General features: G+C 64.5%; 50 protein-coding genes (1 of these 50 only partly in view). 15 read left to right on the forward strand and 35 right to left on the reverse strand.

Features of this window, described 5'->3' with window-relative positions:
* Positions 1-210 precede the first annotated feature (210 nt).
* Both queD and PSEWESI4_RS18590 read right to left on the reverse strand, forming a co-directional pair.
* Positions 211-567: a 6-carboxytetrahydropterin synthase QueD gene (queD, locus tag PSEWESI4_RS18585; protein ID WP_187672717.1), complete on the reverse strand. Its 357-nt coding sequence runs from the start codon at positions 565-567 to the stop codon at positions 211-213.
* 70 nt (positions 568-637) lie between these two features.
* On the reverse strand, positions 638-1,717 hold the full coding sequence (locus PSEWESI4_RS18590) for a patatin-like phospholipase family protein (RefSeq protein WP_187672718.1): 1,080 nt from the start codon (positions 1,715-1,717) through the stop codon (positions 638-640).
* Between the two features lie 124 nt (positions 1,718-1,841).
* Between PSEWESI4_RS18590 and PSEWESI4_RS18595 the strand changes: the two genes are divergently transcribed.
* The 4 genes from PSEWESI4_RS18595 to PSEWESI4_RS18610 are packed head-to-tail and all read left to right on the forward strand — an operon-like array spanning position 1,842 to position 4,470.
* Positions 1,842-2,147: a PepSY domain-containing protein gene (locus PSEWESI4_RS18595; protein WP_187672719.1), complete on the forward strand. Its 306-nt coding sequence runs from the start codon at positions 1,842-1,844 to the stop codon at positions 2,145-2,147.
* A complete protein-coding gene (locus PSEWESI4_RS18600) occupies positions 2,147-2,464 on the forward strand; it encodes a PepSY domain-containing protein (RefSeq protein ID WP_187672720.1) in 318 nt (105 codons plus the stop codon). Before PSEWESI4_RS18595 ends, PSEWESI4_RS18600 begins: the two co-directional genes overlap by 1 nt.
* Positions 2,465-3,133, forward strand: coding sequence for a response regulator transcription factor (locus PSEWESI4_RS18605; RefSeq protein ID WP_187672721.1), 669 nt, complete (start codon positions 2,465-2,467; stop codon positions 3,131-3,133).
* The gene (locus tag PSEWESI4_RS18610) at positions 3,130-4,470 is read left to right on the forward strand and encodes a sensor histidine kinase (RefSeq protein WP_187672722.1); all 1,341 of its coding nucleotides are present in this window, start codon (positions 3,130-3,132) and stop codon (positions 4,468-4,470) included. The genes PSEWESI4_RS18605 and PSEWESI4_RS18610 overlap by 4 nt, the downstream gene beginning before the upstream one ends.
* A 55-nt stretch (positions 4,471-4,525) precedes the next feature.
* Here PSEWESI4_RS18610 and PSEWESI4_RS18615 read toward each other — a convergent pair whose 3' ends face one another.
* Together PSEWESI4_RS18615 and PSEWESI4_RS25585 are read right to left on the reverse strand one after the other, a co-directional pair.
* Positions 4,526-5,122 (reverse strand): NADPH-dependent FMN reductase, encoded by a 597-nt coding sequence (locus tag PSEWESI4_RS18615; RefSeq protein ID WP_187672723.1) that lies wholly within the window; start codon positions 5,120-5,122, stop codon positions 4,526-4,528.
* Positions 5,123-5,287: 165 nt separating this feature from the next.
* Complete coding sequence (locus PSEWESI4_RS25585; RefSeq protein ID WP_187672724.1) at positions 5,288-7,432, reverse strand: methyl-accepting chemotaxis protein; 2,145 nt, start codon at positions 7,430-7,432, stop codon at positions 5,288-5,290.
* A 275-nt stretch (positions 7,433-7,707) separates the two neighbouring features.
* On the opposite strand from PSEWESI4_RS25585, the gene PSEWESI4_RS18625 reads away from it, so the two are divergent.
* Positions 7,708-9,024 carry a Na+/H+ antiporter family protein gene (locus PSEWESI4_RS18625; protein WP_187672725.1) on the forward strand — a complete coding sequence of 439 codons (1,317 nt, stop codon included), beginning with the start codon at positions 7,708-7,710 and terminating at the stop codon, positions 9,022-9,024.
* A 114-nt stretch (positions 9,025-9,138) separates the two neighbouring features.
* Here the strand turns inward: PSEWESI4_RS18625 and nuoN are convergent, their stop codons facing one another.
* The 13 genes from nuoN to PSEWESI4_RS18690 all read right to left on the reverse strand — a co-directional run bounded on the left by nuoN (position 9,139) and on the right by PSEWESI4_RS18690 (position 24,010).
* The gene (nuoN, locus tag PSEWESI4_RS18630; RefSeq protein ID WP_187672726.1) at positions 9,139-10,614 is read right to left on the reverse strand and encodes an NADH-quinone oxidoreductase subunit NuoN; all 1,476 of its coding nucleotides are present in this window, start codon (positions 10,612-10,614) and stop codon (positions 9,139-9,141) included.
* Positions 10,615-10,622: 8 nt separating this feature from the next.
* Entirely contained in the window at positions 10,623-12,152 is a 1,530-nt protein-coding gene (nuoM, locus tag PSEWESI4_RS18635; RefSeq protein WP_187672727.1) for an NADH-quinone oxidoreductase subunit M, read from the reverse strand.
* A gap of 20 nt (positions 12,153-12,172) precedes the next feature.
* A complete protein-coding gene (gene nuoL / locus PSEWESI4_RS18640) occupies positions 12,173-14,020 on the reverse strand; it encodes an NADH-quinone oxidoreductase subunit L (protein WP_187672728.1) in 1,848 nt (615 codons plus the stop codon).
* Positions 14,017-14,325, reverse strand: coding sequence for an NADH-quinone oxidoreductase subunit NuoK (nuoK, locus tag PSEWESI4_RS18645; protein ID WP_187672729.1), 309 nt, complete (start codon positions 14,323-14,325; stop codon positions 14,017-14,019). Before nuoK ends, nuoL begins: the two co-directional genes overlap by 4 nt.
* Positions 14,325-14,831, reverse strand: a complete 507-nt coding sequence (gene nuoJ, locus PSEWESI4_RS18650; protein ID WP_187672730.1) for an NADH-quinone oxidoreductase subunit J — start codon at positions 14,829-14,831, stop codon at positions 14,325-14,327. The genes nuoK and nuoJ overlap by 1 nt, the downstream gene beginning before the upstream one ends.
* A gap of 9 nt (positions 14,832-14,840) precedes the next feature.
* The gene (gene nuoI / locus PSEWESI4_RS18655) at positions 14,841-15,389 is read right to left on the reverse strand and encodes an NADH-quinone oxidoreductase subunit NuoI (protein WP_187672731.1); all 549 of its coding nucleotides are present in this window, start codon (positions 15,387-15,389) and stop codon (positions 14,841-14,843) included.
* Positions 15,390-15,400: 11 nt separating this feature from the next.
* Complete coding sequence (nuoH, locus tag PSEWESI4_RS18660; RefSeq protein WP_187672732.1) at positions 15,401-16,393, reverse strand: NADH-quinone oxidoreductase subunit NuoH; 993 nt, start codon at positions 16,391-16,393, stop codon at positions 15,401-15,403.
* Entirely contained in the window at positions 16,390-19,101 is a 2,712-nt protein-coding gene (gene nuoG, locus PSEWESI4_RS18665; protein WP_187672733.1) for an NADH-quinone oxidoreductase subunit NuoG, read from the reverse strand. Before nuoG ends, nuoH begins: the two co-directional genes overlap by 4 nt.
* 110 nt (positions 19,102-19,211) lie before the next feature.
* Complete coding sequence (gene nuoF / locus PSEWESI4_RS18670) at positions 19,212-20,564, reverse strand: NADH-quinone oxidoreductase subunit NuoF (RefSeq protein WP_187672734.1); 1,353 nt, start codon at positions 20,562-20,564, stop codon at positions 19,212-19,214.
* Positions 20,561-21,061, reverse strand: a complete 501-nt coding sequence (gene nuoE / locus PSEWESI4_RS18675; protein WP_187672735.1) for an NADH-quinone oxidoreductase subunit NuoE — start codon at positions 21,059-21,061, stop codon at positions 20,561-20,563. Before nuoE ends, nuoF begins: the two co-directional genes overlap by 4 nt.
* Before the next feature lie 2 nt (positions 21,062-21,063).
* Complete coding sequence (gene nuoC, locus PSEWESI4_RS18680) at positions 21,064-22,845, reverse strand: NADH-quinone oxidoreductase subunit C/D (protein WP_187672736.1); 1,782 nt, start codon at positions 22,843-22,845, stop codon at positions 21,064-21,066.
* A gap of 63 nt (positions 22,846-22,908) precedes the next feature.
* A complete protein-coding gene (locus PSEWESI4_RS18685) occupies positions 22,909-23,583 on the reverse strand; it encodes a NuoB/complex I 20 kDa subunit family protein (protein ID WP_187672737.1) in 675 nt (224 codons plus the stop codon).
* A 10-nt stretch (positions 23,584-23,593) separates the two neighbouring features.
* A complete protein-coding gene (locus PSEWESI4_RS18690) occupies positions 23,594-24,010 on the reverse strand; it encodes an NADH-quinone oxidoreductase subunit A (RefSeq protein WP_187672738.1) in 417 nt (138 codons plus the stop codon).
* A 542-nt stretch (positions 24,011-24,552) separates the two neighbouring features.
* Here PSEWESI4_RS18690 and PSEWESI4_RS18695 point away from each other — a divergent pair.
* Positions 24,553-25,947 carry a pectin acetylesterase-family hydrolase gene (locus PSEWESI4_RS18695; RefSeq protein ID WP_187672739.1) on the forward strand — a complete coding sequence of 465 codons (1,395 nt, stop codon included), beginning with the start codon at positions 24,553-24,555 and terminating at the stop codon, positions 25,945-25,947.
* Between the two features lie 31 nt (positions 25,948-25,978).
* On the opposite strand, the gene PSEWESI4_RS18700 is transcribed toward PSEWESI4_RS18695, so the two are convergent.
* The 11 genes from PSEWESI4_RS18700 to PSEWESI4_RS18750 all read right to left on the reverse strand — a co-directional run bounded on the left by PSEWESI4_RS18700 (position 25,979) and on the right by PSEWESI4_RS18750 (position 37,873).
* Positions 25,979-26,617, reverse strand: a complete 639-nt coding sequence (locus tag PSEWESI4_RS18700) for a hypothetical protein (RefSeq protein WP_187672740.1) — start codon at positions 26,615-26,617, stop codon at positions 25,979-25,981.
* Between the two features lie 127 nt (positions 26,618-26,744).
* Positions 26,745-28,742: a PhoX family protein gene (locus tag PSEWESI4_RS18705; protein WP_235978967.1), complete on the reverse strand. Its 1,998-nt coding sequence runs from the start codon at positions 28,740-28,742 to the stop codon at positions 26,745-26,747.
* 180 nt (positions 28,743-28,922) lie between these two features.
* The gene (locus tag PSEWESI4_RS18710) at positions 28,923-30,518 is read right to left on the reverse strand and encodes an isocitrate lyase (protein WP_187672742.1); all 1,596 of its coding nucleotides are present in this window, start codon (positions 30,516-30,518) and stop codon (positions 28,923-28,925) included.
* Positions 30,519-31,011: 493 nt separating this feature from the next.
* Positions 31,012-31,821: a secretin N-terminal domain-containing protein gene (locus tag PSEWESI4_RS18715; RefSeq protein ID WP_187672743.1), complete on the reverse strand. Its 810-nt coding sequence runs from the start codon at positions 31,819-31,821 to the stop codon at positions 31,012-31,014.
* Positions 31,818-32,450: a DUF7931 domain-containing protein gene (locus PSEWESI4_RS18720; RefSeq protein ID WP_187672744.1), complete on the reverse strand. Its 633-nt coding sequence runs from the start codon at positions 32,448-32,450 to the stop codon at positions 31,818-31,820. Before PSEWESI4_RS18720 ends, PSEWESI4_RS18715 begins: the two co-directional genes overlap by 4 nt.
* A 13-nt stretch (positions 32,451-32,463) precedes the next feature.
* On the reverse strand, positions 32,464-32,889 hold the full coding sequence (locus tag PSEWESI4_RS18725) for a GNAT family N-acetyltransferase (protein WP_187672745.1): 426 nt from the start codon (positions 32,887-32,889) through the stop codon (positions 32,464-32,466).
* Entirely contained in the window at positions 32,882-34,048 is a 1,167-nt protein-coding gene (locus PSEWESI4_RS18730; RefSeq protein WP_187672746.1) for a ribosomal protein uL16 3-hydroxylase, read from the reverse strand. The genes PSEWESI4_RS18725 and PSEWESI4_RS18730 overlap by 8 nt, the downstream gene beginning before the upstream one ends.
* Before the next feature lie 79 nt (positions 34,049-34,127).
* Complete coding sequence (purB, locus tag PSEWESI4_RS18735; protein ID WP_187672747.1) at positions 34,128-35,498, reverse strand: adenylosuccinate lyase; 1,371 nt, start codon at positions 35,496-35,498, stop codon at positions 34,128-34,130.
* Positions 35,499-35,612: 114 nt separating this feature from the next.
* A complete protein-coding gene (hflD, locus tag PSEWESI4_RS18740) occupies positions 35,613-36,236 on the reverse strand; it encodes a high frequency lysogenization protein HflD (protein WP_187672748.1) in 624 nt (207 codons plus the stop codon).
* On the reverse strand, positions 36,233-37,363 hold the full coding sequence (mnmA, locus tag PSEWESI4_RS18745; RefSeq protein WP_187672749.1) for a tRNA 2-thiouridine(34) synthase MnmA: 1,131 nt from the start codon (positions 37,361-37,363) through the stop codon (positions 36,233-36,235). The genes hflD and mnmA overlap by 4 nt, the downstream gene beginning before the upstream one ends.
* A 63-nt stretch (positions 37,364-37,426) precedes the next feature.
* Positions 37,427-37,873, reverse strand: a complete 447-nt coding sequence (locus tag PSEWESI4_RS18750; protein ID WP_187672750.1) for an NUDIX hydrolase — start codon at positions 37,871-37,873, stop codon at positions 37,427-37,429.
* Positions 37,874-38,186: 313 nt separating this feature from the next.
* Here PSEWESI4_RS18750 and icd point away from each other — a divergent pair, with 313 nt between their 5' ends.
* Positions 38,187-39,443 carry an NADP-dependent isocitrate dehydrogenase gene (icd, locus tag PSEWESI4_RS18755; protein ID WP_187672751.1) on the forward strand — a complete coding sequence of 419 codons (1,257 nt, stop codon included), beginning with the start codon at positions 38,187-38,189 and terminating at the stop codon, positions 39,441-39,443.
* A gap of 71 nt (positions 39,444-39,514) precedes the next feature.
* On the opposite strand, the gene cspD is transcribed toward icd, so the two are convergent.
* On the reverse strand, positions 39,515-39,778 hold the full coding sequence (gene cspD, locus PSEWESI4_RS18760) for a cold shock domain-containing protein CspD (RefSeq protein ID WP_187672752.1): 264 nt from the start codon (positions 39,776-39,778) through the stop codon (positions 39,515-39,517).
* Positions 39,779-40,002: 224 nt separating this feature from the next.
* On the opposite strand from cspD, the gene clpS reads away from it, so the two are divergent.
* Positions 40,003-40,365, forward strand: coding sequence for an ATP-dependent Clp protease adapter ClpS (clpS, locus tag PSEWESI4_RS18765; RefSeq protein WP_187672779.1), 363 nt, complete (start codon positions 40,003-40,005; stop codon positions 40,363-40,365).
* Positions 40,366-40,394: 29 nt separating this feature from the next.
* The gene (gene clpA, locus PSEWESI4_RS18770) at positions 40,395-42,665 is read left to right on the forward strand and encodes an ATP-dependent Clp protease ATP-binding subunit ClpA (RefSeq protein ID WP_187672753.1); all 2,271 of its coding nucleotides are present in this window, start codon (positions 40,395-40,397) and stop codon (positions 42,663-42,665) included.
* A 57-nt stretch (positions 42,666-42,722) separates the two neighbouring features.
* Here clpA and infA read toward each other — a convergent pair whose 3' ends face one another.
* From infA to trxB, 4 genes are all read right to left on the reverse strand, one after another.
* A complete protein-coding gene (gene infA / locus PSEWESI4_RS18775) occupies positions 42,723-42,941 on the reverse strand; it encodes a translation initiation factor IF-1 (RefSeq protein ID WP_016492441.1) in 219 nt (72 codons plus the stop codon).
* Between the two features lie 102 nt (positions 42,942-43,043).
* A complete protein-coding gene (locus PSEWESI4_RS18780) occupies positions 43,044-43,751 on the reverse strand; it encodes an arginyltransferase (protein ID WP_187672754.1) in 708 nt (235 codons plus the stop codon).
* 55 nt (positions 43,752-43,806) lie between these two features.
* The gene (gene aat / locus PSEWESI4_RS18785) at positions 43,807-44,487 is read right to left on the reverse strand and encodes a leucyl/phenylalanyl-tRNA--protein transferase (RefSeq protein ID WP_187672755.1); all 681 of its coding nucleotides are present in this window, start codon (positions 44,485-44,487) and stop codon (positions 43,807-43,809) included.
* A gap of 58 nt (positions 44,488-44,545) precedes the next feature.
* Entirely contained in the window at positions 44,546-45,493 is a 948-nt protein-coding gene (gene trxB / locus PSEWESI4_RS18790) for a thioredoxin-disulfide reductase (RefSeq protein ID WP_187672756.1), read from the reverse strand.
* Positions 45,494-45,705: 212 nt separating this feature from the next.
* On the opposite strand from trxB, the gene ftsK reads away from it, so the two are divergent.
* The 6 genes from ftsK (at position 45,706) to cysG (ending at position 53,300) form a co-directional block, all read left to right on the forward strand.
* Complete coding sequence (gene ftsK, locus PSEWESI4_RS18795) at positions 45,706-48,114, forward strand: DNA translocase FtsK (protein WP_187672757.1); 2,409 nt, start codon at positions 45,706-45,708, stop codon at positions 48,112-48,114.
* 87 nt (positions 48,115-48,201) lie between these two features.
* Complete coding sequence (gene lolA / locus PSEWESI4_RS18800; RefSeq protein WP_187672758.1) at positions 48,202-48,825, forward strand: outer membrane lipoprotein chaperone LolA; 624 nt, start codon at positions 48,202-48,204, stop codon at positions 48,823-48,825.
* 7 nt (positions 48,826-48,832) lie between these two features.
* A complete protein-coding gene (locus PSEWESI4_RS18805) occupies positions 48,833-50,158 on the forward strand; it encodes a replication-associated recombination protein A (protein WP_187672759.1) in 1,326 nt (441 codons plus the stop codon).
* The gene (gene crcB, locus PSEWESI4_RS18810; protein ID WP_187672760.1) at positions 50,155-50,529 is read left to right on the forward strand and encodes a fluoride efflux transporter CrcB; all 375 of its coding nucleotides are present in this window, start codon (positions 50,155-50,157) and stop codon (positions 50,527-50,529) included. The genes PSEWESI4_RS18805 and crcB overlap by 4 nt, the downstream gene beginning before the upstream one ends.
* Before the next feature lie 15 nt (positions 50,530-50,544).
* Positions 50,545-51,822 carry a serine--tRNA ligase gene (gene serS, locus PSEWESI4_RS18815; RefSeq protein WP_187672761.1) on the forward strand — a complete coding sequence of 426 codons (1,278 nt, stop codon included), beginning with the start codon at positions 50,545-50,547 and terminating at the stop codon, positions 51,820-51,822.
* Between the two features lie 83 nt (positions 51,823-51,905).
* A complete protein-coding gene (gene cysG / locus PSEWESI4_RS18820; protein ID WP_187672762.1) occupies positions 51,906-53,300 on the forward strand; it encodes a siroheme synthase CysG in 1,395 nt (464 codons plus the stop codon).
* Here the strand turns inward: cysG and PSEWESI4_RS18825 are convergent.
* Together PSEWESI4_RS18825 and PSEWESI4_RS18830 are read right to left on the reverse strand one after the other, a co-directional pair.
* On the reverse strand, positions 53,290-54,288 hold the full coding sequence (locus PSEWESI4_RS18825) for a glutathione S-transferase family protein (protein ID WP_187672763.1): 999 nt from the start codon (positions 54,286-54,288) through the stop codon (positions 53,290-53,292). The genes cysG and PSEWESI4_RS18825 overlap by 11 nt on opposite strands.
* Before the next feature lie 72 nt (positions 54,289-54,360).
* Positions 54,361-55,149: the 3' portion of a glycosyl transferase family protein gene (locus tag PSEWESI4_RS18830; protein WP_187672764.1), read on the reverse strand. Its footprint extends 228 nt past the window's final position; the window shows 789 of its 1,017 coding nt (coding positions 229-1,017); its start codon lies off the right edge, out of view; the stop codon is at positions 54,361-54,363.

Consider the following 55,149-nt stretch of genomic DNA (forward strand, 5'->3'; position numbering starts at 1 on the left):
ATGGTAGTGTGGGGTCTCCCCATGTGAGAGTAGGTCATCGTCAAGCTCCTATGCCGAAACCCCCGTCCTGGCAACAGGTCGGGGGTTTCTCTTTGCGCGATGGAAAACCGGGATCCGTCCTCTTGCGTGCTGGAAAGCGGCAAAGGCGAGGCCTTACCAACAAAAAGGCCACCTGAAACGGTGGCCTTTTTGTTGGCTTGATTGGAGGGCTCAGTCGCCTTTGTATTCGCAGCCACTGGTGCAGGTTTCGTGGATGCGTACTCGGGAAAGCTCGGGGAGCAGGGGTTTGAGCTGTTGCCAGATCCACTTGGCGAGCACTTCGCTGGTCGGGTTTTCCAGGCCGGGAATGTCGTTCAGGTAGTTGTGATCGAGCTGTTCGTACAGCGGCTTGAAGATTGCCTTGATCTCCGCGAAGTCGCGTATCCAGCCGGTATGGGGATTGACTTCACCCTCGATATAGATAGCGGCGCGAAAGGAATGCCCATGCAGGCGGCCGCACTTGTGTCCGGCAGGGACATGGGGGAGGCGGTGTGCCGCTTCGAAGGTGAATTCTTTGAACAGTTCCACGGTGTTGCGCTCGTTCGTCTAGGGGCCGCAAGACGGCCTGGAAGAAACCCGCAGTCTACCAGACTTGCATTCAGAGAGCCTGGAGGCGCTGGCCCAGGCTGCCGCTTTCGACCAGTTCGAGGAATTCGTCACCAAGCCTGCGGCTTTCATCCATGGCCTTGCGCCAATAGCGCTCCCGCCCCGCGTCGTCGCCCAGGTAGCGTTTGAAGTCCTTGCGGTCCGGCAGCTTGCCGTGTGGCAGCTTCGCCAGGTATTCGCGCGACGGAGCGATCAGCACCACATCCTGCAAGCGCCCGCTGTCGCCACGGCGCCAGGGAATGCCCTTGTCGAACCAGCCGGGGATGACCTTGTCGGTGAAGTGTGGGTAAAGCACCACGTCGCTGCCGCTGTAGGGGAGATCGAGGTGATAGTCGAGCAGCCCACCGTCCCGATAGGTGCCTGCACCTGCTCCCGGGATGTCGCGAACGCCCTCCATCACCATTGGAATGGAGCCGGAGGCGAGCAGGGCATGGCGCAGGTTGCCGGTGTCGAGCGGCAGGCAGCGGGACGGGAAGTCGTTGAGTTCGCCCAGCGGTGGGTTCCGGCGGGCATCGTGCAGGATCACCCGCTCGAAGTGCCTGGACAACCGGGGGCGTCCGATCAGGTTGTCGGCGATCACCGAGGAAAGTCCGAGACCAAGGCGGTCGCGGCGATCATCGGCCAGCAGGCCATGGCTCTTGACCACGACGATGTTCAGGCGGTAGTGCGGATTGGCCAGGATCCTGGCGTCCTGGCCGGCGAGCAGGTCGTCCAGCATACGGCTGCAGCTACGTGAAACCTCGGAGATGCTGGCTCGTTTGCCGAAGCGTTGCTGGGTATAGAGTTCGCCGAGGAGTCGGATGCCGGCTGCAGCATCCGGCAGGCATGCGCTGGCGAAGCGCCAGGAACCGATGGAGGCGCCGATCAACGAGCGCTCGCGTGGCGCTCGTGGCAGCCAGTCGCCGAACAGGGCCAGGTCCAGCCCCTGGATGCCCAAGGCCTTGGGGCCGCCGGCGGCGCCGGGCAGGATGCCGACATCGCCGGGATTCAGGCCCTGTTCCCGGATGCGTCGCAGGGCGCGAGGACCAGCCTTGAGGGTGAGGGCGGGGGACTTGATGTGAATGGCGCTCATGCCGACCTCCGTGAGACGAGGTTGCGATTATAGAGGTACTTGTGGGCGATTCAGCTTGAATTAAGTCCTGAAAGCTAAGGTAGCTCCCGTAGACAACAGACAGGTTCTGCAGGAGATTACCCCCATGAAAAAATTGAGCACCCTGTTCGCCGTGGCCGCCATCACCATTGCCGCCAACGTGCAAGCGCACGATCTGGGGCCGGACGAAGCCTTGCGCCTGCGCGATGCGGGTACCATCCAATCCTTTGAAAAACTCAATGCGGCGGCGATCGCCAGGCATCCGGGCGCGACCGTGACCGAAAGCGAGCTGGAGCAGGAGTACGGCCGCTACATCTACCAGGTGGAGTTGCGTGATCCTCAAGGCGTGCATTGGGATCTTGAGCTGGATGCCACCAATGGCCAGGTCCTGAAGGACCATCAGGACGACTGATGAAACTGATTGCCCGCTACAGCGGCATTTTGGCCCTGATATGCGTGCTCCTGGTGCTGAGCTTCTCCGTCGAGGCCCGTGACCTGGACCAGGACGAAGCGCTCAAGCTGCGTGAGGCGGGTATCATCCAGTCCTTCGACCAACTGCTTTCCGCTGCCATGGCCCGCTACCCCGGAGCACGCCTCCTGGAAGTCGAGCTGGAAGAGGAAGATGGCATCTATGTTTATGAGGTGGAGCTGCTCACGACCTCTGGCGTTGTTCGTGAGCTGGAGTTGGATGCCCGCGACGGGCGCATCCTGAAGGATGAGGAAGACTAGATGCGTTTGCTGCTGGTGGAGGACCACGTACCCCTGGCCGACGAATTGCTGGCCGGCCTGGGGCGTCAGGGCTATGCGGTGGACTGGCTGGCCGATGGCCGTGATGCTGCCTACCAGGGCGCGACCGAGCCTTATGACCTGATCATTCTCGATCTCGGCCTGCCCGGAAAACCAGGGCTCGAAGTGCTGCGCGAATGGCGTGGCGGCGGCCTCTCCACGCCGGTGCTGATCCTCACCGCGCGTGGCTCCTGGGCGGAGCGTATCGATGGATTGAAGGCCGGCGCCGACGATTACCTGACCAAGCCTTTCCATCCCGAGGAGCTGCAGTTGCGTATCCAGGCGCTGCTGCGTCGCTCCCACGGGGTGGCCAACCAGCCCCGCCTCGAAGCGTCCGGCCTGCAGCTCGACGAAAGCCGCCAATGCGTCAGCCTCAACGGAAACGAGATTGACCTCACCGCGGCGGAGTTTCGCCTGCTGCGCTATTTCATGCTGCACCCGGGGCAGATCCTCTCCAAGTCGCACTTGGCCGAACATCTCTACGATGGCGAAAGCGAGCGCGACTCCAATGTCATCGAAGTGCATGTCAACCACCTGCGCCGCAAGTTGGGGCGCGAGGTGATCGAGACGCGCCGTGGACAGGGGTATCGTTTCGATGGGGTAGCTGGGTGAGGTCGATCCAGCGTCGCCTGAGCCTGGGGCTCGTCGGCGTGCTCGTGGTGGTGGGCCTGGCCCTGGCGCAGACCAGCCTGTGGCTGGCGGACATCGGCCTGCGCCGCTACCTGGAAGACTCCTTGCGCTATGAGGCCGAAAGCCTGCTGGCGGCCATGGTGCGCGGGCCGCAGGGTATCCAACTGGATGACCAGCGGCTGGTCGCCAGCTACCAGCGCCCGTTTTCCGGCCACTATTTCCGGGTCGATTTCGACGCACAGAGTTGGCGCTCGCGCTCGCTCTGGGATCGCGAGTTGCTGACGCCGCCCACCGTCGGTTTGCAGGAGACCCTGGCCGACGGGCCCCATGGCCAGTTGCTGCTGGTCTACCGTGCCGATTTCCGAAGGTTTGGCGAGCAGATGAAGATCAGCGTCGCCAGGGACTACAGCCCGGTGCTGCGCAATATCCGCCAATTCCGCTGGATCGTCCTGGGAGTCGGGGGGAGTGCGCTGTTGCTGATCCTGTTCCTGCAACGCCTGATCGTGCGCCGGGCGCTCCAGCCGCTGGAGCGGACGCGCCAGCAGATCGAGCAGTTGCAACAGGGGCAGCGCTCGGTCCTGGACACCGAGGTTCCAGTGGAGCTGGAGCCCCTGGTCCGCCAGATCAACCATCTGCTGGCCCATACCGAGGAAACGCTGAAGCGCTCACGCAATGCCCTGGGCAATCTCGGCCATGCCTTGAAGACACCCCTGGCGGTCCTGGTTAGCCTGGCCGATCGCGACGAACTGAAGGATCACCCCGAGTTGCGCGAGAGCCTGCAGCAGCAACTCGTCTCGATCGAGCAGCGCCTGGGCCGGGAGTTGGGACGCGCCCGCCTGGCCGGCGAGGCATTGCCCGGGGCGCATTTCAATTGCGACGAGGAACTTCCCGGGCTGTTCTCCACCCTGGCGATGATCCACGGTCGTGGTCTCGAACTGGACTGGCAGGCAACACCGGGACTGCGCCTGCCATGGGATCGCGAGGATTTGCTGGAACTGCTCGGAAACCTGCTGGACAACGCCTGCAAGTGGGCGCGCCACAAGGTCCGTTTGAGCATCGAAGCAGGCGAATCAGAGGTCCTGCTACTGGTCGACGACGATGGGCCAGGCGTCGGTGCTGAGCAGCGCGAGGATATTCTCAGCCGGGGCGCGCGCCTGGATGAGCAGGTCGCCGGGCATGGCCTGGGGCTGGGGATCGTGCGCGATATCGTGGAAAGCTGGCAGGGCCGCCTGCAGTTGCAGGACAGCCCGTGGGACGGCTTGCGGGTGAGTGTCGAGTTGCCGCTGGGTGTTTCTGGGCCCCCGCGAACGCGGGGGTGACAGGAAAAATACCGGGCTTCCCGTCACTCCCGTGAATGCGGGAGTCCAGTGACACCTACATGCCGTTGGCGAACGCCGGGTTGCTCATGTCGATGGACGCACGCACCGGTTTCAGGGCCTGGGCGTACTTGGCCAGGATATCCAGGTCGTAGTCGATGCGCGCGCGCAGACGGGCGTCGTCTTCGCTGGCGGCCTCGACCTCGTTCAGCACCTTTTCCGCATGACGGACGATCAGGTGCTCGGGGATGTAGCACAGGCGGCAGTTCTTGTAGCCGGAGGCGCGCAGTTCGCTGATCGGGTAGGCGCCGCCGACGCCAGAGGACACGCCGACCAGCAGGCCCGGCTTGTGCGCCAGCTCGGTCTTGCTCGCATAGAGGAAGAAGTTCTTGATCGCCGGGCAGGCCATACCGTGCCATTCCGGGGCGATGACGATCACCGCATCGGCGGTTTGCAGCACTTCGGCGAACTGGCTCCAGGGACCGCCGTGCTCGGCGGGCCAGAGGGGCAGCGGGTTCTGTCCGAGATCGATGACCTGGCTGAGGTCTTCCCGGGTATGGCCCTGTTCGATCAGGCGTTGGCGCAGGTAGCGGGCGATCTTGGACGATTGGCTGTTGGCGCGGCTGGAGCCGGCGACGATGGCGAAATTCAGCATGCTCGAGGTTCCCTTCATACAGAGACGCGCAGGCTATAGCTGCGCAAGAAAGTCGACAATTCGTGGTGCGTCAGGCCGGTGGTCGAATGACGCCAGCGCTGTTGGGAAGGGCCGGCGGAGCCGGCTGGCGGCCGGGCGGGAAATGCCCGGCCGCGAAGGCTGCCACTATACGCGGAATTGATCCATCAGGCCCTGCTGGTGGTTGGCCAGGCTGTTCAGCGACTGGCTGACCCGCGCCGACTCGTCGGCCTGTCCGGACAGCGATTCGGTGACGTCGCGGATGGTGGCGACGTTGCGGTTGATCTCCTCGGCCACCGCGCTCTGTTCTTCGGCGGCGCTGGCGATCTGCAGGTTCATGTCGGTGATCACCGACACCGCTTCGCCGATACGCCGCAGCGCCGCTACCGCCTGCTCGACCTGGGCCACGCTGCTCTGCGCCTGCTGGTGGCTGTTGTTCATCGAGCCGACCACCTCGCGGGTGCCGTTCTGCAGGCCCTCGATCACCTGGCGGATCTCTTCCACCGAATCCTGGGTGCGCCTGGCCAGATTGCGCACCTCGTCCGCAACCACCGCGAAACCGCGCCCGGCCTCGCCGGCCCGGGCTGCTTCGATGGCCGCGTTGAGGGCCAGCAGGTTGGTCTGTTCGGCGATACCACGGATCACCTCGAGCACCGAGCCGATCTGCTCGCTGCTGGCGGCCAGGCCCTCGACCTGGCTCATGGCGCTGGTCATGTCGCGGGCCAGGTTGTCGATGGCGGTGGTGGTCTGGTCGATCACGCCGAGCCCTTCGCGGGTGGCCTGGTCGGCACCGCGAGCGGCTTCTGCGGCCTGGGCGGCGCTGCGTGCGACGTCCTGTGCGGTGGCGCTCATTTCGTTGGAGGCGGTGGCCACCTGCTCGACTTCGCGGAACTGCTGCTGCATGCCGGAGCTGGTCTGGCTGGCGATGATGGCGGACTGGTCGGCGGTGCCACGGGCGTCCTGCACGCTGCGTTTGACGTCGGCGATGATCGGCTGGAGCTTGTCGAGGAAGCGGTTGAACCAGCCGGCCAACTCGCCCAGTTCATCTTGCCGCGCGTAGTCGAGGCGGCGGGTCAGGTCGCCTTCTCCGCTGGCGATGTTGCGCAGCATTGCGGCCACGTTGAGGATCGGCCGGGTCACCCCACGGGCGGTCAGCCACATCAGCAGCAGGCCGCCCAGCACCGCGATCAGGCCAAGCCCCAGGGAGACCAGGCTGTCGGAGAGTCGACGTTCGTCCAACTGGTCCTCCAGTCGCTGCGCCGGCTCGTGCAACAACTGCTGGGGGACTTCGAGCAAGACGCTCCACGGCTTGGCCTCGGGGATCGGCTGCAGCGGTTCGAGCACGCGCAACATTTGGTCGTCGCCGAATACCCGGGCGTGTCCCTGGCTGGTCAGGCGGATCAGTTCGCCGTCCTGTCCGGCGAAGGCGCTGCCGGCCGCCTTGCCGAGCAAGGTGGCGTCGCGGCTGTGGCCGGCGAGGAAGCCTGCCGGGCTGAGGATGCTGACGTGTCCCTGGCCCTGGTAGAGCTCCTGGTTGGCCTTCAGGCTGATCTGCTGGAGGCTGGCCAGGCTGATATCGACCCCCATCACGCCGATGACCTTGCCATCCTTCTCCAGCGGGAAGGCGATGCTGGTCATCAGGATGGACTGACCGTTGACGTCGTCGAGGTAAGGATCGATCAGGCATGTCGTGCCGCTGTCCCGCGGGCAGGTGTACCAACTGTTGTAGGCCATGCCGTTGGTCCCGGTGCTGGTGTCGTTGAGCATCTCCTCGGGCATGGCTTCGCTCTCCAGTTGCCCAGGGATGCCTTGCGACCAGTACAGCGCGAAACGGCCTTTGTCGTTGCTGCCCAGTTCGCCCTGGTCGGCGAACAGTTCGTCCTTGCCGTCCAGGGCGTTGGGTTCGAATACGACGTAGAGGCCGAGCAGCGACGGGTTGGCTTCCAGGGCGGTGCGCACCTGGCGGGTCAGGTCTTCGCGCAGGTCATAGGCATCGAGGAAGCGCTTTTCCGCCTGCTCGCGGAGGAACAGCACCTGACGGGAAAAGCCCTTGCCGTACTGATAGGCGTCCATGAAATAGCGCTGGATGCGCAGGGCCTGGGTTTCTCCACGGGCTTGCATGCGTTGCCGGGCGGCCTCCTCGAGCATCTGCGAGCTCGAAGCCTTGACCAGTTCGGCGCTGCGTTTGGACTGGTAGAGCGATGCGGCTACCAGCAGGGTGACGATGGCCAGCAGGCAGAGTCCGGCCAACAGGCTGATTTTCCACTGGATGGAGAGACGGTTGGAAAGCATCAGGAACACCTTCAGTTCGACAACTACAAGCCTCTATCGGCACGCTCCGGTCTTTCTTGACCACGTCTTGCTCCGTGGCCGATCGGGTTGCCGACACTCAGTGACGAACGAAGGCAAGAAGCATGCTTGGCTGTAGGTCGATGACACGAGGTCGTAGCCAGGCGTCGTGTCATCGAAGGTCGTCGGGCGGACTTTGACAGGGTCCGGGGCGTTGGGCAGAGTACGCGGTTTTTTGCGCCGCTCGGCCGGCGCTCCGAAGGGCAGGAGGTGGGGAAATGAACGCAGTCGTGATGGCGATTGGCATCATGTTGGTGCTCAGCCTGTGCCGTGTGCATGTGGTGATCGCCTTGATCGTCGGTGCACTGGCCGGTGGTCTGCTGGGTGGATTGGGGCTGGAGGATACCTTGCAGGCCTTCAACAACGGCCTGGGCGGTGGCGCCACGGTGGCGCTGTCCTATGCGCTGCTCGGCGCCTTCGCCGTCGCCATCGCCAAGTCCGGACTGGCGCATGCGCTGGCGGACAAGGCGCTGGTTCTGGTGGGCAAAGGAAACGGGCAGGGCTCCGGCATGCTGAAGGCACTGCTGATCCTGCTGGTCCTGGCGGTGGCCATCTCGTCGCAGAACATCCTGCCGATCCACATCGCCTTCATTCCTCTGCTGATCCCGCCGCTGCTGTATGTGTTCGCCCGCCTGCGCATCGATCGCCGGCTGATAGCCTGCGTCATCACCTTCGGCCTGATCACGCCCTACATGTTCCTGCCGGTAGGCTTCGGCAACATCTTCCTCAACGAGATCCTGCTGGCCAACGTGGTGCGCAGCGGAGTGGACGTCAGCGGTGTGAACGTCACCGAGGCGATGGCCATTCCGGCGCTCGGCATGCTCTGTGGCCTGGTGCTGGCGTTGCTCAGCTATCGCCGGAAGCGCGACTACGATCTCGAGCGGATCGAGCAGGTGGAGCAGGTCAGCGTCAGCTATCGACCACGCACCCTGCTGGTGGCCGGGGCGGCAGTCGTCACCGCGTTCGGCGTGCAGTTGTGGCTGGACTCGATGATCGTCGGCGCGCTGGCCGGCTTCGTGCTGTTTTCCCTGTCGGGAGTGGTGCGTTGGCGCGAGGCCGACGACCTGTTCACCGAGGGCATGAAGATGATGGCGATGATCGGCTTCATCATGATTGCGGCGGCCGGCTTCGCCGAGGTGATGAAGGCGACCGGTCAGGTGAAGACCCTGGTGGACACTTCCGCAGCCTGGATCGGCAACAGCAGGGCGCTCGGTGCGCTGTTGATGCTATTGGTGGGCCTGCTGGTGACCATGGGCATCGGTTCGTCGTTTTCCACCGTGCCGATCATCGCGGCTATCTTCGTGCCGCTGGGGGTGGAGCTGGGCTTCAGCCCGCTGGCCATCGTCAGCATCGTGGGCACTGCCGGGGCGCTGGGCGATGCTGGCTCGCCGGCTTCCGACTCGACGCTCGGGCCGACCGCCGGGTTGAACGTCGACGGCCAGCACAACCACATCTGGGATACCGTGGTACCGACCTTCCTGCACTACAACCTGCCATTGCTGGCTTTTGGCTGGGTGGCTGCGATGGTGTTGTAGGAGCTCTGCTCGCGAAGCGCTTGCGCTGCTGGAGTTCGCGGGCAGAGCTCGCTTCTACGGTGAACAGACACAAAAAACCCGGCATTGCAGCCGGGTTTTTCATTGCCTTGTGGATCAGCCGGCGAGGGCCAGTCCGGCATGCTGGACCAGGTCCAGCAACGGCTGCGGGTAGACGCCGAGGGCGAAGGCCAGGATCGCAACGAACAGCAGCATGATGCCGCCGGTACGCTGGGCCCAGTGCAGCGGCGCGTCGTGGCGATGCAGGTTGGGTTCGACCAGGAACATCGCGACCATCACCCGCAGGTAGTAGTACACGCCGATGGCGCTGCCGATCACCAGGGAGGCGAGCAGCCACCATTGCTGCGACTCGACGCCGGCGGCGATCACGTAGAACTTGCCGATGAAGCCGGCGGTCAGCGGGATACCGGCCAGCGACAGCATCATCACGGTCAGCACGGCGGTCAGATACGGGCGGCGCCAGAATAGGCCGCGATACTCGTACAGGGCGTCGCAGTCACGGCCGCTGTAGGGCGTGGACATCAGGGTGATCACCCCGAAGGCGCCCAGGCTGGTGAGCGTGTAGGTGGCCAGGTAGACACCGATGGCCTCGACGGCCAGGCCCTTGCTGGCGATCACCGCGATCAGCAGGTAGCCGAAGTGGGCGATGGAGGAGTAACCGAGCAGGCGCTTGAGGTTGCTCTGGACCAGCGCCAGCAGGTTGCCGATCAGGATCGAGGCCACCGCGATCACCGACAGCACGACGTTCAGCAGTCCCTCGTTGGCCGCCGGGGATATCTGGAACAGGCGCAGCAGCACGGCGAACACCGCCACCTTGCTGGCGGTGGCGAGGAAGGCGGCGACCGGGGCCGGTGCACCCTCGTAGACGTCCGGGGTCCACAGGTGGAAGGGGACCAGCGACAGCTTGAAAGCCAGGCCGACCAGCATCATACCCAGGCCGAGCTGGGCCAGGGCGCTGGGCAGGCCGGTGGCGGCCAGCTTGGCGCCGATGCCGGTGAAGTTCAGGGTACCGGCGTCGGCATACAGCAGCGCCATGCCGAACAGCAGGAAGGCCGAGCCAGCGGCCGACAGCACCATGTACTTGATGCCGGCTTCCAGCGAGCGCTTGTTGAAGAAGGCGTAGGCGACCATGCCGTAGACCGGCACCGAGAGCAGTTCCAGGCCGATGAACAGGCCGGCGAGGTTCTGCGCGCTGACCAGCACGATACCGCCGGCCGCGGCCAGCAGGATCAGCAGGTACAGCTCTTCGCGGTTGCCCGGGTAGCCCTTGCCGTCCTGGTGCTCGCCCAGGTAGGCGTGGGCGAGGGTGACGCAGGCCAGGGTGGCGGCCAGGATCAGGGCGCTGTAGAAGCAGGCGAAGTTGTCCACCTGGAGCAGCTCGGTGACTGCCAGCGGCGTGACTCCGAGGGTCGGGATGATGGACAGCAGGGCGAGGTTGAGACCAGCCACCGACAGGACGAAGGTCAGGGTATGGCTGCGACGCCAGGCGATGCCCAGCATCACCACCACGATGGTGGTGCAGGTGACCAGCAGTGGCAGCAGGGCGATGAGGTGTTGAGTCGTGAATTCCATAGCGCTACTTACCGAGCCGAAGCGAGTTGAGTGAGGGCGGTCCCGAACCACTGCTGCACGCCGTGCATGCTGGCGGCGGAGGTATCGAGCACCGGCTGCGGGTAGACGCCGAGGAGGATCAGCAGCACCGCGAGGCCGAGGATCATGCTCATCTCACGCGGCTGCAGGCCGGCGAGCAGGCTGTCGTCCTTGCTCGGGCCGAAGTAGGCGCGGTGGATCATGATCAGCGCATAGACCGAACCGAATACCAGGCCGGTGGCGGCCAGCACGGTGATCCACGGGGCGACCGGGAAGTTGCCGACCAGGATCAGGAACTCGCCGACGAAGTTGCCGGTGCCCGGCAGGCCAAGGGCCGCCGCGGCGAAGAACAGGCTCAGCGCCGGCAGGTAGGGTAGGCGTGCCCAGAGGCCGCCCATCTGGCGCATGTCGCGGGTGTGGATGCGCTCGTAGAGCTGGCCGCAGAGGATGAACAGCGCCGCGGCGGAGAGGCCGTGGGCGACCATCTGCACCACCGCGCCTTGCAGGGCGATCTGGCTGCCGGAGTAGATGGCGATCAGCACGAAGCCCATGTGCGAGACGCTGGAGTAGGCCACCAGGCGCTTGATGTCGGTCTGCGCGAACGACAGCAGGGCGCCGTAGACGATGGCGAACACGCCCAGCCACATGGCGATCGGCGCGAACTCCGCCGACGCGTTGGGGAACAGCGGCAGGGCGAAGCGCATCAGGCCGTAGGCGGCAGTCTTCAGCAGGATGCCGGCGAGGTCGACGGAGCCGGCGGTCGGCGCCTGGGCGTGGGCGTCCGGCAGCCAGGAGTGCAGCGGCACCACCGGGAACTTCACCGCGAAGGCGATGAAGAAGCCGAGCATCAGCAGGTACTCGGTGCGCGGCGCCAGTTCGGTCTTCAGCAGGTCGGCGTAGTTGAAGGTCAGCACGCCGGTCTGGCCGTAGTGGACCAACACCAGGCCGAGGATCGCCACCAGCATGATCAGGCCGCTGGCCTGGGTGTAGATGAAGAACTTGGTAGCGGCGTTGATGCGGGTCTTGCCTTCGCTGCCGCTATGACCCCAGAGCGCGATGAGGAAGTACATCGGCACCAGCATCATTTCCCAGAAGAAGAAGAACAGGAACAGGTCTACGGCGAGGAACACGCCGACCACGCCGCCGAGGATCCACATCAGGTTGAGGTGGAAGAAGCCGACGCGGTTCTGGATCTCGTTCCACGAGCAGAGCACCGAGAGCACGCCGAGCAGGCCGGTGAGGCTGATCATCAGTACCGACAGGCCGTCGAGGGCGAGGTGGATGCTGATGCCGAAGCGCTCGATCCACTGGACCTGGAACTCGGCCGCCCACTGCGGCGCGGCGCCAGGGGCCGGGGCCAGGCTGAAGTCGCCGGCGGCCCACGACCAGAGGCCGAGACCGAACAGCAGGACCATGCTCAGCAGGGCGATCCAGCGGGGCAGGGTGTTGCCGAAGCGCTCACCGTACCAGCACAGCAGGCCGCCGATGAATGGAATCAGGATTAGCCAGGGCAGAATCATGACGGGCTGTATTCCTTAATTCAGAAAATCATGAGGGTGGCGAGCAGCAGCACGGTGCCGCCGACAATCGAGGCTGCATACCAGCGCAGGTTGCCGGTTTCCGTGCGGCTCATGGCATGGTGCCCGCCACGCGCAAGGCGCGGGATCACACCGATGCTGCGGTCGATCGGGTCGCGACCGAGCAGGCGGCAGATCAGCAGATAGGGTTTGACGAACAGCCGGTCATAGAGCCAGTCGAAGCCCCAGGCGGCGAACCACCAGGCCGACAGGAAGCGGCCGGGGGCGCTGCTGGCGATTGCGCCGACCAGGTTGCGCTTGCCGAGGAACAGCAGGGCGGCGAGCAGGATGCCGGCGATGGCGATGGCGCCCGAGGCGATCTCCAGGCTGTGCTTGGCTTCACCACCGGCATGGCCGACGCTTTCCGGCAGCACGCCGGCCAGCGGCGGGGTGATCAGCGCTCCGACGAAGGTGGAGAGCACCAGCAGCGTCACCAGCGGCAGGCCATGGGCCAGGCCGTGGCCGGCGTGGGCCTCGGTCTTGGCTTCGCCGTGGAAGGCGATGAAGATCAGCCGGAAGGTGTAGATCGACGTCAGGAAGGCCCCGGCAAGACCTGCGTAGAGCAGCGCCTGGTGACCGCTGGCGAAGGCTTCCCAGAGGATCTCGTCCTTGGAGTAGAAGCCGGCGGTGACCAGCGGCAGGGCGGCCAGGGCGGCGCCGCCGACGATGAAGCTGGCGTAGGCCAGCGGCAGCTTCTTCCACAGGCCGCCCATCTTGAAGATGTTCTGCTCGTGGTGGCAGGCGTTGATCACCGAGCCGGAGGCGAGGAACAGCAGGGCCTTGAAGAAGGCGTGGGTCATCAGGTGGAAGATCGCCGCGCTCCAGGCGCCGACGCCGAGCGCCAGGAACATGTAGCCGATCTGGCTCATGGTCGAGTAGGCGAGGATGCGCTTGATGTCGGTCTGCACCAGGGCGGCGAAGCCGGCCAGCACCAGGGTCGCGGCGCCGACGATGCCGACCAGTTCGAGGATTTCCGGGGTCAGCAGGAACAGTCCGTGGGTCCGGGCGATCAGGTAGACGCCGGCGGTCACCATGGTCGCCGCGTGGATCAGCGCGGAGACCGGGGTCGGACCGGCCATGGCGTCGGCCAGCCAGGTCTGCAGCGGCAACTGGGCGGATTTGCCCACCGCGCCGCCGAGCAGCATCAGGGTTGCCACCCACAGCCAGGTGTCGCCGGCCACGTACTTCTGCGGCGCCAGCACCAGCAGTTCCTGGATGTTCAGGGTGCCGAGGTGCATGAACAGGATGAACAGGCCGATGGCCATGAACACGTCGCCGATACGGGTAACGATGAAGGCCTTGAGCGCTGCGTTGCCGTTCGGTACGTGCTTGAAGTAGAAGCCGATCAGCAGGTAGGAGCACAGCCCCACGCCTTCCCAGCCGAAGTACAGGAACAGCAGGTTGTCGCCGAGCACCAGGAACAGCATGCTGGCGATGAACAGGTTGGTGTAGGCGAAGAAGCGCGAGTAACCCTCTTCACCGCGCATGTACCAGGATGCGAACAGGTGGATCAGGAAGCCGACGCCGGTGACCACACCGAGCATGGTCAGCGACAGGCCGTCCAGGTACAGGGTGAAGCTGGGCGCGAAGCCATCCACGCTCATCCACTGCCAGAGCACCTGGGTGAACACGCCGCCTTCCGGCGGATTGACGTTGAACTGCCAGATGATCCAGGCGGCGACCAGGGCGGACAGGCCGACCGAGCCGACGCCGATGACGGCAGAGGTGTTTTCCGAGAAACGCCCGCGGGAGAAGGCCAGGACGAGCCAGCCGAGCAGCGGGAAGAGGCAGGTCAGGAATAGTAGGTTCATCCGCGCATCTCGCTGGCAGCGTCGATATCGAGGGTGTGGAAGCGGCGGTAGAGCTGCAGGAGGATCGCCAGGCCGATGCTGGCCTCCGCGGCTGCCAGGGTGATGATCAGGATGAACATCACCTGGCCGTCGGGCTGCGCCCAGCGGCTACCGGCGACCACGAAGGCCAGCGCGGCGGCGTTCATCATGATTTCCAGGCTCATCAGCACGAACAGGATGTTGCGCCGCACCATCAGGCCGACCAGGCCGAGGCAGAACAGCACGCCGGCGACCGCCAGGCCGTGCTCCAGGGGGATCGAGTTCATCATGGTTCCTTGGCCTCGTGTCGTCCGAGGTGGAAGGCCGCGACCAGGGCCGCGAGCAGCAGCAGGGAAGCGAGTTCGACGACCAGCAGGTAGGGACCGAACAGGCTGATGCCGACCGCCTTGGCGTCGACATCGGTCAGGCCCAGGGGCGCTCCGCTATCGGACAGGCCGAACAGCACATAGAGCAGCTCGGCCAGCAGCGCCGCCGACAGCAGCGCGGGGCCGGTCCAGATGCCCGGTGATAGCCACTTGCGTTCCTGCTCGACGATGGCTGGCCCGAGGTTGAGCATCATCACCACGAACACGAACAGCACCATGATGGCGCCGGCGTAGACGATGATCTCCAGGGCTCCGGCGAAGGGCGCGCCCAGGCTGAAGAAGCACATGGCCACCGCCAGCAGGGAGATGATCAGGTAGAGCAGGGCATGTACCGGGTTGCTGTTGGTGATCACCCGCAGCGTGGACACCACGGCAATGCCAGCAGAGAAATAGAAAGCGAATTCCATCTTTCGTCCTTAAGGCAGCAGGCTCTTCACGTTGATCGGCTCGGCCTCGTTCTGCGCGGCGCCTTTCGGCTTGCCGGCGATGGCCATGCCGGCGACGCGGTAGAAGTTGTAGTCCGGGTTCTTGCCGGGGCCGGAGATCAGCAGGTCTTCCTTCTCGTACACCAGGTCCTGGCGTTTGAACTCGGCCATCTCGAAGTCCGGCGTGAGCTGGATCGCGGTGGTTGGGCAGGCCTCCTCGCAGAGGCCGCAGAAGATGCAGCGCGAGAAGTTGATGCGGAAGAACTCCGGATACCAGCGACCATCATCGGTTTCCGCCTTCTGCAACGAGATGCAGCCGACCGGGCAGGCCACGGCGCACAGGTTGCAGGCCACGCAGCGCTCCTCGCCGTCCGGATCGCGGGTCAGCACGATGCGGCCGCGATAGCGCGGCGGCAGGTATACCGGCTCTTCCGGGTATTGCAGGGTGTCGCGCTTGCGGAAGGCGTGACCGAAGATCATCACCAGGCTGCGCAACTGGGTATAGGTGCCGTGCAGGATGTTCAGGATTTCTTTGATCATGATGTTTCTCCTTACTGGGCCGCGGCCAGCACGAGCGCGCCGGTCACCAGCAGGTTGATCAGAGTCAGCGGCAGGCAGACCTTCCAGCTGAAGCTCATCACCTGGTCATACCGCGGGCGCGGGATCGAGGCGCGCAGCAGGATGAACAGCATGATGAAGAAGGCGGTCTTCAGGGCGAACCAGATGAACGGGATCTGCGGCAGGATGCCGAACGGACCGTGCCAGCCACCGAAGAACAGGGTCACCAGCAGCGCCGAGACGAACACGATGCCGATGTATTCGCCGACGAAGAACATGCCCCATTTCATCCCGGCGTACTCGATGTGGTAGCCGTCGGCCAGTTCCTGTTCCGCCTCCGGCTGGTCGAACGGGTGACGGTGGGTCACTGCGACGCCGGCGATGAAGAAGGTACAGAAGCCGAGGAACTGGGGAATGATGAACCACAAGTGCTGCGCCTGGTAATCGACGATGTCGCGCAGGTTGAAGGAACCTACCTGTGCAACCACGCCCATCAGCGCCAGGCCCATGAACACTTCGTAGGACACCGTCTGCGCCGAGGCGCGCAGGGCGCCGAGCAGGGCGTACTTGTTGGCGCTCGCCCATCCGGCGAACATCACCGCGTACACCGACAGACCGGCCATGGCGAAGAAGAACAGCAGGCCGATGTTCAGGTCCGCGACACCCCAGGTCGGGGTGATCGGGATGACCACGAAGGCGATCAGCATGGCGCTCATGGCCACTACCGGCGCCAGGGTGAAGATCGGCTTGTCGGCGAACGGCGGGGTCCAGTCTTCCTTGAAGAACATCTTGATCATGTCTGCGCCGAGCTGGAAGGCACCGAACGGGCCGACCCGGTTCGGACCGTGGCGGTCCTGCCAGAGACCCAGCAGGCGGCGCTCCACCCAACTGAGCAGGGCACCGCAGACCACCACGGCGAGGAGAATGACGATGGCCTTGAGGACCGAGATGATGACTTCGATCAGTTCGGGAGTCAGCCAGCTCATTGCGCCACCTCCTGCAGACCGCTGGCCGACTGGCCGATGACGCCTGCCGGGATGCCGGCGAAGCCGGCCGGCAGGGCGACCAGACCGGCGGCCAGCTCTTCGTCGATGCGCACGGGCAGACGCAGGGTCTGGCCGGCAACGGTGAGGCTGACGTAGGTGCCGTCATTGACCGCCAGGCGGGCGGCTTCGGCCTTGCCGAGCGCCACGTAGGCCTGCGGGATGCGCTCCTGCACCGGCGCGGCTCGCGAGCTGTTTTCCTCGCTGCCGAACAGGTGGTGGAACGGCACCACTTGCCAGGTTCCCTGGGCCGGGTTGAACGGCGCGGGGATGGCGGTGAACCATTGCAGGCCGTCGTTTTTCGCTTCGATCAGGCGCACGCCGGGATCGCCGGCGCGCAGGTGGCCGCCGACTTCGTCCTGGAACTTGTTCCAGGCCTGCGGCGAGTTCCAGCCTGGAGACCAGGCGAAGGGGATCTGCTGACGGTCTTCCTTGCTGCCCGAGTAGCCTTCCATGGAGAAGGCGAACGCGGAGTCCTGGTCCTGCGGCTGGCGCGGCTCGTGCACGCTGATGTTGGCGCGCATGGCGGTGCGGCCGCTGTAGCGCAGAGGCTCGCGGGCGAGCTTCAGGCCCTTGATGCGGAAGGAGGCGGACGGCGCGGCGTTGCGGATGCCGGCCAGCTTGTCGTTGCTGGCGGCGCAGGCCTCGGTGACGTGGTCCAGCTGGGTCCAGTCGACCGACTTGCCCTGTAGGGTGCTGTGCAGCGCGTGCAGCCAGCGCCAGCCTTCGCGAACGAGGATCTCGGCGTCGTAGTAGGACGGCTCGTAGACCTGGAAGAAACGCTGGGCGCGGCCTTCCTGGCTGACCAGGGTGCCGTCGCCTTCGGCGAAGCTGGCAGCCGGCAGCACCAGGTGGGCGCGCTCGACGGTCGGGGTCAGCTGGTGGTCCGCGACGATCACCACCTGGGCGGCGGCCAGGGCGGCGTCCACCTTGGCGGCGTCGGCGCGGCGGTACAGGTCGTTTTCCAGTACCACAACGGCATCCGCCTGGCCGGAAGTCAGCGCATCCAGCGCGGCATCGACGGACTCGCCGCCGAACAGGGCCAGGCCGAGGCTGTTGGCTTCCGGCACCACCAGGCTGATGGAGCCGTTCTTCTCGCGTGCCTTGAGGGCCTTGGCGATGTTCGCGGCAGCCTCGATCAGCGCCTTGTTGCCCAGCGAGGTGCCGGAAATCACCAGCGGGCGCTTGGCGGCCAGCAGGGCATCGGCGATGCGCTGGGCCAGCTCGGCGGCTTCGGCATCCAGGCCGGCGACGGCCGGGGCGCTCGGGTCGATGGCGTGGGCCACGGCGAAGCCGATGCGGGCCAGGTCGTCCGGCGCGGCATGCACGCATTCGGCGGCCACGTCGTCGAGCTTGGTGGCGCTCAGGCTGGCGATGAACAGCGGGTTCAGTTCGTGCTGGGCGATGGTCTTCACCGCGGCATCCAGCCAGGGCTGGATCTTCATGGCGGCGGCCATGTCCTCGCCCTTGCCCTTGACCGACTGGCGCAGCGCCAGGGCGATGCGGGCGGCGGTCTGGGTCAGGTCTTCGCCGAGGACGAACACTGCGTCGTGGTCTTCGATCTCGCGGATCGACGGGACCGGCAGCGGGCTGTCCTGCAGTACCTGGAGCACCAGGCGCAGGTTGTCGAGCTCGCTGGCGGCGATACCGGAGTAGTAGTTGGCCTCGCCGACCAGTTCGCGCAGGGCGTAGTTGCCTTCCAGGCTGGCGCGCGGCGAGCCGATGCCGATCACGCGCTTGCCCTTGAGCAACTCGGCGGCCTTGTCCAGGGCGCCGTCGAGGCTCAGCTTCTGCTCACCGAACAGCGGCTGGCGCGGACGGTCCTTGCGATTGACGTAGCCGTAGCCGAAGCGGCCGCGGTCGCAGAGGAAATAGTGGTTGACCGAGCCGTTGTAACGGTTCTCGATGCGGCGGATCTCGCCATAGCGCTCACCGGGGCTGATGTTGCAGCCGGAGGAGCAGCCGTGGCAGATGCTCGGCGCGAACTGCATGTCCCACTTGCGGTTGTAGCGCTCGGAGTGGGTCTTGTCGGTGAACACGCCGGTCGGGCAGACCTCGGTCAGGTTGCCGGAGAACTCGCTCTCCAGCACGCCATCCTCGATGCGGCCGAAATAGACGTTGTCGTGCGCGCCGTAGACGCCGAGATCGGTGCCGCCGGCGTAGTCCTTGTAGAAGCGCACGCAGCGGTAGCAGGCGATGCAGCGATTCATCTCGTGGGCGATGAACGGGCCGAGTTCCTGGTTCTGGTGGGTGCGCTTGGTGAAGCGGTACCGGCGCTCGTTGTGGCCGGTCATCACCGTCATGTCCTGCAGGTGGCAGTGACCGCCTTCCTCGCAGACCGGGCAGTCGTGCGGGTGGTTGGTCATCAGCCACTCGACGACGCTGGCGCGGAACTGCTTGGCCTCTTCGTCGTCGATGGAGATCCAGGTGTTGTCGGTGGCCGGGGTCATGCAGGACATGACCAGGCGACCGCGCTTGTCATTTTCGTCGGTGAACTGCTTCACCGCGCACTGCCGGCAGGCGCCGACGCTACCGAGCGCCGGGTGCCAGCAGAAGTAGGGGATGTCGAGGCCGAGCGAGAGACATGCCTGTAGCAGGTTGTCCGCCCCGTCGACTTCTAACTTCTTGCCGTCTACGTGGATAGTGGCCATGGTTCAGTCTTCATCTACCCGTCGAAACGGGTTTGGCTAATGGAATTCTTGTACTGCGGTGCGCGGGGCAATGGCCTGGGCCAACATCCCGCACGCCGTCCAGCTGATCGCTAAACGCCAACCGCCTGCGGCTTGGCTTCGAGCGGGTTCGCGCTGCGGGCCACGCCCGCCTCGAACTCCGGTCGGAAGTACTTGATCGCACTGCCCAACGGCTCCACGGCACCGGGGGCGTGAGCACAGAAGGTCTTGCCCGGGCCGAGGAAGTTGACCAGTTGCAGCAGGGTGTCGATGTCTTCCTGGGTGCCCTGGCCGCGCTCCAGCGCGCGGAGGATCTTCACGCTCCACGGCAGGCCGTCGCGGCACGGGGTACACCAGCCGCAGGATTCGCGGGCGAAGAACTCTTCCATGTTGCGCAGCAGCGAGACCATGTTGACGCTCTCGTCCACCGCCATGGCCAGGCCGGTACCCATGCGGGTGCCGACCTTGGCGATGCCGGCGGCGAACATCGGCGCGTCCAGGTGCTCGGGCAGCAGGAAGCCGGTACCGGCGCCGCCGGGTTGCCAGCATTTCAGCTTGTAGCCGTCGCGCATACCGCCGGCGTAGTCCTCGAACAGCTCGCGGGCCGGGATGCCGAACGGCAGCTCCCAGACTCCGGGGTTCTTCACCTTGCCGGAGAAGCCCATGAGCTTGGTACCCATGTCTTCGCTGCCGGGGCGGGCGAGGGTCTTGTACCAGTCGACGCCGTTGCCGACGATGGCCGGCACGTTGCACAGGGTCTCGACGTTGTTGACGCAGGTCGGCTTGCCCCAGACGCCGACGGCGGCGGGGAAGGGTGGCTTGGAGCGCGGGTTGGCGCGGCGGCCTTCCAGCGAGTTGATCAGCGCGGTTTCCTCGCCGCAGATGTAGCGGCCGGCACCGGTGTGGACGAACAGTTCGAAGTCGAAGCCGCTGCCGAGGATGTTCTTGCCGAGCAGGCCGGCGGCCTTGGCTTCCTCGACCGCGCGGTTGAGGTTGCGGGCGGCGTCGACGTATTCGCCACGCAGGAAGATGTAGCCGCGATAGGCCTTGAGGGCCCGGGCGCTGATCAGCATGCCTTCGATCAGCAGGTGCGGAAGCTGCTCCATGAGCAGGCGGTCCTTCCAGGTGTTCGGCTCCATCTCGTCCGCGTTGCAGAGCAGGTAGCGGATGTCGAGGGATTCGTCCTTGGGCATCAGGCCCCATTTCACGCCGGTGGGGAAGCCGGCGCCGCCGCGACCCTTGAGGCCGGAGTCCTTGACCACCTGGACGATATCGTCGGTGGCCATCTCGGCCAGCGCCTTGCGGGCGGCGGCATAGCCGTTCTTGGCCTGGTATTCCTCCAGCCAGACGGGCTGGGCGTCGTCGCGCAGGCGCCAGGTCAGCGGGTGGGTTTCCGGCGCGCGGGCGATCCGGTTGGCCGGGCCGATGGAAGTCAGCGTCTTCATGGGTAGGCCTCCAGCAGTTGTGCCACACCGCTCGCGTCGACGTCTCCGAAGGTGTCGTCGTCGATCATCAGTGCCGGGGCCTTGTCGCAGTTGCCCAGGCAGCACACCGGCAGCAGGGTGAAGCGCTCATCGGCGGTGGTCTGGCCGAGGCCGATACCCAGTTGCTGCTGGATCGCGTCGAGCACCGACTCGTGGCCGCCGATGTAGCAGACCATGCTGTCGCAGACGCGGATGATGTGACGGCCCACCGGCTGGCGGAAAATCTGACTATAGAAGGTCGCCACGCCCTCGACGTCGCTGGCGGGGATGCCGAGGATCTCGCCGATTGCCGGGATGGCGCCGTCCGGCACCCAGCCGCGATGCTTCTGGACGATCTTCAGGGCTTCGATGGACGCCGCGCGGGTGTCCTCGTAGTGGTGCATTTCGTGTTCGATGGCCGAGCGCTCGCTGTCGCTGAGGACGAAACGGTCGGTCTGGATAAGATTTGCCTGGCTCATGGTTAGCGGTCCACGTCGGCCATAACGAAGTCGATGCTGCCCAGATACGCGATCAGGTCAGCCACCATGCTGCCGCGGATCACCGAGGGGATCTGCTGCAGGTGCGGATAGCTGGGGGTGCGGATACGGGTGCGGTAGCTCATGGTGCCGCCATCGCTCGTCAGGTAGTAGCTGTTGATCCCCTTGGTCGCCTCGATCATCTGGAAGGACTCGTTGGCCGGCATGACCGGGCCCCAGGAGACCTGCAGGAAGTGGGTGATCAGGGTTTCGATGTGCTGCAGGGTGCGTTCTTTCGGTGGCGGCGTGGTCAGCGGGTGGTCGGCCTTGTACGGGCCTTCCGGCATGTTCTTCAGGCACTGTTCGATGATGCGGATGCTCTGGCGCATCTCTTCCACGCGGACGATGCAGCGATCATAGGCGTCGCCGTTATGGCCGAGCGGCACTTCGAAGTCGAAGTGCTGGTAGCCGGAGTAGGGGCGTGCCTTGCGCAGGTCGAAGTCGAGGCCGGTGGAACGCAGGCCGGCGCCCGTGACGCCCCACTCCAGGGCTTCCTTGGTGTTGTACTGGGCGACGCCGATGGTGCGGCCCTTGAGGATGCTGTTCTTCAGCGCGGCCTTCTCGTACTCGTCGAGGCGCTTGGGCAGCCAGTCGACGAACTCCTGGACCAGCTTGTCCCAGCCGCGCGGCAGGTCGTGGGCGACGCCGCCGATACGGTACCAGGCCGGGTGCAGGCGGAAGCCGGTGATGGCTTCGATCACCTTGTAGGCACGCTGGCGGTCGGTGAAGGTGAAGAACACCGGGGTCATGGCCCCGACATCCTGGATGTAGGTGCCGAGGAACAGCAGGTGGCTGGTGATCCGGAAGAACTCGGCGAGCATCACGCGGATGAAGTCGACGCGGTCGGGCACGGTGATGCCGGCCAGCTTCTCCACCGCGAGCACGTACGGCAGGTTGTTCATCACCCCGCCGAGATAGTCGATACGGTCGGTGTAGGGGATGAAGCTGTGCCAGGACTGGCGCTCGGCCATCTTCTCGGCGCCACGGTGGTGGTAGCCGATGTCCGGTACGCAGTCGACGATCTCTTCGCCATCCAGTTGCAGGATGATGCGGAAGGCGCCGTGGGCGGACGGGTGGTTGGGGCCGAGGTTGAGGAACATGTAGTCCTCGGTCTCGCCATGGCGTTTCATGCCCCAGTCTTCGGGGTTGAAGCGCGCGGCTTCCTCTTCCAGGTTCTGCTTGGCCAGGGTGAGGCTGAACGGATCGAACTCGGTGGCGCGCGCCGGGTAGTCCTTGCGCAGCGGGTGGCCTTCCCAGGTCGGCGGCATCATGATGCGCGACAGGTGCGGGTGGCCGGTGAAGGTGATGCCGAGCATGTCCCAGACTTCGCGTTCGTACCAGTTGGCGTTGGGCCAGATGCCGGTGATGCTGGGCAGGTTGAGATCGCCTTCGGAGAGCGCGACCTTGATCATCACGTCGCTGTTCCGCTCGATCGACAGCAGGTGGTAGAACACGCTGAAGTCGGCGGCGGGCAGTCCGCGGCGTTGGGTGCGCAGGCGCTCGTCGACCCCATGGAGGTCGTAGAGCATCACGTAGGGCTTGGGTAGCTGACGCAGGAAGGTCAGCACTTCGACGAGTTTCTCGCGCGGCACCCAGAGCACCGGCATGCCGGTACGGGTGGATTGCGCCGTGAAGGTCTCGGCGCCGAAGCGGGAATTCAGTTCAACGACGACGTCTTGGTCGTCAGCCTTGTAGGGCGGAATGTACAGAGCGCTGTCTGCGGTCATGGTCTCGGTCGCTTTCAGTCAACAACGTAAAGGGTGAGCGGGCTTTCTCGTGAAAAGCCGGGATCACACTTCGTCGGGGCTGCGCAGGTTGGTTACCTGGATTCGCTGTTCACGGCGCTGTTCCCGTTGTGACGGCATGTCGGCACGATAGATGCCTTGGTCGCCGACGACCCAGGAAAGCGGGCGGCGCTCCTGTCCGATGGAGTCCTGCAGCAGCATCAGGGCTTGCAGGAATGCCTCGGGGCGAGGAGGGCAGCCGGGTACGTAAACGTCTACAGGGAGGAACTTGTCGACCCCCTGAACGACCGAGTAGATGTCGTACATGCCACCGGAGTTGGCGCACGAACCCATGGAAATGACCCACTTGGGCTCGAGCATCTGCTCATAGAGGCGCTGGATGATCGGCGCCATCTTGATGAAGCAGGTACCGGCGATCACCATGAAATCGGCCTGACGCGGCGATGCCCGGATCACTTCGGCGCCGAATCGAGCGATGTCGTGGGGGGCGGTGAAGGCGGTGGTCATCTCCACGTAGCAACAGGACAGGCCGAAGTTGTACGGCCACAGGGAGTTCTTGCGTCCCCAGTTGACCGCATTGGTCAGCACGTCCTGGAGCTTGCCCATGTAGATGTTGCGGTGGACTTGACCCTCGAGCGGGTCCGCTACGGTCTCCCGCTCGCCGATCGGATACTGCTCGTTAGGCGCATCCGGGTCGATCCTGGTGAGTTTGTATTGCATCGCCAAAGCCTCATTGTTTTAGCTTCGCCTGCCGCTTGCGACGACCTTCGGGAGCCCAATCGAGCGCCCCGATGCGCCAAAGGTAGACAAGACCTGCCAACAGAATTGCTATGAAAATGGTAGCTTCGATGAGGCCGGCCCAGCCGCTTTCGCGTACGGACACCGACCAGGCGAAGAGAAAGAGGGCTTCAACGTCGAAGATCACGAAGAGCATCGCGACCAGATAGAACTTGGCGGACAGGCGCAGGCGGGCGCTGCCGACGGGCAGCATGCCCGATTCGAAAGGTTCGTTCTTGCTCCGCCCCCAGGCCTTGCTGCCGAGGAGGCTGGAAACCCCGAGCATGAAGGCGCACAGGCCTGCGACACCCAGGAGGAAAATGGCGAAGCCCCAGTTGTGGGACATGGTGGCGACAGCTTCAGCGGGCATGCCGTGGCTCCTTAAAACAAGAGGCGGCGAACAATATGGATTAGAGATTATGTTGCCGGTCTATCAAATGGTTAGCCAGCAATCTAATCCTCTAATTCTATGCGTGTCTGCGGCGCCAAGTAAATTTTTCCTTATAAAAAATTAACTTAGCAGTCCACCTGGTGGCGGTGTGGAAGGCGCAAAGCCAGTCCTGACGCGCCTTTTGGCGGAGTTCATCCTTGGTCGTATAGCTTTGCCGAATCAGTCCGGTCAATGCGGGTTGTTACAAATGATATTTATTATCATTATCGGGAAGTGTGTTTTCCCGCTGTGATGAACTGTGCCTAATAACATCTTTGATCCAGCCGGCTATTACCTATCTCCAATCATTATTTATGCGAATTGTCGCTCCATCCTTCCTGTACTAGCGTGCTAAAAGCGCCGGGTGGCGGCGCCATGCCCCCTGTTTCCCAGCCGTACTCAGAGGCGCGACCAGGTCGGCGTGCGCTCTGCTGCCCAGGCATGTCGACCTCATCCGAGAACAATGAGATGAGGGACGTCCCATGCCCAAGGTTCTTCCTGCGCTTTCCCGCTCCATTCCCTGCCTGTTTCTGCTGGCGGCAAGCCTGCCTGCCCAGGCCGAGCTGGGCGACTACAGCTTCTGGCAGAGCCTGACCAACCTGGTGGCGCCGCCCGGAGCCGACAACAAGGTCACGCCGGCGCAGCGCACCGGCCCTTATCCGCTGCTGGCCAATCCGGCTGGCTTCAACAGCGGCTTCAAGCCCGCCAACCACTATGCCTGGCAAACCGTCCAGTTGGCACCGCAGACCGGTGCGGTATGCGGAGATGGTTCGCCCTACAAGTTCTTCGTCAATCGCGTACCCAACACCCGCAACACCATCATCTACCTGGAGGGTGGCGGTGCCTGCTGGGATTACGCCAGTTGCAGTGGTCAGAGCGGCATCCGTGGCGCGCGCAACCCCAACGGTATCCCGAACGACTACATGTCGCTGCTCAATCCCGGCGCCAGCCTGGTCAGCCCCTTCGTCGTGCGCCTGCATCCCTGGACGCGGGTGAAGACGCAGAACTGGAACATGGTCTACGTGCCTTACTGCACGGGCGATATCTATTCCGGCGACAAGGTGGCGGTCTATCAGGACCCGCAGGGCCAGCAGTCTCCGTTGGTCTGGCACCATAACGGCTTGCGCAACGTGCGCGCGGTGGTCGGTTGGCTGAAGGACAACCTGCCACGGCCGACGCAGTTGCTCACCACCGGTTGCAGTGCCGGTGGTGCCGGCAGCCTGACCAACTATGCCGGCATCCGCCAGGACATGGCGCCGGACCGCGGTTTCCTGATCAACGACTCCGGCCCGGTGTATACCGCGCTGCCCGGCGACAACCAGTCCTATCCGTCCTATCCGCTGCAGACCTTGATCCGCCAGGCCTGGGGGTTGAATGATGGCCCGTTGCCCTACCTGCAGACGCGCTTGCCGGGGCTCGACACCAGTGACCTGGGTACGTTGTACTCGGCGCTGTCCAGCAATATGCCGGGCGATCGCATGGGGCATACCCATTTCTGGAAGGACATGAACTACTCGTCCTACTCCTACGAACGCTTCTATCCGGAGATCATCAACGCCCCGGACCAGGCGACCAAGGCGGCGCTGATCGGACAGCGCTGGGAAACCGATACCTCGCGCCTGCGCAACCAACTGGCCAACCTGAGCAATATCGGCGGCTACTTCCCGCAATACCGGGCGGTCAACGAGAGCCATTGCACCAGCATCATCGAGTTCGCCAACTCGGACATCCAGGAGCAGAACCTGGAACTGGATCATTTTGTCAGCAATGTGCTTGACGGCAACGGCCCGGTGCTGGATGCGTCCGAGCTGAGCGATGCGGCCGACCGCAGCAAGCCATTCAATCTGCTGTATTACGTGCTGGATCAATTGTTGTAGCGAGGATGGGAGGGGCGAGCTTTCGCTCCTCCTACTGATAGGCCTGTTCGCGGGCTTCCTGCAAGCGCTGGCGCAGGTATTCGTCACGGCTCAGGCCGTCGGGGATGTCGTCCATCGCCAGCACCTCCTCGACGATGCGCCGCTCCTCGGCCTTGTAGCGTTCGAAATTGGCATCCTGCCGCTGCGCGTCGCGGGCTTCCCGTTCCGCGCTCAGCGCCTTGTAGCGAGCGACCAGCGCGGCGGCGCGATCCTTCTGCTGTTGCTCGTCTTCGCTGGTGGCGCGGATCAGGGCGACCTGCAGCAGCAGCGCTTCGCTCAGGGCCAGCTCGCCGCGCCGCTCATAGTCGTCGATCTGCCTGGACAGCGCCTCGGCCTCGCTCTCGCGCTGTTCGGGCGACAGCTCCGGTGCCCGCTTGAAGAAGTCGCGATAGGCATTGTGAAAGCCCAGGCGCTGTTGGGCTTCGACGACCTGTGGCGCCTCGAGTAGGTACTGCAGGTCGGCGGTATGGGTGGGGTTGGAGGGCAGGGTGGTGGTGGCCGGGGCATTGGCAGGTTCGGCCGAGGTTTCCTCGGCGGGCTGTCTCGAGTCGTGCAGCAGGCCGTACAGGGTCACCCCGGCAGCACCGGCCGCCAGAAGCACCGCGAAGATCAACAGGGCCCAGCGTGGCATCTCGGCTCCAGGGTTTCAGCGCAGAGCGCGATGCTGGCAGTGTAGTAAATGCGGGAGCGGGAGCGCCCGGCCAAAAAAAGACCGGCCATGGCTGGGCCGGTCGAAGTGGGGGGGAGACTGGGACGGCTCAGAGAATGCGGCGGCCGTCCTCGCGGGTGATGATCACGGTGGCCGAGCGTGGGCGCCTGCCCGGGCCGTCCGGCCAGGTGCTGAGCAGGTTGCTGGCGGTCGAGCCTTCACCTGGGTGCTGGATGTTGACGAACAGGGTGCGGAAGTCCGGCGTCGCAGTGATGCCGGTCACTTCGGCGCCCAGCGGGCCGACCAGGAAACGCTTGACCTCGCCGCTGCGAGGGTCCGCCACCAGCATCTGGTTGTTACCGAATGGGCCACTGGAGAGCTGGCTGCCGCTCATGTCGGTCTGGACCCACAACCTGCCGTCCGGATCGAACCACAGGCCGTCCGGGCTGGCGAGGATACTGTCGGCTCCCAGCGGGCGCCCTTTGGGATCGAGGCTGTCGCTCTGCGGTCCGGCGAGCAGGAAGATATCCCAGCGGAAGCGGGTGCCGGCATGGTCGCGACTCTGTTCGCGCCAGCGGATGATGTGGCCGTAGGCGTTGGCGACCCGAGGGTTGGCGGCATCGGCGACGGTGCGGGCGGTATTGTTGGTGAGGGTGAAGTAGACATCGCCGGAGTCCGGATGCACGGCACCCCATTCCGGACGGTCCATCTTGGTGGCCCCGACCACGTCGGCGGCCAGGCGGGTATTGATCAGCACCTCGCCCTGGTCGGCGAAACGCACCCCGGCAACCTTGCAGGCCTGGCGGAACTTGCGGTTGTCGATATCGAGGGCCAGCCATTCGCCGCTGCCGTCGGCCTTGAAGCGCGCCACGTAGAGGGTGCCTTTGTCGAGCAGGCGGCCATCGCTGAAGCCTGGCCAGTAGCGGTCGCGGCTGACGTACTTGTAGAGGTACTCGTTCTGCGCGTCGTCGCCCGAGTAGCAGACCAGCGGCCGGCCGGGTTTCACCGGCGCGAAGATCAGCCCCTCGTGGGCGAAGCGCCCCAGCGCGGTACGCTTGACGGGTACCGACTCAGGATCGAACGGGTCGATCTCGACGATCCAGCCGAAATGGTTGGGCTCGTTGCGGTAGTCGGCGATGGCGCTGGGGCCCTTGCGGGTGGCATCGAAGCGTTCGAATTCGTCGCCGGGCAGGGTGTCCCAGCCGAACCGGCTGGTGCTGCCCAAGCCGTAGCGAGCCAGCTCGCGCGGCAAATTGCTGTCGCGAGTGGCGAAGTAGCCGGCCCAGTTCTCTTCGCAGGTGAGGTAGGTGCCCCAGGGCGTGAAGCCATTGGCGCAGTTGTTCTGCGTGCCGCGCGTGGCGGTGCCTTTCGGGCTGTAGCGGGTCTTCAGCAAGGCATGACCGCGCGCCGGGCCGCTGATGCGCATCGGTGTCGCGGCGGTGATGCGTCGGTTGCGCGGGCTGGGGACGACCTCCCACTCGCCACGCACATCGCGGCGGACCTCGACCACCGATACGCCGTGGGCGTTGATCTCCTTGCGGACTTCCTCGGCGCTGGTGCGCTTGCCGTCGGTCACGCTCGGTCCGTTGGGGTGCAGCAGGGGCGCGTCGATGTATTCGTGGTTCAGCACCAGCAGGCCGTGATCCGAACGCCGGCCGCCACCGCGATGGCCGTCGATAGGGAAGAAGTGCATGCCGTCATGGTGCATGCCGGTCTGTTCCGCCTGGTCCCGGGCGCTGTTGCTGGCGTCGTCGGCGAATGCCGGGTAGCGCCCGGTGATCGGCGTGCCCCAGGGTATGAAGGGCGAGGCCCGGTAGCCCGGCGGTACGACGATCTCGTCCGGACGGCCGACCGGCACGGCACCGAACGGCAACCGGGCACGGGGCTTGGGCAGGTGCTGGGTCGTCTGCGTCCCGCCGCTGGCCAGGGCGGTCTGGGGCAAGGCCATGCCAAGGAAGGCCAGGCCTCCCATGGCGGCCGTTCCGGTCAGTACCTGTCGGCGGCTGAGTTGGCCGATCAGTTCGTTGATGTGGGGATTGTCGGATGAATTGCTGGGCAGTTCGTCGCCGTTGCCAAACAGGACGCTGCTGTCGTTGTGGTCGGTCAAGGTGGGGCCCTCCAGGCTCATCAGGTGTCTACGACCTCGGCTTCGTCATGACTGCGGCGAAGGGTGAGAAAGACCCTAAGCCCCGCAGATGACAGCCCGGAGAAGGAAAAGAAAAACCCCGGCATTTCTGCCGGGGTTTTCTGGTAACGCCCTCGGTCGGGGGACCGAGCGAACCTGTCCTTAGTGGAACTGGTTCATGGTGTTGTCTTTACCGCTGGCCTTCAGAGCGGCTTCGCCAGCGAAGTACTCCTTGTGGTTGTCACCGATGTCGGAGCCGGCCATGTTCTGGTGCTTGACGCAGGCGATGCCCTGGCGCAGTTCCTCACGCTGGACGCCTTTCACGTAGGCCAGCATGCCCTGGTCGGCGAAGTACCCTTTGGCCAGGTTGTCGGTGGACAGCGCGGCGGTGTGGTAGGTCGGCAGGGTGATCAGGTGGTGGAAGATGCCGGCGTGAGCCGAACCGTCGCGCTGGAAGGTACGGATCTTCTCGTCGGCGACCAGGGCCAGTTCGGTCTCGTCGTACTCGACGCTCATCAGCTTGGCGCGGTCGTAGGCGGAGACGTCCTTGCCTTCGGCAGCCCAGGTGTCGAACACCTGCTGACGGAAGTTCAGGGTCCAGTTGAACGACGGGCTGTTGTTGTAGACCAGCTTGGCGTTCGGGATGACTTCGCGGATGCGGTCGACCATGGCCTTGATCTGGCCAACGTGCGGCTTCTCGGTTTCGATCCACAACAGGTCGGCGCCGTTCTGCAGCGAGGTGATGCAGTCCAGCACGCAGCGGTCTTCGCCGGTGCCAGCACGGAACTGGAACAGGTTGGACGGCAGGCGCTTGGGACGCAGCAGCTTGCCTTCACGCTTGATCACGACGTCGCCGTTGCCCAGTTCGGCTTCGGAGATTTCTTCGCAATCGAGGAAGGAGTTGTACAGGTCGCCCAGGTCGCCCGGCTCTTTGGTCACGGCGATCTGCTTGGTCAGGCCTGCGCCCAGGGAGTCGGTGCGGGCAACGATCACGCCGTTGTCGATACCCAGCTCGAGGAACGCGTAGCGAACGGCGGCGATCTTGGCGAGGAAGTCGGCGTGAGGAACGGTCACTTTGCCGTCCTGGTGGCCGCACTGCTTCTCGTCGGAAACCTGGTTTTCGATCTGGATGCAGCAGGCGCCGGCTTCGATCATGCGCTTGGCCAGCAGGTAGGTGGCTTCCGGGTTGCCGAAGCCGGCATCGATGTCGGCGATGATCGGTACGATGTGGGTTTCGTAGTTGTCGATCTGGTTCTGGATTTCCGCAGCCTTGGCGCTGTCGCCGGCTTCGCGGGCGGCGTCCAGGGCGGTGAACAGCAGGTCCAGTTCGCGCGAGTCGGCCTGACGCAGGAAGGTGTACAGCTCTTCGATCAGGTCGGAGACCGCGGTCTTCTCGTGCATCGACTGGTCCGGCAGCGGGCCGAACTCGGAGCGCAGGGCGGCGACCATCCAGCCCGACAGGTAGAGGTAGCGCTTGTTGGTGGTCTTCAGGTGCTTCTTGATCGAGATCAGCTTCTGCTGACCGATGAAGCCATGCCAGCAGCCCAGCGACTGGGTGTAGATGGAGGAGTCGGCGTCGTACTCGGCCATGTCCTTGCGCATGATGTCGGCGGTGTACTGGGCGATTTCCAGACCGGTCTTGAAGCGGTTCTGGGCGCGCATACGGGCCACGGACTCGGGGTTGATAGCGCTCCAGCTGCTGCCGAAAGTCTCTTTCAGAGCGGCTACAGCCTTGATGTCGTTTTGATATGCGGACATGGTGAATCCTTCAAAAAGTATGTGGTTGAGCACCGACTTTCCGCCTGAACCGCACGGTCGACGGTTCGTCGCTTGGCGTTCTGGGCGTTCGAGGAGAGGAGGACAGGGCGAGGATGGCGCTGTGGGGCGGAGGAGAGGACGAACAGTGGCAGGCCTTGGCATCGGTCGATGCTTTCGCTTGCCGGCTCGTGGATGCCGTTGGGCGATGCGATTCGATGACGCGGTCGATCTGACTGATACGTTGGATGCTTCCCCGTCCCTCAGGACAACTTCGTTCCAGTCGCAACCTCGTCGAACCGCCTTGTGGGCCGTGCAACACGGATCGGCTCGGTGGTGACCGGGACGCGATCCGGAGGCCCTTGGTAGGGCCTCTGATTAGCGGGAGCGGGGCCATCATGCCTTTCGAACAAGTGTTCGTCAAACGTTTTGTAGTGATTTTTTATCACTACTACAAAAATTTTTAGAGACGACCGTTCGGTCAGTTGGAGAGTGCTCAGTCCAGGGTTTCGACCTTCAGGCGCACGGTCATGTCGTCATGCCCCCGGGTCGAGTGTTGCCGGAGGAAACCGCTCTCGTTGGACTGACCGCTCTGGCTGGCGCCGCCGACGGTGAGCCATTCGCCGAGCCGGCCGCTGACCCGTGTGCTGGTGCTCTGCACGTCGATGGCGCCTTGTTGCGAGCGGCTGAGGCGGTCGTTATGGCTGTCGATGGTGACCTGCACGATGTCGCCGTTGAGGCGTGCGGTCACGTAGAAACCACGGGTGACGTCGCGGTACTGGGTGTCATTGTAGGCGCCGCCGTAGGGGCCGACGCTGGTGGTGGTCAGCGGCACGCTCTGGCCGACCTGGATCAGTGCCGGGTAGCCTTCGGTGGCCTGCACCTGCTGGGTGCCGCCGTCGCGGCTGGTGGTGCTGCGGCGAATGATGCGCACCTGGTCCTTGCCCCTGACTTCGCCACGGCCGGCCTGGACCTCCATGTCGCCGGCGCGCACGCTACCGTCGACGCGGTAGCCGCGCTCGTCGACATGGCTGGCGTCGCTGGTATCGACGCTGATCAGCAGGCGGCGTGGCTGGGTATCGAGCTGCTGGAGCAGGTCGCGCAGCTCCTGGATCTTTTCCGGTGGCGCGTTGACGATCAGTTGATTGCCATAGGCGCTGGCCTTGCCATCGTAGCCCAGCACCGACTGCACCACCGGCAGCACTTCGTCGGCGGTGCGGTAGTTGAGCGGAATCACCTCGGTGGCGGCCAGCAGCGGCTGGCAGAGCACGAACAGCAGGGCGGCGAACAGCGCGCGCGGTCTCATAGCAGGAAACTCCGCAGGTCGGGATCGGTGATGCTCATATCCCAGGCCTGGTCGAACTGCGCCTGGCGCCGGAGCACGCGGCCGGGATCGGCATAGAGGGCGTAGCCGTCGGGCAACTCGGGCTTGGGGCGCAGCAGCAGGCCGCGGTCGTCGACCAGCAGGAAGGCGACTTCCTCGCTGGGATGATCGGGGTGCAGCTTGCGGATGTGCAGGTTGCTCGACAGGCGGCGCGCCAGGGTGAGCAGGCGGTGCCCGTCCTTGACCGCGCGGCTGCTGTCGCGCAGGAGGATGCGCAGGCGGTTCTTCGGGTTGCCCAGCAGGAAGCGCGTGCAGGCGTCCTGGATGCTGCTGTGGTGATAGAGCCAGGGTTCGAGGTCGGGGCTGTACAGGCTCAGCGAGCGTTGCGCCTGTTGCAGCAGGGCCAGGACGTGGGCGCGTGCCGCATCGGGATGGCTGAAGCGCTCCAGTGGCGCATGGGCGCCGAGACGGAAGGGCGCGGGCTCCCAGCGCTCCGGCTCCCTGGGCAGGGCGGGCGGGTTGTGGACAACGAAACGCCCCGGCGACTGGAATTCGATGGCCGGCAGGTCTTCCGGTTTCCGTTCAGCTTGCGGGACGTTTTCGTCGCTCATTCACACCTCGGTTTCAGCCGCTTTGCCGCACCATGTCCACGTGTGGAATGCCCGCGTCGAGGAACTCGTCGCTGACTATGGAGAAGCCTAGCCGCTCGTAGAAGGGCGCGGCATGTACCTGGGCGCTGAGCATCTGGCGGGTCAGCCCGCGGCGTTCCGCTTCCGCGATCACCGCGGTCATCAGTGCTTCGCCGACTTTCAGGCCGCGGTAATCCTTGACGACCGAGACGCGGCCGATGTGCCCGTCGGGCAGCAGCCGCGCGGTGCCGATCGCGTAGTCGCCGTCCAGGGCGAGGAAATGTACCGCGTGGGCATCCTCGTCATCCCATTCCAGCTCCGGCGGCACCGATTGCTCGGCGATGAACACGGTTTCCCGGATGCGGCGCAGGTCGGCATTGTCCTTCTGCCAGTCGGCGACTCGCACATGCAGATCATTCATCGGCAAACCCCAGACTACCTTGTTTGATCAGTTCCCAGAGCAGGGTACGCCCCTCGTCGTTGCCCAGCCATTGGCCGAGATTGTCGATATGTAACGCATCGGCGCTGCAAATCAGTTTCAGCAGCTCGCGCAGCGACGTGGAGACCAGCCGGCTCTGGCCGCTGGCGAACAGTACGAGGTCGTCGCCGACCTCCGACCAGGCCATGCGGGCGCTGGGGTTGCGGATGACCGCCGCGCCTTCTTCCAGGCTGGCGAGGAACTCCTGCTCGTCGATCTCGATGCCGGCGACCAGTTCGGGGTAGCGCGGTTCGGTCATGAACTGGCCGAACCAGGTCATCAGCAGGCGCTCGTCGCCCATGTGGCGGTCGAGCAGGGCCTTGAGGCGGTCCAGGGCGTCGCGCTGGATCTGGTTGGGGTCGCTGGCCGGTTGCACGTCGGCATCGCTGTAGCGCTCTTCATCGGGCAGGAACTGGCCCAGGAAGTCGGTGAAATGGGTCAGCACTTCGGCGGCGCTCGGCGCGCGGAAGCCCACGGAATACGTCATGCAATCATCCTCAGCGGTGCCACAGTGGGAGAGGAGCGGCGGCAGGTAGAGCATGTCGCCGGGTTCCAGCACCCATTCATCGGTTGGTTCGAATTCGGCCAGGATCTTCAGATCCGCGTGGGCCAGGAGCGGGCTGTCGGAGTCGCACACCTGGCCGATCTGCCAGCGGCGCTTCCCATGGCCCTGGAGCAGGAAGACGTCGTAGTTGTCGAAATGCGGGCCAACCCCGCCGCCGGGCGCGGCGAAGCTGATCATCACGTCGTCGATACGCCACTTGGGCAGGAACTTGAATGCTTCCAGCAGTTCGGACACCTCGGGCACGAACTGGTCGACGGCCTGTACCAGCAATGTCCAGTCGCGCTCGGGCAGGGTCTGGAAGGTTTCCTCGCTGAACGGGCCGCGCTGCAGTTCCCAGGGATGGGCGCCGTGCTCGATCACCAGGCGCGACTCGACTTCCTCCTCGAGCGCCAGTCCCGCCAGTTCGTCGGGCGAGATCGGGCTTTCGAAGCCGGGGATGGCCTGGCGCACCAGCAGGGGTTTCTTCTGCCAGTAGTCGCGCAGGAATTCACGTGCGGTCAGGCCGCCCAGCAACTGTAGTGGAGTATCAGGATTCATCGATAATCCTTTGAAATTATTGGAAAGCCTTAAATAAAAACGCCCGGCGCAGCCGGGCGTTCAGGGGGGCTGTCACCGGTCAGATGCGCTTGGCCTGGGCGGCGGCGTTGCCGATATAGCCGGCCGGGGTGAGCTGCTTGAGCTCGGCCTTGGCGTCCGCCGGCATGTCCAGGCTATCGATAAAAGCTTGCAGGGCTTCGGGGCTGATGCCTTTGCCGCGGGTCAACTCCTTGAGCTTTTCATAGGGGTTTTCGATGCCGTAGCGGCGCATCACGGTCTGTACCGGCTCGGCCAGGACTTCCCAGCAGGCGTCCAGGTCTTCAGCAATTCGTTGAGCATTCAGCTCCAACTTGCTGATTCCCTTGAGGCTTGCTTCGTAGGCGATGACACTGTGGGCGAAGCCGACGCCCAGGTTGCGCAGCACGGTGGAGTCGGTCAGGTCGCGCTGCCAGCGGGAGATCGGCAGCTTGCTGGCCAAATGCTGGAACAGCGCGTTGGCGATGCCGAGGTTGCCTTCGGAGTTCTCGAAGTCGATCGGGTTGACCTTGTGCGGCATGGTCGAGGAGCCGATCTCGCCGGCCACGGTCTTCTGCTTGAAGTAGCCGAGGGAGATGTAGCCCCAGACGTCGCGGTCGAAGTCGATGAGGATGGTGTTGAAGCGCGCGATGGCGTCGAACAGCTCGGCGATGTAGTCGTGCGGCTCGATCTGGGTGGTGTAGGGGTTCCAGGCCAGGCCGAGGTCGCCTTCGATGAATTCGCGGGCGTTGGCTTCCCAGTCGACCTGCGGGTAGGCCGACAGGTGGGCGTTGTAGTTGCCCACGGCGCCGTTGATCTTGCCGAGCAGCTCGATGCCGGCGACCTGCTTGATCTGCCGCTCCAGGCGGTAGACCACGTTGGCCAGTTCCTTGCCCAGGGTGGTCGGCGAGGCCGGCTGGCCGTGGGTGCGCGACAGCATGGGCACGTCGGCGAACCTGACCGCCAGCTCGCGGATGGCGTCGGCGATCTGGCGCATCAGCGGCAGCAGCACTTCGTCGCGGCCGGCGCGCAGCATCAGGGCGTGGGACAGGTTGTTGATGTCCTCGGAGGTGCAGGCGAAGTGGATGAACTCGCTGACCTGGGCCAGTTCCGGCAGCTTGGCGGCCTGCTCCTTGAGCAGGTACTCGACAGCCTTGACGTCGTGGTTGGTGGTGCGCTCGATGTCCTTGACGCGCTGGGCGTGCTCGACCTGGAAGTCATCCACCAGGCTGTTCAGCAGGGCATTGGCCTCGGCGGAGAAGGGGGCGACCTCCGGGATGCCGGCGTGTGCGGCCAGGCGTTGCAGCCAGCGCACTTCGACCATGACCCGGAAGCGGATCAGGCCGTATTCGCTGAAGATGGGACGCAGGGCGCTGGTTTTGCCGGCATAGCGGCCGTCGACGGGGGAAACCGCGGTGAGCGAGGAAAGCTGCATGAGGGCGTTCTCGGACAGTCGGCTGACTAAAAAATGGGGCGCGTATCATACATGAAAAAAGCGCCCCGGCCTTGGCCGACCGATCAGCGTCGCGATCGGCCGGAAAGCGGCGGCTCAGTTGCCGCGGAGCATCGGGTACAGTTCGCGGAGCATTTTCTTGCGGCTGAACACCAGTTGCCAGCGGTGCCCGCCGAGCTGCCGCCACAGGCGCGCGGAGCGGATGCCGGTCAGCAGCAGGGCGCGGATCTTCGCGGCGTTGCTGGGTTGTTGCAGGTTGCGCATGTCGCCGTGCACCTGGATGCGCTGGCGGAAGGTGCTCAGGGTGTCCTGGTAGAGGCCGGCGCAGGAGGCGATCACGTTTTCGTGGGTCAGGCCGAAGTGCTCGACCTGTTGCTGGATCTGGTCGAGGCGCTTGGCGATGATCTCGAGCATGTCGTCACGCTTGGCCAACTGGCGCTCCAGGCCGATCAGCGCCAGCGCATAGCGCAGCGGCTCGCGCTGCAGGCTGGCGGGGTCGCGCTCCAGGGCGCCGACCAGTACGCGGTAGCCGTCACGCAGGTTGAAATCGTCGCCGCCATAGACGTCGAGGGTGTTCTTCGGGTCGCGTACCAGCAGGCTGCCGAGCATGCAGCCCAGCGGCGCTTCGCTGCTCTGGCCGGTGCGGGCGATCTTGTCGACCAATGCGGCGGCCTCGAACACGGCACCCAGCGCCACCAGTTGCTCCTGCATCGGCGTCATGGGTACATCTCCCTGGCGAAGGCGGGTTCGGCAACCTCGATCACTCCGCCGCCCAGGCACACCTCGCCATCGTAGAACACCACCGACTGGCCCGGCGTCACCGCACGCTGCGGCTTGTCGAATACGGCGCGGTAGCCGTCGGCGGTCCGTTCCAGGGTGCAGGCCTGGTCGCTCTGCCGGTAGCGCACCTTGGCGGTCAGGCGGCGCGGCCCGTCCAGTTCGATCGGGTTGACCCAGTAGATTTCGGAGGAGAGCAGGGCGCCGGAGAACAGCCAGGGATGCTCGTTGCCCTGGCCGACGATCAGCACGTTGCGTTCGAGATCCTTGCGCAACACGTACCAGGGCGCCTCGCCGGCTTCCTTCAGGCCGCCGATGCCGAGGCCCTGGCGCTGGCCGATGGTGTGGTACATCAGGCCGTGGTGGCGGCCGATCACCTTGCCTTCGGTGGTTTCGATGTCGCCGGGCTGGGCCGGCAGGTATTGCTTGAGGAAGTCGCTGAAACGGCGTTCGCCGATGAAGCAGATACCGGTCGAGTCCTTCTTCTTCGCCGTGGCCAACTGGTACTGCTCGGCGATGGCGCGCACCGCCGGCTTCTCCAGCTCGCCGACCGGGAACAGGGTCCTGGCCAGTTGCTCGCCGCCGACGGCATGGAGGAAGTAGCTCTGGTCCTTGTTCGGGTCGAGGCCCTTGAGCAGTTCGGTGTGCCCGTCGATATCGCGGCGGCGCACGTAGTGGCCGGTGGCGATCAGGTCGGCGCCGAGCATCAGGGCGTAGTCGAGGAAGGCTTTGAACTTGATCTCGCGGTTGCACAGGATGTCTGGGTTCGGCGTGCGCCCGGCCTTGTATTCGGCGAGGAAGTGCTCGAACACGTTGTCCCAGTACTCGGCGGCGAAATTGGCAGTGTGCAGCTTGATACCCAGCCGGTCGCAGACGGCCTGGGCATCGGCCAGGTCATCCATGGCGGTGCAGTATTCGGTGCCGTCGTCTTCTTCCCAGTTCTTCATGAACAGGCCTTCCACCTGGTAGCCCTGCTGCATGAGCAGGAGGGCGGACACGGAGGAGTCGACGCCGCCGGACATGCCGACGATCACGCGTTTCGAGGCTGTGGAGATGGTTGGATCGGACATCGTGGGAAAGGGCTTCATCGAGCAAAGCGTGGGATTCTATCAGGCGCCCGGGATTGCCGCGAATCAGGCCGGCGTGCGGATCAGGCTCAGGGGGAAGCGTTCGCCAGCCAGGTAGTCGTCGATGCAGCGCAGCACCATCTCGCTACGCCAGCGCTCCGGCTGGGCGACCAGTTCCTCGCGGGTCAGCCAGCGCGGGGCGATGATGCCGTCGTCCAGCGGGTGGTCCGGGCGCTGGCGCAGCGGCCTGGCGGCGAAGCAGACGCGCTGGTAGGTCACGCCGTTGCTCGGGGCGGTATAGAGGTAGATACCGGTCACCGCGGTGAGCTCGACTTCCCAGCCGGTCTCTTCGAGGGTTTCGCGCAAGGCGGCCTGGATCAGACTTTCGTCGGCTTCCAAGTGGCCGGCAGGCTGGTTAAATACAGCGCGGCCATCGGCTAGCTCCTCGACCAGCAGGAAGCGGCCGGCGTCTTCGACGATGGTGGCGACGGTGACGTGCGGGGTGAAGCGCATGTTGCGGAGTCCTCTGTTTCGTCAGGTCCGGACAAGCGCCGGACGGAAATGCGTCGGGGAAATGAGCTGCTAGGATAATGGCTGCCCTTGATTCAACAGGCTTGTAGCGCTTCTGTAGCTCTACTACATAGGCGTATGAGAAGTGGGTCCGAAATGTCCGAAGGCGCCCAGTTCCACGCTTGAGGATACGGAAAAATGCGTGACTTTCTGTAGAAAAACTACAAGAATATGCCGCCTTTCCGAGACCCAAGATCCTTGCTGTCGCGCCATCCGCGCGGCAGAAAGTCAGACCACGAGAGCAACGGAGTCCAGCATGGGATACCAAAAGATCCAGGTGCCAGCCGTCGGTGACAAAATCACCGTCAACGCCGACATGTCCCTGAATGTACCGAACAACCCGATCATCCCGTTCATCGAGGGTGATGGCATTGGTGTCGACATCAGCCCTGTGATGATCAAGGTCGTCGATGCGGCCGTGCAGAAAGCCTACAACGGCGAGCGCAAGATCGCCTGGATGGAAGTCTACGCCGGCGAGAAAGCCACCAAGGTCTACGACCAGGACACCTGGCTGCCGAAAGAAACCCTGGACGCCGTGCGTGACTACGTCGTTTCCATCAAGGGCCCGCTGACCACCCCGGTCGGTGGTGGCATCCGTTCCCTGAACGTGGCCCTGCGTCAGGAGCTGGACCTGTACGTTTGCCAGCGCCCGGTGCGTTGGTTCGAAGGCGTCCCGAGCCCGGTGAAGAAGCCGGGTGACGTGGACATGGTGATCTTCCGCGAGAACTCCGAAGACATCTATGCCGGCGTCGAGTGGAAAGCCGGTTCTCCGGAAGCGGAAAAAGTCATCAAGTTCCTCACCGAGGAAATGGGTGTCAAGAAAATCCGCTTCACCGAAAACTGCGGCATCGGCATCAAGCCGGTTTCCCTGGAAGGCACCAAGCGCCTGGTGCGCAAGGCCCTGCAGTACGCCGTGGACAACGATCGCAGCTCCGTGACCATCGTCCACAAAGGCAACATCATGAAGTTCACCGAAGGTGCCTTCAAGGAGTGGGGCTACGAAGTCGCGCGTGACGAGTTCGGCGCCGAGCTGCTGGACGGTGGCCCGTGGATGCAGTTCAAGAACCCGAACACCGGCAAGACCATCGTGGTCAAGGACGCCATCGCCGACGCCATGCTGCAGCAGATCCTGCTGCGTCCGGCCGAGTACGACGTGATCGCCACCCTGAACCTGAATGGTGACTACCTGTCCGACGCCCTGGCGGCGGAAGTGGGCGGCATCGGCATCGCACCGGGCGCCAACCTGTCCGACACCGTGGCCATGTTCGAAGCGACCCACGGCACCGCGCCGAAGTACGCTGGCCAGGACAAGGTCAACCCGGGTTCGATCATCCTCTCCGCCGAGATGATGCTGCGCCACATGGGCTGGACCGAAGCCGCCGACCTGATCATCAAGGGCACCAACGGCGCCATCGCCGCGAAGACCGTGACCTACGACTTCGAACGCCTGATGGACGGCGCCAAGCTGCTGTCCTGCTCGGAGTTCGGCGACGCCATGATCGCTCACATGTAAGCGATCGCGTCAGCGGTAACAAAAAAAGGCCGGTCAAATTGACCGGCCTTTTTTATGCCAGGATTATCGAGTCAGACTTCGATGGTCGAGCTTTGCTTCTGAGGGGCGACGGCCGGGGTCTCGCTCGACGCCGGAACCGTGCTGATGTTCACGGCGTGCAGCCCTTTCGGGCCCTGGACGATATCGAACCTTACCGGCTGGCCAGCTTTAAGTGTCTTGTAGCCTTCCATCTGGATGGCCGAGTAATGGGCGAACAGGTCCTCATCTCGGCCGTCTGCCAGGATAAATCCGTAGCCCTTGGCGTTGTTGAACCACTTGACCTTACCGCTAAGCATGCTGATATCCCTCTGCAAAGGACTCCATCGCTGGAGTATCATCCACCACTATTCCGCTCGAATGACCGCTTGGAGCGGGATGCGGAACTCCCGATACCCGATGTGGGTATCTCTGTTTGTAACACCCTTTTGCCGATAGTCAAGGCGAAGCGACGAGTGCCTGCGAAGTGAATCAAAATCCGTCTAGCGCCTTGATTACCCAGCCATCGACCTTTCAAACCCCTATGCGTTCAACTAGCCAGATTCGACTAACATTCAATCAGGATCATCCTGCACCGCATGAGGACGAATCCTCCGGACTGGCAGTGCAGGAAGCGAAGCCGAAGTTGCAGGCGCCACCGCTGTACAAGGTGATCCTGCTGAACGACGACTACACCCCAATGGATTTCGTGGTTGAAGTGCTCGAGGTGTTCTTCAACATGAATCGGGAGTTGGCAACCAAGATCATGTTGACGGTTCATACACAGGGGCGGGCCGTATGTGGTGTGTTCACGCGCGATATCGCTGAGACGAAGGCCATGCAGGTCAATCAGTACGCAAGGGAAAGCCAGCATCCGCTACTTTGTGAGATAGAGAAGGACGGTTGATTCCGGCCGTTTGGGTATGAGGTGAAGCCATGTTAAACCGCGAGCTCGAAGTCACACTCAACCTGGCCTTCAAGGAGGCGCGCACCAAGCGTCATGAGTTCATGACGGTCGAGCACCTTCTGTTGGCGCTGCTGGACAACGAAGCCGCCGCCAGCGTGCTGCGTGCCTGTGGCGCCAATCTGGACAAGCTCCGCCACGACCTGCAGGAGTTCATCGACTCCACGACCCCGTTGATCCCGCAGCACGACGAGGACCGCGAGACCCAGCCGACCCTGGGCTTCCAGCGTGTCCTGCAGCGCGCCGTGTTCCACGTGCAGAGCTCCGGCAAGCGCGAGGTCACCGGTGCGAACGTGCTGGTCGCCATCTTCAGCGAACAGGAAAGCCAGGCGGTCTTCCTGCTCAAGCAACAGAACATTGCCCGTATCGACGTGGTCAACTTCATCGCCCACGGCATCTCCAAGGTGCCTGGGCACAACGACCATCCCGAGCACGACCAGGAGATGCAGGACGAGGACGGCGGCGATTCCCCGGCTTCGGGCAATCCGCTCGACGCCTATGCCAGCAACCTGAACGAACTGGCCCGCCAGGGGCGTATCGACCCGCTGGTCGGTCGCGAGCACGAAGTCGAGCGGGTCGCACAGATTCTCGCCCGGCGGCGCAAGAACAACCCGCTGCTGGTGGGCGAGGCCGGGGTGGGCAAGACCGCCATCGCCGAAGGCCTGGCCAAGCGCATCGTCGATGGCCAGATCCCCGATCTGCTTTCCGACAGCGTCGTCTACTCCCTGGACCTCGGCGCCCTGCTGGCCGGCACCAAGTATCGCGGCGACTTCGAGAAGCGCTTCAAGGCGCTGCTCAATGAATTGCGCAAGCGGCCGCACGCGGTGCTGTTCATCGACGAGATCCACACCATCATCGGTGCCGGTGCGGCTTCCGGCGGAGTGATGGATGCTTCCAACCTGCTCAAGCCGATGCTGTCCTCCGGCGAGATCCGCTGCATCGGCTCCACCACCTTCCAGGAGTTCCGCGGCATCTTCGAGAAGGACCGTGCCCTGGCGCGGCGTTTCCAGAAAGTGGATGTCACCGAGCCCTCGGTCGAGGATACCGTCGGCATCCTGCGCGGGTTGAAGGGGCGCTTCGAGCAGCACCATAACATCGAGTACAGCGATGAGGCGCTGCGTGCGGCGGCCGAGTTGTCCGCGCGCTACATCAACGACCGGCACATGCCGGACAAGGCCATCGACGTGATCGACGAGGCGGGCGCCTACCAGCGCCTGCAACCGCTGGAGAAGCGGGTGGCGCGCATCGATGTGGCGCAGGTCGAGGACATCGTGGCGAAGATCGCCCGGATTCCGCCGAAGAACGTCACCAGCTCCGACAAGGAACTGCTGCGCAACCTCGAGCGTGACCTCAAGCTCACCGTGTTCGGCCAGGATGCGGCGATCGACTCGCTGTCCACGGCGATCAAGCTGTCGCGGGCTGGTCTCAAGTCGCCGGACAAGCCGGTCGGCTCCTTCCTGTTCGCCGGTCCCACCGGCGTCGGCAAGACCGAGGCGGCGCGCCAGTTGGCCAAGGCCATGGGTATCGAGTTGGTGCGCTTCGACATGTCCGAGTACATGGAGCGGCACACCGTTTCGCGGCTGATCGGCGCGCCTCCCGGCTATGTCGGGTTCGACCAGGGTGGCCTGCTGACCGAGGCGATCACCAAGACGCCGCATTGCGTGCTGCTGCTCGACGAGATCGAGAAGGCGCATCCGGAGGTCTTCAACCTGCTGTTGCAGGTGATGGACCACGGCACGCTGACCGACAACAACGGGCGCAAGGCGGACTTTCGCAACGTCATCCTGATCATGACCACCAACGCCGGGGCGGAAACCGCGGCGCGGGCCTCGATCGGCTTCACCCAGCAGGACCACTCCAGCGATGCCATGGAAGTGATCAAGAAGAGTTTCACGCCGGAGTTCCGCAACCGCCTGGACACCATCATCCAGTTCGGCCGCCTGAGTCACGAAGTCATCAAGAGCATCGTCGACAAGTTCCTCACCGAGCTGCAGGCGCAGTTGGAGGACAAGCATGTCACTCTGGAGGTCAGGGATGCCGCGCGCGGCTGGCTGGCCGAGAAGGGCTACGACGTGCAGATGGGCGCGAGGCCGATGGCTCGCCTGATCCAGGACAAGATCAAGCGCCCGCTGGCGGAGCAGATCCTGTTCGGCGAACTGGCCGAGCATGGCGGCGTGGTGCACATCGACCTGAAGGATGGCGAACTGAGCTTCGAATACGAAGTGGTCGCCGAGCCGGCGTAGGTCGGGGAGGGAAACGAAAACGCCCGGCCAAGAGCCGGGCGTTTTCGTTGGACTGGCTTAGCGGGCGCGGTAGGTGATGCGGCCCTTGCTCAGGTCATAGGGCGTCAGTTCGACGCGCACCTTGTCGCCAGTCAGAATCCGGATGTAGTTCTTGCGCATCTTCCCGGAGATATGCGCGGTTACGACGTGCCCGTTTTCCAACTCCACGCGAAACATGGTGTTGGGCAGGGTGTCGATGACAGTGCCTTCCATTTCGAAGCTGTCTTCTTTCGACATGCAGTAGTGCCCTCGGTATTCAATGAATGGCCTGGAACGCTGAATCGCCAGGCAAAAATGCGGCGTGCATTGTGCCCGAAATGGGGTGTTACGCCAAGGGCTTCAGCTCAGGGTGACCCAGCGCTGGTTGACGAACAGCTCGATCGGTCGGTACTGGGTCTTGTAGCTCATCTTCCGGCAGTTCTTGATCCAGTAGCCGAGATAGACCGCCTGCAGGCCGAGTCGCGCGGTCTCGGATATCTGCCAGAGGATGGCGTAGCGGCCCAGGCTGCGGCGTTCTTCGTCGGGATCGTAGAAGGTGTAAACCGCCGACAGACCGTTGGGCAGGACGTCGGTGACCGCGATGGCCAGCAGCCGTCCGGAGTGGCGGAACTCGTAGAAGCGCGAGAAGGGCAGGTCGCGCACCAGGAAGGTGGAGAACTGGTCGCGGCTCGGTGGGTACATGTCGCCGTCGGCGTGGCGCTGCTCGATGTAACGCATGTAGAGCGCGTAGTACTCCTCGGTGAACGAGGGGTGTACGGCGCGCACCTGAAGGTCGGCATTGCGCTTGATGATGCGCCGCTGCTGACGGCTCGGGGTGAAGCTCGCTGCGGGAATCCTGGCCGGGATGCAGGCGGTGCAGCGTTGGCAGTGTGGGCGATAGAGGTGGTCGCCGCTGCGGCGAAAGCCCATTTCCGAGAGCTCGGCGTACAGGTCCACATCCATCGGCTGGCTGGGATCGAGGAACAAGGTGGTCGCCTGCTCGTCGTCCAGGTAGCTGCACGGATGAGGCTGAGTGGCATAGAACTTCAGACGAGCCAGCTCGGTCATGATCGTGTCCCGGAATAGACCTCGGGGTAAGTGTAAGCCAGGCTTCCGGGCTCGCCTAGGCGAGCCAGTCGGCCGAGCTTGAAGCGTCCAGGTGGCGTGCCAGGTAAGTGGCGAACTCGCTGCGCGGGATCGAGCGCGCGCCCAGGCTGTGCAGGTGCTGGGTCGGCATCTGGCAGTCGATCAGAACGAACCCCCAGCCGCGCAGATGCTCGACCAGGGTGACGAAACCTACCTTGGAGGCATTGTCCGCCCGGCTGAACATCGACTCGCCGAAGAACAACTGTCCCATGGCCAGGCCGTAGAGGCCGCCGACCAGTTCACCGCCGCGCCAGACCTCGACCGAATGAGCGAAGCCCTGGTGGTGAAGCTCTCTGTAGGCCGCCTGCATCGATTCGGTGATCCAGGTACCCTCGGCATACTCGCGCGGCTCGGAGCAGGCGTGGATCACCGCGGCGAAGTCCCGGTCGAAGGTGACGGTGTATTGTCCCTGGCGCAGGCACTTGCGCAGGCTGCGGGAGACGTGCAACTCGTCGGGAAACAGTACGGTGCGCGGGTCGGGTGACCACCAGAGCAGTGGCTGGCCGTCCTGATACCAGGGGAAGCAGCCATGCCGATAGGCGCGAACCAGGCGTTCGGCGCTCAGGTCGCCGCCGGCGGCGAGCAGGCCATTGGGTTCGCGCAGCGCCTTTTCGAGCGGTGGGAAGTCCAGGGAATCGCGCTTGAGCCAGGTCAGCATGCAGGGTAAGCCGGAAGGGCAGGGGAGTGGCGGGCGCGAAACGCCCGCCGGGGAAGGATCAGACGTCGAGGTACTTCTCGGCATCCAGAGCGGCCATGCAGCCTGCGCCGGCCGAGGTGATGGCTTGGCGATAGACATGGTCGGCAACGTCGCCGGCGGCGAATACGCCCTCGATGGCGGTGGCGGTGGCGTTGCCTTCACTGCCGCCCTTGACCAGCAGGTAGCCGTCGCGCATCTCCAGTTGGCCCTTGAACAGGTCGGTGTTGGGCTTGTGGCCGATGGCGATGAACACGCCGGCCAGTTGTAGTTCCTGGGTCTCGCCGGTCTGCGCATGCTTCATGCGTATGCCGGTGACGCCGCTGTCATCGCCGAGCACTTCGTCCAGGGTCTGGTTCCAGTGCAGGCGGACGTTGCCGTTGGCGGCCTTGTCGAACAGTTTGTCTTGCAGGATCTTCTCGGCGCGGAGCTTGTCGCGGCGGTGGATCAGGTGGACTTCCTTGGCGATGTTGGACAGGTACAGCGCTTCCTCGACGGCGGTGTTGCCGCCGCCGACCACGCAGACCACCTGGTTGCGGTAGAAGAAGCCATCGCAAGTGGCGCAGGCCGAGACACCCTTGCCGGCGAAGGCTTCCTCGGAGGGCAGGCCGAGGTACTGGGCGGAGGCGCCGGTGGCGATGATCAGGGCATCGCAGGTATAGGTGCCGCTGTCGCCCTTGAGGACGAACGGGCGCTGTTGCAACTCGGCGGTGTGGATGTGGTCGTAGATGATCTCGGTATCGAAGCGTTCGGCGTGCTTCTGCATCCGCTCCATCAATACCGGCCCGGTCAGACCTTCGACGTCGCCGGGCCAGTTGTCCACCTCGGTGGTGGTGGTGAGCTGGCCGCCGGGCTGGATGCCGGTGATGACCACAGGCTTGAGGTTGGCGCGGGCGGCATAGACGGCGGCGCTGTAGCCTGCCGGGCCAGAGCCCAGGATGATCAGGCGCGAATGCTTGACTTCACTCATAAAAACACCTCATAAGCCTTTGTCACAAAAGAGTTTGCGTGCTCAAATTGGGGAGCGTGAACGCTGCTGGCGACTATGCTACACGAAGCACGGGCGGAGCGAGAGCCTCCTGGATTCGGCATGGCATGTCGCGGGTAAAGCCGTACAATAGGCCGCGCTCCAGTCATCCGGTCGGTTGCTGGGCGCGTAACGAGTGCAGGAAAACACGCGTTTTGAAGAAATCGAACACGAATGTTCAGGCTCCGGCCTGGCGTCAGCAACTGTCGTACAGGCTCAAGGAAGGGGCGCTGATTGCCCTGGGTGCCTTGTGCCTCTATCTGTGGATGGCTCTGCTGACCTACGACCAGAACGATCCGGGCTGGACGCACACCAGCAATGTCGAGCAGGTACAGAATGCCGCCGGACGCGCCGGCGCCTGGTTCGCCGACATCCTGTTCATGGTCCTGGGCTATTTCGCCTACGTATTCCCGCTGCTGCTCGCGGTGAAGACCTGGCAGGTCTTCCGTAACCGCCACCAGCCCTGGCAATGGAGCGGCTGGCTGTTTTCCTGGCGCTTGATCGGCCTGGTGTTCCTGGTGCTGTCCGGCGCGGCGCTGGCCTACATCCATTTTCACTCCGGCTCCGGCATGCCCGCCTCGGCGGGCGGTGCGCTGGGCGAAAGCCTCGGCCAACTGGCCGTTGCCGCGCTGAACGTGCAGGGCAGCACCCTGTTGTTCATCGCGCTGTTCCTGTTCGGCCTGACCGTGTTCACCGACCTGTCCTGGTTCAAGGTGATGGACCTGACCGGCAAGATCACCCTTGATCTCGTCGAGCTGATCCAGGGGCTGGTGAACCGCTGGTGGAGCGCCCGGCTGGAGCGCAGGCAACTGGTGGCCAAGCTTCGCGAGGTGGACGAGCGGGTCAGTGAAGTCGCCGCCCCCGTGGTGCCGGATCGCCGCGAGCAGGCCAAGGTCAAGGAGCGCCTGATCGAGCGCGAAGAGTCGCTGAGCCGCCACATGATCGAGCGTGAGAGCCGGCCAGCACCGGTCATCGCGCCGCCTCCGCCGCCCAAGGCCGCCGAGCCGAGCAAGCGCGTGCTGAAGGAGAAGCAGGCACCGCTGTTCGTCGACAGCGCAGTGGAAGGCACCCTGCCACCGATTTCCATCCTCGACCGCGCCGAGAAGAAGCAGAAGAGCTTCTCGCCGGAGTCCCTGGAGGCCATGTCGCGCCTGCTGGAGATCAAGCTCAAGGAGTTCGGCGTCGAGGTCACCGTCGAGTCCGTGCACCCCGGCCCGGTGATCACCCGTTTCGAAATCCAGCCGGCGGCCGGTGTCAAGGTCAGCCGCATCTCCAACCTGGCCAAGGACCTGGCGCGCTCGCTGGCGGTGATCAGCGTGCGGGTGGTGGAGGTGATCCCCGGCAAGACCACGGTCGGCATCGAGATTCCCAACGAGGACCGGCAGATCGTGCGCTTCTCCGAAGTGCTCGAATCCAGCGAATACGACGACGCCAAGTCGCCCGTGACGCTCGCGCTCGGCCATGACATCGGCGGCAAGCCGATCATCGCCGACCTGGCGAAGATGCCGCACCTGCTGGTGGCCGGTACCACCGGCTCCGGTAAGTCGGTGGGGGTCAACGCGATGATCTTGTCGATCCTCTTCAAGTCCACGCCGGAACAGGCGCGGCTGATCATGATCGACCCGAAGATGCTCGAATTGTCGATCTATGAGGGCATTCCGCACCTGCTCTGCCCGGTGGTGACCGACATGAAGGAAGCCGCCAACGCCCTGCGCTGGAGCGTTGCCGAGATGGAGCGGCGCTACAGGCTGATGGCGGCGATGGGCGTGCGCAACCTGGCCGGCTTCAACCGCAAGGTCAAGGACGCGGAGGAGGCTGGCACGCCGCTGTCCGATCCGCTGTACCGTCGCGAGAGCATGGAAGACGAAGCCCCGCTGCTCAAGCCGCTGCCGACCATCGTGGTGGTGGTCGACGAGTTCGCCGACATGATGATGATCGTCGGCAAGAAGGTCGAAGAGCTGATCGCGCGGATCGCGCAGAAAGCGCGGGCCGCGGGCATCCACCTGATCCTGGCCACCCAGCGGCCGTCGGTGGACGTGATCACCGGCCTGATCAAGGCCAATATCCCGACCCGCATGGCCTTCCAGGTATCGAGCAAGATCGACTCGCGCACCATCCTCGACCAGGGCGGCGCCGAACAGTTGCTCGGCCACGGCGACATGCTCTACCTGCCGCCGGGCACCGGCCTGCCCATCCGCGTGCACGGCGCCTTCGTCTCCGACGAAGAAGTGCATCGTGTGGTGGAGGCCTGGAAGCTGCGTGGCGCGCCCGACTACATCGAGGACATCCTCGCCGGTGCCGACGAGGGCGGTTCCTCGGGTGGTTTCGAGGGCGGTTCCGGCGAAGGCGGCGAGGGCAGCGAGGACGATCCGCTCTACGACGAGGCCGTGCGCTTCGTCACCGAGTCCCGCCGGGCGTCGATTTCCGCGGTGCAGCGCAAGCTGAAGATCGGCTACAACCGCGCCGCGCGAATGATCGAGGCGATGGAGATGGCCGGCGTGGTCACCGCGATGAACACCAACGGCTCCCGGGAAGTGATCGCGCCGGCGCCGGTCCGCGATTGATCCACCGCCGCGCGTTGCCACGGGCAATGCGCGGCGACTCCCGGTAAACTGCTGCTTTTGCATTCCCATCGAGAAAAGAGGACTTTCATGCGCCTGATCCGCCTGTTGTTGATCGCCGTGCTCGGCTTCGCGACCATACCGGCCCTGGCTGACCAGGGTTCGGTACAGCGCCTGACCGATCTGCTCGGCAAGGCCCAGACCATCGGCGGGCGCTTCTCGCAGTTGACCCTGGACGGCTCCGGCACCCAGTTGCAGGAAACCTCCGGCGAGATGATCCTCAAACGACCGGGCCTGTTCCGCTGGCACACCGACGCGCCCATGGAGCAGTTGCTGGTCTCCAACGGCGAGAAGGTCTGGCTGTACGACCCGGACCTCGAGCAGGTGACCATCCAGAACCTCGACCAGCGCCTGACCCACACACCGGCGCTGCTGCTCTCGGGCGACGTTTCGAAGATCAGCGACAACTTCGAGATCAGCCACAAGGAAGCCGGCGACGTGGTCGACTTCACCCTGAAGCCGAAGGCCAGGGACACCCTGTTCGACAACCTGCGCCTGTCTTTCCGCAAGGGCGTGATCAACGATATGCAACTGATCGACAGCGTCGGCCAGCGCACCAACATCCTGTTCTTCGGCGTGAAGATGAACGAACCGGTGGACGCCGGTCAGTTCGACTTCAAGATCCCGGAAGGCGCAGACGTCATCCAGGAATGACCTGACCATGGACCTGTTCAGCTCCGCACCGATTGCCCAGCCGCTGGCCGCCCGTCTTCGCGCGACCAGCCTGGACGAGTACGTCGGTCAGGAGCACCTGCTGGCGCCGGGCAAGCCGCTGCGTGAGGCGCTGGAGCAGGGCGCGTTGCACTCGATGATCTTCTGGGGGCCGCCGGGCGTGGGCAAGACCACCCTGGCCAAGCTGCTGGCAAAGGTTTCCGACGCGCATTTCGAGACGATTTCCGCAGTACTTTCCGGCGTCAAGGAAATCCGCCAGTCGGTGGAGATGGCCAGGCAGCAGGCCGCGCAATACGGGCGGAGGACCATCCTGTTCGTCGACGAGGTGCACCGCTTCAACAAGTCGCAGCAGGATGCCTTCCTGCCCTATGTGGAAGACGGCACGCTGATCTTCATCGGAGCCACGACGGAGAATCCTTCGTTCGAACTGAACAACGCCCTGTTGTCGCGGGCTCGCGTCTATGTGCTGAAAAGCCTGGACGAGGCGGCCATGCGCAAGCTGGTGCGGCGCGCGCTGGAAGAGGAGAAGGGCCTTGGACAGCGCCGTCTGAGCCTGCCCGAGGACAGCTTCCGGATTCTCCTGGCCGCGGCCGATGGCGACGGCCGGCGCCTGCTCAACCTGCTGGAGAACGCCTCCGACCTGGTGGAAGATGGCCAGGCTATCGACGCCGGGCTGTTGCAGAACCTGCTGAGCGACAGCCGCCGTCGCTTCGACAAGGGCGGCGAGGCCTTCTACGACCAGATTTCCGCGCTGCACAAGTCCGTGCGGGGCTCCAATCCGGACGCCGCGCTGTACTGGTTCGCGCGGATGCTCGACGGTGGCTGCGACCCGCTGTACATCGCCCGGCGCGTGGTGCGCATGGCCAGCGAAGACATCGGCAACGCCGATCCTCGCGCCCTGACCTTGTGCCTCAACGCCTGGGACGTGCAGGAGCGCCTGGGCAGCCCGGAAGGCGAGCTGGCGGTGGCACAGGCCATCGTCTACCTGGCCTGCGCGCCGAAGAGCAATGCCGTGTACATGGCATTCAAGACGGCGATGCGCGATGCCGCCGAGCACGGCTCGCTGGAAGTGCCGCTGCACTTGCGCAATGCGCCGACCAAGCTGATGAAGGAACTGGGCTACGGCGAGGAATACCGTTACGCCCATGACGAACCGGATGCCTACGCGGCGGGCGAGGACTACTTCCCCGAGGAGCTGGAGCCCCGGCACTACTACCAGCCGGTGCCGCGTGGCCTGGAGCTGAAGATTCGCGACAAGCTCGAACACCTGGCCGCGCAGGATCGCGCCAGCTCCTGGCAGCGGAGGAAACCATGATCGGTGTGGTGCTGGCGGTCGCGGCCGGCGGCATGGTCGGTACCCTGCTGCGCTTCGCCGCCGGCAACTGGGTTTCCGCGCATTGGCCGCAGCACTTCTACCTGGCCACCCTGGGCGTGAACATCGTCGGCTGCCTGCTGATCGGCTACCTGTACGGCCTGTTCCTGCTGCGCCCGGATATTCCGTTGGAACTGCGCGCTGGCCTGATCGTCGGCTTCCTCGGCGGCCTGACCACTTTTTCTTCTTTTTCCCTCGACACGCTGCGCCTGTTGGAGAGTGGGCAATTGCCGATGGCCATGGCCTACCTGGGTGCCAGCGTGTTCGGCGGCCTGCTCGCTACCTGGGCAGGGCTGACTTTCGCCAAACTCTGATAGACGAGAACCAACATGCTCGATCCCAAACTGATTCGTAGTGAACTGCCGATGGTGGCCGAGCGTCTGGCGACTCGCGGCTACCAACTGGACGTGGCGCTCATCGAGGGTCTGGAGGCGCGCCGCAAGGCGGTGCAGACCCGCACGGAGCAACTGCAGGCCGAGCGCAATACGCGTTCCAAGTCCATCGGCCAGGCCAAGGCGCGCGGCGAGGACATCGCGCCGCTGATGGCCGATGTCGAGCGCATGGCCACCGAACTGGCCCAGGGCAAGCAGGAGCTGGACGCGATCCAGGCCGAGCTGGATGCGGTGCTGCTCGGCCTGCCGAACCTGCCACACGAATCCGTGCCGCTGGGCGACGACGAGGACCACAACGTTGAAGTGCGTCGTTGGGGCACTCCGAAAAGCTTCGATTTCGAGATCAAGGATCACGTCGCTCTCGGCGAGCAGCACGGCTGGCTGGATTTCGAGACCGCCGCCAAGCTCTCCGGCGCCCGTTTCGCCCTGCTGCGCGGACCGATCGCCCGTCTGCACCGCGCGCTGGCGCAGTTCATGATCGACCTGCACACCCGCGAGCATGGCTACGAGGAGGCCTATACCCCGTACCTGGTGCAAGCACCGGCCCTGCAAGGCACCGGCCAGTTGCCGAAGTTCGAGGAAGACCTGTTCAAGATCGGCCGCGACGGCGAAGCCGACTTCTACCTGATCCCGACCGCCGAGGTGTCGCTGACCAACATCGTCGCCGGCGAGATCCTCGAGGCCAAGCAATTGCCGCTGAAGTTCGTCGCCCACACCCCGTGCTTCCGCAGCGAGGCTGGCGCCTCCGGCCGCGACACGCGAGGGATGATCCGCCAGCACCAGTTCGACAAGGTGGAGATGGTGCAGATCGTCGAGCCGTCCAAGTCCTTCGAGGCGCTGGAGAACCTGACCGCCAACGCCGAGAAGGTTCTGCAACTGCTCGAGCTGCCGTACCGCGTGTTGGCACTGTGCACCGGCGACATGGGTTTCAGCGCGACCAAGACCTACGACCTGGAGGTCTGGGTGCCGAGCCAGGACAAGTACCGGGAGATTTCCTCCTGCTCCAACTGTGGAGACTTCCAGGCCCGCCGCATGCAGGCGCGCTGGCGCAACCCGGAAACCGGCAAGCCGGAACTGGTACACACCCTGAACGGCTCCGGCCTGGCAGTGGGGCGTACCCTGGTGGCGGTGCTGGAGAACTACCAGCAGGCCGATGGCTCGATCCGCGTGCCGGAAGTGCTCAAGCCCTACATGGGCGGTATCGAAGTCATCTGAAACGGCTGCAAGCTACAAGCCACAAGCTGCAAGTAAAAGCAGCTCCGCTTGCGGCTTGAAGCTTGCCGCTTGGAGCTGCTTCTATGGATTTCCTTCCCCTGTTCCACAACCTCAAGGGCCGTCCGGTGCTGGTCGTCGGCGGTGGCGAGGTGGCGTTGCGCAAGGCGCGGTTGCTGGCGGACGCCGGCGCCTCGTTGCGGGTGGTGGCGCCGGACGTTCTCGACGAGCTGCGTGGCCTGGCAGCCGAGGTGGCGCAGCGGGGCTATGACACGGTCGATCTCGATGGCGTGGTGCTGGCCATCGCCGCCACCGACGACGAGGCATTGAACGCACGTGTCTCCCGCGATGCGCAGGCGCGCGGGGTGCCGGTCAACGTGGTCGATTCACCGGCGCTGTGCACGGTGATCTTCCCCGCCATCGTCGATCGTTCGCCGCTGTTGGTCGCCGTCTCCAGCGGCGGCGACGCGCCGGTGCTGGCGCGCTTGATTCGTGCCCGGATCGAGACCTGGATTCCTGCCGCCTATGGCCAGCTCGCCGGACTGGCGAAGAAGTTCCGCGCCCGGGTCAAGGCCGCGTTGCCTGACGTGCAGCAGCGCCGGGTGTTCTGGGAGGACGTGTTCCAGGGGCAGGTCGCCGAGAGCGTGTTCGCCGGTAAGCCGGGCGAGGGCGAGCGTCTGCTCGAAGACAAGTTGTCGGATGCCGCGCCACGCGCTCTGGGCGAGGTCTACCTGGTCGGCGCCGGTCCGGGCGATCCGGACCTGCTGACCTTCCGCGCCCTGCGCCTGATGCAGCAGGCCGACGTAGTGCTCTACGACCGTCTGGTGGCGCCAGCGATCATCGAGCTGTGTCGGCGCGATGCGGAGCGCGTCTACGTCGGCAAGCAGCGCGCCGATCACAGCCTGCCGCAGGAGCAGATCAACCAACGGCTGGTCGACCTGGCGAAGCAGGGCAAGCGGGTGCTGCGCCTGAAAGGTGGCGACCCGTTCATCTTCGGCCGGGGTGGCGAGGAGATCGAGGAGCTGGCCGCCCACGGCATTCCCTTCCAGGTGGTGCCGGGCATCACTGCCGCCAGCGGCTGCGCGGCCTACGCCGGCATCCCGCTGACCCATCGCGACCATGCGCAGTCGGTGCGTTTCGTCACCGGACATCTCAAGGACGGTAGTTGCGATCTGCCCTGGGCGGACCTGGTCGCGCCCGGACAGACCCTGGTGTTCTACATGGGGCTGGTCGGCCTGCCGGTGATCTGCGAGCAACTGATTCGTCACGGCCGCGCCGCCGATACGCCGGCGGCGCTGGTGCAGCAGGGCACCACCCACAAGCAGCGGGTATTCACCGGAACCCTGGCCGACCTGCCGGAGCTGGTGGCCCGGCATGAAGTGCACGCCCCGACCCTGGTGATCGTCGGGGAAGTGGTGAAGCTGCGCGACAAGCTGGCCTGGTTCGAAGGCGAACAGGGCGACGACGTGCCTACCGACTGAGAATCCCCTTGCCCGGCAGGCGCTCGCGGTCATGCGGGCCGCTGAAGTCCAGCCGCGGGCCGAGCGGCACCACGCCGGTGGGGTTGATGGTGCGATGGCTGGCGTAATAGTGGTGCTTGATGTGTTCGAAGTTCACCGTTTCGGCCACGCCCGGCCATTGGTATAGCTCGCGCAGCCAGTTCGACAGGTTCGGGAAGTCGGCCAGGCGTTGCAGGTTGCACTTGAAATGGCCGTGATACACGGCGTCGAAGCGGATCAGGGTGGTGAACAGGCGCCAGTCGGCCTCGGTCAGGTATTCGCCGGCCAGGTAGCGCTGTTGGCCCAGGCGCGCTTCCAGCCAGTCCAGTTCGGCGAATAGCGCCTTGAAGGCTTCCTCGTAGGCTTCCTGGGTAGTGGCGAAGCCGGCCCGGTACACGCCGTTGTTTACCGCCGGGTAGATGCGCGCGTTGAGCCTGTCGATTTCATCGACTAGATGAGCGGGGCAGAGGTCCAGGCGGTTGCCGGTAAGGTCGTCGAAAGCACTGTTGAACATGCGGATGATTTCCGACGATTCGTTGCTGACGATGCGTCCGCGCTGCTTGTCCCACAACAGAGGGACCGTGACCCGGCCGCTGTAGTGTGGATCGTCCAGGGTATAGCGCTGGTGCAGGTAGGTCTGGCCGTCGAGGGGATCGCCGGTCGAGCCGTGGGAGGTGTCGAAGGTCCAGCCCTGTTCGCCCATCAGCCAACTGACCACGGAAACGTCGATCAGCGACTCCAGCCCCTTGAGCTTGCGGAAGATCAGCGTGCGGTGCGCCCAGGGGCAGGCGAGCGAAACGTACAGGTGGTAACGGCCGGCTTCGGCGGGGAAGCCACCTTCGCCGCTGGGGCCAGGGCCGCCGTCGGCGGTGATCCAGTTGCGCCGTTGCGCATCTTCACGGCGGAAACGGCCGTCCCGTTTGGTGTCATACCACTGGTCACGCCAGTGTCCATCGATCAGCAGGCCCATGATCAGGCTCCCGGATGTGGCTCGGATAGGGGGCCAGTCTAGGTCAGTTCGATCGAACGAATGACGGAAAAATCAGGGTGTTTTTATCGGCCAGATCGATCTTTTCCGTGCATCCCAATATTGCGCGGCGACGTCGAAGGCTTGCTCCTGCGGGGTTCCCAGGCCACGCAGGGCCAGCGCCATGGTGGCCTGGACGGCCAACTGCCCATAGGCGTCTTCCGCCTCGCCACGCCAGAAGGCCAGCAGGTGGGCCGGGTCGAGTTGCTCGGGCTTGACGTGGCGAAGGGGCGAGAGCGGCGCCCATTCCTCGTCCCAGCTCAAGCCGTTCACGGTGCCATAGAGATGGCTGCGCGCATCCGGGTTGATCTCGATCTCGCCGCCTTCGCCCTTGATTACCACCGCGGTATCGCCAAGCAGGCGGCTGGCTTCGCGGTGCTGCTCCTGATAGCCGGGATGGAAGATGCTCTGCAGGACGCAACGCGCCTGGAGCGGGTTCAGGATGCGCGCCAGCGAGTGGATCGGCGAGCGAAGGCCGAGGGTATTGCGCAGGTCGATCATGCGTTGCAGGCGCGGCATCCAGTCCACCATCGGAGCGAAGGCCAGGTGATGCTCGTCCAGGGCCTGGCTGACCGAGGCCCAGTCACGGCACAGCGGGATGTCCAGGGATTCCAGCAATTGCTCGCTGTACATCCGCCCTGCGGTATGCGCGCCGCCGCCGTGCATGAGGATGCGCAGGCCCTGGCCGGCCAGGCATTTGGCGGCCAGCAGGTACCAGGGCAGGTGGCGCTTCTTGCCAGCGTAGGTCGGCCAGTCGAGGTCGACGGCGATGGCCGGCGCTTCCAGCCGTTCGCGCACCGCTTC

The sequence above is a fragment of the Zestomonas carbonaria genome (assembly GCF_904061905.1).
GTDB classification, from domain to species: domain Bacteria; phylum Pseudomonadota; class Gammaproteobacteria; order Pseudomonadales; family Pseudomonadaceae; genus Aquipseudomonas; species Aquipseudomonas carbonaria.

Excerpts from the sequence above, each read along its gene's own strand:
- clpA (WP_187672753.1), top strand. The coding sequence starts at position 40,395 with ATGTTAAACCGCGAGCTCGAAGTCACACTCAACCTGGCCTTCAAGGAG.
- nuoN (WP_187672726.1), bottom strand. The coding sequence starts at position 10,614 with ATGGAATTCACGACTCAACACCTCATCGCCCTGCTGCCACTGCTGGTC.
- PSEWESI4_RS18825 (WP_187672763.1), bottom strand. The coding sequence starts at position 54,288 with ATGGGCCTGCTGATCGATGGACACTGGCGTGACCAGTGGTATGACACC.
- nuoJ (WP_187672730.1), bottom strand. The coding sequence starts at position 14,831 with ATGGAATTCGCTTTCTATTTCTCTGCTGGCATTGCCGTGGTGTCCACG.
- PSEWESI4_RS18600 (WP_187672720.1), top strand. The coding sequence starts at position 2,147 with ATGAAACTGATTGCCCGCTACAGCGGCATTTTGGCCCTGATATGCGTG.
- PSEWESI4_RS18595 (WP_187672719.1), top strand. The coding sequence starts at position 1,842 with ATGAAAAAATTGAGCACCCTGTTCGCCGTGGCCGCCATCACCATTGCC.
- nuoL (WP_187672728.1), bottom strand. The coding sequence starts at position 14,020 with ATGAACCTACTATTCCTGACCTGCCTCTTCCCGCTGCTCGGCTGGCTC.
- aat (WP_187672755.1), bottom strand. The coding sequence starts at position 44,487 with ATGCTGACCTGGCTCAAGCGCGATTCCCTGGACTTCCCACCGCTCGAA.
- PSEWESI4_RS18725 (WP_187672745.1), bottom strand. The coding sequence starts at position 32,889 with ATGAATGATCTGCATGTGCGAGTCGCCGACTGGCAGAAGGACAATGCC.
- PSEWESI4_RS18625 (WP_187672725.1), top strand. The coding sequence starts at position 7,708 with ATGAACGCAGTCGTGATGGCGATTGGCATCATGTTGGTGCTCAGCCTG.
- nuoM (WP_187672727.1), bottom strand. The coding sequence starts at position 12,152 with ATGATTCTGCCCTGGCTAATCCTGATTCCATTCATCGGCGGCCTGCTG.
- nuoI (WP_187672731.1), bottom strand. The coding sequence starts at position 15,389 with ATGATCAAAGAAATCCTGAACATCCTGCACGGCACCTATACCCAGTTG.
- PSEWESI4_RS18730 (WP_187672746.1), bottom strand. The coding sequence starts at position 34,048 with ATGAATCCTGATACTCCACTACAGTTGCTGGGCGGCCTGACCGCACGT.
- infA (WP_016492441.1), bottom strand. The coding sequence starts at position 42,941 with ATGTCGAAAGAAGACAGCTTCGAAATGGAAGGCACTGTCATCGACACC.
- PSEWESI4_RS18615 (WP_187672723.1), bottom strand. The coding sequence starts at position 5,122 with ATGCTGAATTTCGCCATCGTCGCCGGCTCCAGCCGCGCCAACAGCCAA.
- hflD (WP_187672748.1), bottom strand. The coding sequence starts at position 36,236 with ATGACGCCGATGCAGGAGCAACTGGTGGCGCTGGGTGCCGTGTTCGAG.
- nuoE (WP_187672735.1), bottom strand. The coding sequence starts at position 21,061 with ATGAGCCAGGCAAATCTTATCCAGACCGACCGTTTCGTCCTCAGCGAC.
- PSEWESI4_RS18715 (WP_187672743.1), bottom strand. The coding sequence starts at position 31,821 with ATGAGACCGCGCGCGCTGTTCGCCGCCCTGCTGTTCGTGCTCTGCCAG.
- PSEWESI4_RS18710 (WP_187672742.1), bottom strand. The coding sequence starts at position 30,518 with ATGTCCGCATATCAAAACGACATCAAGGCTGTAGCCGCTCTGAAAGAG.
- PSEWESI4_RS18750 (WP_187672750.1), bottom strand. The coding sequence starts at position 37,873 with ATGCGCTTCACCCCGCACGTCACCGTCGCCACCATCGTCGAAGACGCC.
- crcB (WP_187672760.1), top strand. The coding sequence starts at position 50,155 with ATGATCGGTGTGGTGCTGGCGGTCGCGGCCGGCGGCATGGTCGGTACC.
- clpS (WP_187672779.1), top strand. The coding sequence starts at position 40,003 with ATGCGTTCAACTAGCCAGATTCGACTAACATTCAATCAGGATCATCCT.
- nuoK (WP_187672729.1), bottom strand. The coding sequence starts at position 14,325 with ATGAACTCGATCCCCCTGGAGCACGGCCTGGCGGTCGCCGGCGTGCTG.
- lolA (WP_187672758.1), top strand. The coding sequence starts at position 48,202 with ATGCGCCTGATCCGCCTGTTGTTGATCGCCGTGCTCGGCTTCGCGACC.
- PSEWESI4_RS18700 (WP_187672740.1), bottom strand. The coding sequence starts at position 26,617 with ATGCCACGCTGGGCCCTGTTGATCTTCGCGGTGCTTCTGGCGGCCGGT.
- PSEWESI4_RS18720 (WP_187672744.1), bottom strand. The coding sequence starts at position 32,450 with ATGAGCGACGAAAACGTCCCGCAAGCTGAACGGAAACCGGAAGACCTG.
- PSEWESI4_RS18690 (WP_187672738.1), bottom strand. The coding sequence starts at position 24,010 with ATGCCCGCTGAAGCTGTCGCCACCATGTCCCACAACTGGGGCTTCGCC.
- trxB (WP_187672756.1), bottom strand. The coding sequence starts at position 45,493 with ATGAGTGAAGTCAAGCATTCGCGCCTGATCATCCTGGGCTCTGGCCCG.
- nuoF (WP_187672734.1), bottom strand. The coding sequence starts at position 20,564 with ATGAAGACGCTGACTTCCATCGGCCCGGCCAACCGGATCGCCCGCGCG.
- nuoC (WP_187672736.1), bottom strand. The coding sequence starts at position 22,845 with ATGACCGCAGACAGCGCTCTGTACATTCCGCCCTACAAGGCTGACGAC.
- PSEWESI4_RS18590 (WP_187672718.1), bottom strand. The coding sequence starts at position 1,717 with ATGAGCGCCATTCACATCAAGTCCCCCGCCCTCACCCTCAAGGCTGGT.
- PSEWESI4_RS18805 (WP_187672759.1), top strand. The coding sequence starts at position 48,833 with ATGGACCTGTTCAGCTCCGCACCGATTGCCCAGCCGCTGGCCGCCCGT.
- PSEWESI4_RS18780 (WP_187672754.1), bottom strand. The coding sequence starts at position 43,751 with ATGACCGAGCTGGCTCGTCTGAAGTTCTATGCCACTCAGCCTCATCCG.
- mnmA (WP_187672749.1), bottom strand. The coding sequence starts at position 37,363 with ATGTCCGATCCAACCATCTCCACAGCCTCGAAACGCGTGATCGTCGGC.
- PSEWESI4_RS18695 (WP_187672739.1), top strand. The coding sequence starts at position 24,553 with ATGCCCAAGGTTCTTCCTGCGCTTTCCCGCTCCATTCCCTGCCTGTTT.
- cysG (WP_187672762.1), top strand. The coding sequence starts at position 51,906 with ATGGATTTCCTTCCCCTGTTCCACAACCTCAAGGGCCGTCCGGTGCTG.
- cspD (WP_187672752.1), bottom strand. The coding sequence starts at position 39,778 with ATGCTTAGCGGTAAGGTCAAGTGGTTCAACAACGCCAAGGGCTACGGA.
- nuoH (WP_187672732.1), bottom strand. The coding sequence starts at position 16,393 with ATGAGCTGGCTGACTCCCGAACTGATCGAAGTCATCATCTCGGTCCTC.
- serS (WP_187672761.1), top strand. The coding sequence starts at position 50,545 with ATGCTCGATCCCAAACTGATTCGTAGTGAACTGCCGATGGTGGCCGAG.
- PSEWESI4_RS25585 (WP_187672724.1), bottom strand. The coding sequence starts at position 7,432 with ATGCTTTCCAACCGTCTCTCCATCCAGTGGAAAATCAGCCTGTTGGCC.
- PSEWESI4_RS18605 (WP_187672721.1), top strand. The coding sequence starts at position 2,465 with ATGCGTTTGCTGCTGGTGGAGGACCACGTACCCCTGGCCGACGAATTG.
- PSEWESI4_RS18685 (WP_187672737.1), bottom strand. The coding sequence starts at position 23,583 with ATGCAATACAAACTCACCAGGATCGACCCGGATGCGCCTAACGAGCAG.
- nuoG (WP_187672733.1), bottom strand. The coding sequence starts at position 19,101 with ATGGCCACTATCCACGTAGACGGCAAGAAGTTAGAAGTCGACGGGGCG.
- purB (WP_187672747.1), bottom strand. The coding sequence starts at position 35,498 with ATGCAGCTTTCCTCGCTCACCGCGGTTTCCCCCGTCGACGGCCGCTAT.
- icd (WP_187672751.1), top strand. The coding sequence starts at position 38,187 with ATGGGATACCAAAAGATCCAGGTGCCAGCCGTCGGTGACAAAATCACC.